The organism is Nocardioides sp., from assembly GCF_964228225.1.
GTDB lineage: Bacteria > Actinomycetota > Actinomycetes > Propionibacteriales > Nocardioidaceae > Nocardioides.
On the sequence record NZ_CAXQZB010000071.1, the window covers coordinates 1 to 44,430 of the forward strand.

44 protein-coding genes and 1 riboswitch are annotated in these 44,430 nt (G+C 74.2%); of the genes, 23 read left to right on the plus strand and 21 right to left on the minus strand.

The window, feature by feature from the left end:
• Positions 1-76 precede the first annotated feature (76 nt).
• Positions 77-736 carry an FGGY-family carbohydrate kinase gene (locus ACERUJ_RS16620; RefSeq protein ID WP_370249941.1) on the plus strand — a complete coding sequence of 220 codons (660 nt, stop codon included), beginning with the start codon at positions 77-79 and terminating at the stop codon, positions 734-736.
• Positions 737-808: 72 nt separating this feature from the next.
• A complete protein-coding gene (locus ACERUJ_RS16625) occupies positions 809-1,090 on the plus strand; it encodes a hypothetical protein (protein WP_370249942.1) in 282 nt (93 codons plus the stop codon).
• On the opposite strand, the gene ACERUJ_RS16630 is transcribed toward ACERUJ_RS16625, so the two are convergent.
• The 6 genes from ACERUJ_RS16630 to ACERUJ_RS16655 form a co-directional block, all read right to left on the minus strand.
• A complete protein-coding gene (locus tag ACERUJ_RS16630; RefSeq protein WP_370249944.1) occupies positions 1,083-2,006 on the minus strand; it encodes a hypothetical protein in 924 nt (307 codons plus the stop codon). The genes ACERUJ_RS16625 and ACERUJ_RS16630 overlap by 8 nt on opposite strands.
• Positions 2,007-2,011: 5 nt before the next feature.
• A complete protein-coding gene (locus ACERUJ_RS16635) occupies positions 2,012-2,644 on the minus strand; it encodes a response regulator (RefSeq protein WP_370250001.1) in 633 nt (210 codons plus the stop codon).
• Between the two features lie 32 nt (positions 2,645-2,676).
• Positions 2,677-3,210: a flavin reductase family protein gene (locus ACERUJ_RS16640; protein WP_370249945.1), complete on the minus strand. Its 534-nt coding sequence runs from the start codon at positions 3,208-3,210 to the stop codon at positions 2,677-2,679.
• Positions 3,207-4,367, minus strand: coding sequence for a MacS family sensor histidine kinase (gene macS, locus ACERUJ_RS16645; protein ID WP_370249947.1), 1,161 nt, complete (start codon positions 4,365-4,367; stop codon positions 3,207-3,209). The genes ACERUJ_RS16640 and macS overlap by 4 nt, the downstream gene beginning before the upstream one ends.
• Before the next feature lie 41 nt (positions 4,368-4,408).
• Positions 4,409-5,077, minus strand: coding sequence for a hypothetical protein (locus tag ACERUJ_RS16650; protein ID WP_370249948.1), 669 nt, complete (start codon positions 5,075-5,077; stop codon positions 4,409-4,411).
• Between the two features lie 94 nt (positions 5,078-5,171).
• On the minus strand, positions 5,172-5,909 hold the full coding sequence (locus ACERUJ_RS16655) for a lysophospholipid acyltransferase family protein (protein WP_370249949.1): 738 nt from the start codon (positions 5,907-5,909) through the stop codon (positions 5,172-5,174).
• A 93-nt stretch (positions 5,910-6,002) separates the two neighbouring features.
• Here ACERUJ_RS16655 and ACERUJ_RS16660 point away from each other — a divergent pair, with 93 nt between their 5' ends.
• Both ACERUJ_RS16660 and ACERUJ_RS16665 read left to right on the plus strand, forming a co-directional pair.
• On the plus strand, positions 6,003-6,800 hold the full coding sequence (locus tag ACERUJ_RS16660; RefSeq protein WP_370249950.1) for an alpha/beta hydrolase: 798 nt from the start codon (positions 6,003-6,005) through the stop codon (positions 6,798-6,800).
• A 23-nt stretch (positions 6,801-6,823) separates the two neighbouring features.
• Positions 6,824-7,240, plus strand: coding sequence for a hypothetical protein (locus ACERUJ_RS16665; RefSeq protein WP_370249951.1), 417 nt, complete (start codon positions 6,824-6,826; stop codon positions 7,238-7,240).
• Between the two features lie 16 nt (positions 7,241-7,256).
• Here ACERUJ_RS16665 and ACERUJ_RS16670 read toward each other — a convergent pair whose 3' ends face one another.
• From ACERUJ_RS16670 to ACERUJ_RS16700, 7 genes are all read right to left on the minus strand, one after another.
• Positions 7,257-8,555 (minus strand): hypothetical protein, encoded by a 1,299-nt coding sequence (locus ACERUJ_RS16670; RefSeq protein WP_370249952.1) that lies wholly within the window; start codon positions 8,553-8,555, stop codon positions 7,257-7,259.
• A gap of 95 nt (positions 8,556-8,650) precedes the next feature.
• Positions 8,651-9,931 (minus strand): HNH endonuclease signature motif containing protein, encoded by a 1,281-nt coding sequence (locus ACERUJ_RS16675; protein WP_370249954.1) that lies wholly within the window; start codon positions 9,929-9,931, stop codon positions 8,651-8,653.
• 583 nt (positions 9,932-10,514) lie between these two features.
• A complete protein-coding gene (locus ACERUJ_RS16680) occupies positions 10,515-11,489 on the minus strand; it encodes an ROK family protein (protein WP_370249956.1) in 975 nt (324 codons plus the stop codon).
• 10 nt (positions 11,490-11,499) lie between these two features.
• Positions 11,500-12,465 carry an ROK family glucokinase gene (locus tag ACERUJ_RS16685; RefSeq protein ID WP_370249957.1) on the minus strand — a complete coding sequence of 322 codons (966 nt, stop codon included), beginning with the start codon at positions 12,463-12,465 and terminating at the stop codon, positions 11,500-11,502.
• Positions 12,462-12,890: a hypothetical protein gene (locus ACERUJ_RS16690; RefSeq protein ID WP_370249958.1), complete on the minus strand. Its 429-nt coding sequence runs from the start codon at positions 12,888-12,890 to the stop codon at positions 12,462-12,464. The genes ACERUJ_RS16685 and ACERUJ_RS16690 overlap by 4 nt, the downstream gene beginning before the upstream one ends.
• On the minus strand, positions 12,887-14,134 hold the full coding sequence (locus tag ACERUJ_RS16695) for an ArsA family ATPase (RefSeq protein ID WP_370249960.1): 1,248 nt from the start codon (positions 14,132-14,134) through the stop codon (positions 12,887-12,889). Before ACERUJ_RS16695 ends, ACERUJ_RS16690 begins: the two co-directional genes overlap by 4 nt.
• Before the next feature lie 38 nt (positions 14,135-14,172).
• The gene (locus tag ACERUJ_RS16700; protein ID WP_370249962.1) at positions 14,173-14,631 is read right to left on the minus strand and encodes an SRPBCC family protein; all 459 of its coding nucleotides are present in this window, start codon (positions 14,629-14,631) and stop codon (positions 14,173-14,175) included.
• A 148-nt stretch (positions 14,632-14,779) separates the two neighbouring features.
• On the opposite strand from ACERUJ_RS16700, the gene ACERUJ_RS16705 reads away from it, so the two are divergent.
• The 10 genes from ACERUJ_RS16705 to ACERUJ_RS16750 all read left to right on the plus strand — a co-directional run bounded on the left by ACERUJ_RS16705 (position 14,780) and on the right by ACERUJ_RS16750 (position 26,556).
• A complete protein-coding gene (locus tag ACERUJ_RS16705; protein ID WP_370249963.1) occupies positions 14,780-16,624 on the plus strand; it encodes a long-chain fatty acid--CoA ligase in 1,845 nt (614 codons plus the stop codon).
• Between the two features lie 249 nt (positions 16,625-16,873).
• Positions 16,874-17,689 carry an RcpC/CpaB family pilus assembly protein gene (locus tag ACERUJ_RS16710; protein ID WP_370249964.1) on the plus strand — a complete coding sequence of 272 codons (816 nt, stop codon included), beginning with the start codon at positions 16,874-16,876 and terminating at the stop codon, positions 17,687-17,689.
• An 11-nt stretch (positions 17,690-17,700) separates the two neighbouring features.
• The gene (locus ACERUJ_RS16715) at positions 17,701-18,900 is read left to right on the plus strand and encodes a CpaE family protein (RefSeq protein WP_370249966.1); all 1,200 of its coding nucleotides are present in this window, start codon (positions 17,701-17,703) and stop codon (positions 18,898-18,900) included.
• A gap of 67 nt (positions 18,901-18,967) precedes the next feature.
• A complete protein-coding gene (locus tag ACERUJ_RS16720; RefSeq protein ID WP_370249967.1) occupies positions 18,968-20,653 on the plus strand; it encodes a CpaF family protein in 1,686 nt (561 codons plus the stop codon).
• On the plus strand, positions 20,650-22,623 hold the full coding sequence (locus ACERUJ_RS16725; RefSeq protein ID WP_370249969.1) for a type II secretion system F family protein: 1,974 nt from the start codon (positions 20,650-20,652) through the stop codon (positions 22,621-22,623). Before ACERUJ_RS16720 ends, ACERUJ_RS16725 begins: the two co-directional genes overlap by 4 nt.
• 3 nt (positions 22,624-22,626) lie before the next feature.
• On the plus strand, positions 22,627-23,547 hold the full coding sequence (locus ACERUJ_RS16730) for a type II secretion system F family protein (protein WP_370249970.1): 921 nt from the start codon (positions 22,627-22,629) through the stop codon (positions 23,545-23,547).
• A 48-nt stretch (positions 23,548-23,595) separates the two neighbouring features.
• Positions 23,596-25,140, plus strand: a complete 1,545-nt coding sequence (locus ACERUJ_RS16735) for a sensor histidine kinase (protein ID WP_370249971.1) — start codon at positions 23,596-23,598, stop codon at positions 25,138-25,140.
• A 55-nt stretch (positions 25,141-25,195) separates the two neighbouring features.
• The gene (locus ACERUJ_RS16740) at positions 25,196-25,849 is read left to right on the plus strand and encodes a response regulator (RefSeq protein WP_370249973.1); all 654 of its coding nucleotides are present in this window, start codon (positions 25,196-25,198) and stop codon (positions 25,847-25,849) included.
• 159 nt (positions 25,850-26,008) lie between these two features.
• On the plus strand, positions 26,009-26,191 hold the full coding sequence (locus tag ACERUJ_RS16745) for a Flp family type IVb pilin (protein ID WP_370249975.1): 183 nt from the start codon (positions 26,009-26,011) through the stop codon (positions 26,189-26,191).
• A gap of 170 nt (positions 26,192-26,361) precedes the next feature.
• A complete protein-coding gene (locus ACERUJ_RS16750) occupies positions 26,362-26,556 on the plus strand; it encodes a Flp family type IVb pilin (protein ID WP_370249977.1) in 195 nt (64 codons plus the stop codon).
• Between the two features lie 39 nt (positions 26,557-26,595).
• On the opposite strand, the gene ACERUJ_RS16755 is transcribed toward ACERUJ_RS16750, so the two are convergent.
• From ACERUJ_RS16755 to ACERUJ_RS16765, 3 genes are all read right to left on the minus strand, one after another.
• Entirely contained in the window at positions 26,596-27,780 is a 1,185-nt protein-coding gene (locus ACERUJ_RS16755; protein WP_370249978.1) for a hypothetical protein, read from the minus strand.
• A 107-nt stretch (positions 27,781-27,887) separates the two neighbouring features.
• Complete coding sequence (locus ACERUJ_RS16760) at positions 27,888-28,853, minus strand: NlpC/P60 family protein (protein WP_370249979.1); 966 nt, start codon at positions 28,851-28,853, stop codon at positions 27,888-27,890.
• A gap of 28 nt (positions 28,854-28,881) precedes the next feature.
• Positions 28,882-29,035, minus strand: a riboswitch (cyclic di-AMP (ydaO/yuaA leader).
• Positions 29,036-29,128: 93 nt separating this feature from the next.
• Entirely contained in the window at positions 29,129-29,335 is a 207-nt protein-coding gene (locus ACERUJ_RS16765) for a hypothetical protein (protein ID WP_370249981.1), read from the minus strand.
• A gap of 98 nt (positions 29,336-29,433) precedes the next feature.
• Here ACERUJ_RS16765 and ACERUJ_RS16770 point away from each other — a divergent pair, with 98 nt between their 5' ends.
• From ACERUJ_RS16770 to ACERUJ_RS16780, 3 genes are all read left to right on the plus strand, one after another.
• Positions 29,434-30,120, plus strand: a complete 687-nt coding sequence (locus ACERUJ_RS16770) for a hypothetical protein (RefSeq protein ID WP_370249982.1) — start codon at positions 29,434-29,436, stop codon at positions 30,118-30,120.
• Between the two features lie 65 nt (positions 30,121-30,185).
• Entirely contained in the window at positions 30,186-31,955 is a 1,770-nt protein-coding gene (locus ACERUJ_RS16775; RefSeq protein ID WP_370249984.1) for a DEDD exonuclease domain-containing protein, read from the plus strand.
• A 32-nt stretch (positions 31,956-31,987) separates the two neighbouring features.
• Positions 31,988-32,266: an Lrp/AsnC family transcriptional regulator gene (locus ACERUJ_RS16780; protein ID WP_370249985.1), complete on the plus strand. Its 279-nt coding sequence runs from the start codon at positions 31,988-31,990 to the stop codon at positions 32,264-32,266.
• A gap of 7 nt (positions 32,267-32,273) precedes the next feature.
• Here ACERUJ_RS16780 and ACERUJ_RS16785 read toward each other — a convergent pair whose 3' ends face one another.
• From ACERUJ_RS16785 to ACERUJ_RS16795, 3 genes are read right to left on the minus strand one after another with little or no spacing between them, the layout of a single operon-like run.
• Entirely contained in the window at positions 32,274-33,017 is a 744-nt protein-coding gene (locus ACERUJ_RS16785; RefSeq protein WP_370249986.1) for a methyltransferase domain-containing protein, read from the minus strand.
• Entirely contained in the window at positions 33,014-34,699 is a 1,686-nt protein-coding gene (locus ACERUJ_RS16790; protein ID WP_370249988.1) for a glycosyltransferase, read from the minus strand. Before ACERUJ_RS16790 ends, ACERUJ_RS16785 begins: the two co-directional genes overlap by 4 nt.
• A complete protein-coding gene (locus ACERUJ_RS16795; RefSeq protein WP_370249990.1) occupies positions 34,696-36,189 on the minus strand; it encodes a DUF2142 domain-containing protein in 1,494 nt (497 codons plus the stop codon). Before ACERUJ_RS16795 ends, ACERUJ_RS16790 begins: the two co-directional genes overlap by 4 nt.
• A gap of 186 nt (positions 36,190-36,375) precedes the next feature.
• Between ACERUJ_RS16795 and ACERUJ_RS16800 the strand changes: the two genes are divergently transcribed.
• The gene (locus tag ACERUJ_RS16800; protein WP_370249991.1) at positions 36,376-37,074 is read left to right on the plus strand and encodes a glycosyltransferase family 2 protein; all 699 of its coding nucleotides are present in this window, start codon (positions 36,376-36,378) and stop codon (positions 37,072-37,074) included.
• Positions 37,075-37,100: 26 nt separating this feature from the next.
• Positions 37,101-37,502 carry a DUF2304 family protein gene (locus tag ACERUJ_RS16805; RefSeq protein ID WP_370249993.1) on the plus strand — a complete coding sequence of 134 codons (402 nt, stop codon included), beginning with the start codon at positions 37,101-37,103 and terminating at the stop codon, positions 37,500-37,502.
• Between the two features lie 32 nt (positions 37,503-37,534).
• Here the strand turns inward: ACERUJ_RS16805 and trpD are convergent, their stop codons facing one another.
• Positions 37,535-38,566: an anthranilate phosphoribosyltransferase gene (gene trpD, locus ACERUJ_RS16810; protein ID WP_370249994.1), complete on the minus strand. Its 1,032-nt coding sequence runs from the start codon at positions 38,564-38,566 to the stop codon at positions 37,535-37,537.
• Entirely contained in the window at positions 38,566-38,982 is a 417-nt protein-coding gene (locus ACERUJ_RS16815) for a hypothetical protein (protein WP_370249996.1), read from the minus strand. The genes trpD and ACERUJ_RS16815 overlap by 1 nt, the downstream gene beginning before the upstream one ends.
• Positions 38,983-39,503: 521 nt before the next feature.
• On the opposite strand from ACERUJ_RS16815, the gene ACERUJ_RS16820 reads away from it, so the two are divergent.
• The 4 genes from ACERUJ_RS16820 (at position 39,504) to ACERUJ_RS16835 (ending at position 43,812) form a co-directional block, all read left to right on the plus strand.
• Positions 39,504-40,109 (plus strand): heme-copper oxidase subunit III, encoded by a 606-nt coding sequence (locus ACERUJ_RS16820; protein WP_370250003.1) that lies wholly within the window; start codon positions 39,504-39,506, stop codon positions 40,107-40,109.
• Between the two features lie 35 nt (positions 40,110-40,144).
• A complete protein-coding gene (locus ACERUJ_RS16825; RefSeq protein WP_370249998.1) occupies positions 40,145-41,035 on the plus strand; it encodes a c-type cytochrome in 891 nt (296 codons plus the stop codon).
• 12 nt (positions 41,036-41,047) lie between these two features.
• The gene (locus tag ACERUJ_RS16830; protein WP_370249999.1) at positions 41,048-42,100 is read left to right on the plus strand and encodes a Rieske 2Fe-2S domain-containing protein; all 1,053 of its coding nucleotides are present in this window, start codon (positions 41,048-41,050) and stop codon (positions 42,098-42,100) included.
• A 119-nt stretch (positions 42,101-42,219) separates the two neighbouring features.
• The gene (locus ACERUJ_RS16835) at positions 42,220-43,812 is read left to right on the plus strand and encodes a cytochrome bc complex cytochrome b subunit (RefSeq protein ID WP_370250004.1); all 1,593 of its coding nucleotides are present in this window, start codon (positions 42,220-42,222) and stop codon (positions 43,810-43,812) included.
• Positions 43,813-44,430: the final 618 nt, after the last annotated feature.

Consider the following 44,430-nt stretch of genomic DNA (forward strand, 5'->3'; position numbering starts at 1 on the left):
GGAAGTCGGTGGGCCTGGCCACCGGCGCCGGGCTGCTGGTGGGCTGGCTGCTCACGCGCCGCTGACCACACCAGGCATGTCTGCGCCCGCGGGTGACGACACCCGGCGCACGCGGGGCCACTGGCTCGACCTGCTGCAGCCGGTGCTGTTGCTTGCGCTGGACCTGATGCACTGGCGCGCCGCCGTGCAGGGGCTGCGCGACGGCCTGCAGATCGTGGGGTCGGCGGCCGAGACCGCCGCGATCGCCGCGACGGTCGAGAGCAGCGAGGGCGTGGTGTTCGTGCCCGCGCTCACCGGCCTCGGCGCCCCCGACTGGGACCCCCACGCCCGCGGCACGATCCTCGGCCTCACCCGCGGCACCACCCGGGCCCACCTCGTGCGGGCCACGCTGGAGGCCATCGCGTTCGAGGTGCGCGACGTGCTCGACACCCTGCCGGTACGCCCCGCCGCCCTGCGCGTCGACGGCGGGGCCGCGGCCAACGACCTGCTCTGCCAGGTGCAGGCCGACCAGGTCGGGGTCGAGGTGCGGCGGCCCCGGCTGGTGGAGACCACCGCGCTCGGCGCGGCGTTCCTCGCCGGCCTCGGGGTGGGGGTGTGGGACTCCACCGAGGACCTGCGCAGCACCTGGCAGCTGGACCGGGCCTTCACGCCCCGCGCGGACCGCGCCGACGTCGACCGGGACCACGCGCGGTGGCGCGCCGCCGTCGAGCGCAGCAAGGGCTGGGCCACCCTCTGAGGACGCCGGCACGAGGGGTGGACAGCCGTCCTGCCGGCGGGCGGGGTGGGAGGTCCTAGGCCCGCCGAGGCGATGCAGGAGATGGTCCTCGCGCTCGAGCGCTGCGAGGGCACCACCACCGACCCCGACGGCTACCGCGTGCGCTACGCCGTGCAGGACGCGGCGGGCTTCGGTCGCCGGTCCTCCGTCTTCCGACGCACGGCGACCCAGGCCACCGGCACCGACCACTGGAGCGAGGTCTACGTCCAGCAGGGTCGGGTGCTGCTCGACGCCTGGGCGCAGCGCGACGGCCGTCGACCCGCGATCGCTCCTGTGCTGCGCCTGGCCCGATCGACCCTGGACCGACTCAGCTGAGATCGGCCAGGCGGCGCTGGGCGGCGGCGTGCTCGGCTGCCACCTCGTCGTGGTCGTCCTGGTCGCGCCGCAGGGCCTCCTCGGCCTCGACCAGCGCGTCGTCCACCTGCTCGTACTCCGCCTCGAGGTCGGCGGTGCGGCGGCGCAGCTCCTCCAGCCGCGACTCCAGCTCCAGCGCCCGGGCCTCCAGCAGCGCCACCTCGCGGCGCCGCTCGGCGACCGCCTCCTCGGCGGCCGCCCGGCGCTCCTCGATCTCGGCGAGCGCGGCCCGGGCCTCGGCGCGGGCGCGGTCGGCGCCGCCGTCGGGATCGGGGACCACGCTGAGCGCGGGGGCCGCCGCCGCGACCGGCGTGGCGCGATGGTCGTGGGCGAGCACGGCCGGTACCGCGACGGCGTCCGGCGGCACGACGTCGTCGATCCCCGTGGCCTGCAGCGGCTGCACCAGCAGCCCCGACCGCAGCGCCGCCCCGGCCGGTGCCGACAGGATCGCGGCCGTGAGGGTGGCCTCGACCTGCAGGGCCACCGCCTCGGTGAGGCGCACCCCCGCCGCCCGCGCGTGCCAGCGTGCCTGCGAGGTGACCGCCGCGGTGACCTGGCGCCGCTGCACCGTGAGCGCACGCAGCTCGGACGCGCTGAGCCCGGCCTGCGCCGCCCGCAGCCCCTCCCCGACCGCGAGCACCTGGTCCACCTGCTCGTGCTCGCGCCGCACGAGCAGGTTCACCGCCCACGCCGCCAGCGCCGGCTTGCGCAGCGCCTTGACCTGCGGCCCCAGCGCGGTCCCGCGCAGCTCCTTGGCCCGGGCGTCGCGTGCGGCCGTGAACTCGGCCAGCGGGAGGGCGTAGAGCGCGTCGGCGATCGCCAGCAGCTCGGGCAGCTCGGGCAGCTCGGGCAGCTCGGGGGCCGGCTCGTCGGGCACCGGCGTCAGTCCTCGTCCAGACCCTGCTCGATGGCGTAGCGGGTGAGCTCGACCCGGTTGTGCATCTGCAGCTTGCGCAGGGTGTTCTGCACGTGGTTCTGCACCGTGCGGTGGCTCAGCACGAGCCGTTCGGCGATCTGCTTGTACGACAGCCCCTTGGCCACCATCTTCAGGATCTCGGTCTCGCGCTCGGTGAGCTCGGGGTGCTCCGGCTCGCGGGTACGCGGATCGGCCATCCGGCGGAACTCCCCCAGCACCAGACCGGCGAGCCCGGGGGTGAACACCGAGTCGCCGCGCGCCACCCGGGTGACGGCGTCGAGCAGCTCGGCCTTCGAGGCCGACTTCACGAGGTAGCCGGTGGCGCCGGCCTTCACCGCCTCCAGCACGTCGTCCTGCTCGCCGGAGGCGGAGAGGATCAGCACCCGCGCGGCGGGGTCCTGGCTCAGCACGGTGCGGGTGACCTCCACCCCGTCGGGGGCCGGGATCTGCAGGTCGAGCACCACGACCTGCGGGCGGGTGGCGGCGAAGCGCACCAGCGCCTGCTGGCCGTCGGAGGCCACGGCGACGACGTCGAAGCCGGCGCTGATGAGGTCGCGCTCGACGGCGTCACGCCACATGGGGTGGTCGTCGACCACCATCACCCGGATCGGATCGCTCACAGCACGCGACCCTAGTCGTCCTCCTCCAGGCGCCGGTAGCGGCCGCGGCGGTGCAGCAGCGCCGGCTCCGGGTCGGGGCCGATCTCGGGGTCGTGGACGGTGAAGGTGACCAGCCGCGACCAGCCGACCTCGGCGGCGGACTCCCACGCCAGCCGCGCGCCCGCGAGGGCGTCGGTGAGCCGGGGTCCGCCCGGCGCGGGGGCGAAGTCGCCGCTGCGGAAGGGACCTCCGGGCGAGGGCGCCAGCCCGGCGAACACCTCGGCCAGCTGCCGGTGGCGCCACCCGAGGACGGCCAGCCGCGCCGCGCCGCTGGACTCGGCGGCCTCGGTGAGGTCGGCGTCCGGGTCGAGCAGGACGAGCAGACGGGCGGGCTCGCCGGCGGCCAGCAGCACCGAGGTGACCGTGAGACCGGCCGCGCGGCGCCCCGGCGGGCCGTCGAGGTCGGCGCCGCTGGTGAGCAGGCACACCGCGCCGCCGAGCCGGCCGCGCAGCCGCCGCAGGGGGTCGGGGTCGGTCGGGAAGGGGTGGCCGTCGTGGATGGTCATCCGGCCGCGCCCGGACTCGTGCGGGGCACGGTGAACTCCCACTCGGTGCCGAAGCCGCCGGTGGTGAGCTCGGCGGTGCCGCCGAGGTCGCGGATCCGGCCGCGGATCGACTCCGCGACCCCGAGCCGCCCCTGGGCCGCGGCCTCCTCGAGCCGTCCCGGCGGGATCCCGGGACCCTCGTCGCGCACGGTCAGCACCACGACGTCGGGAAGCACCTCGGCGAGCACCCAGGCCGGGGCGCCCTCACCGACGTGGCGGGTCACGTTGTCCAGGCACGCGCCGACCACCGCGACCAGCTCGGCCACGACCGGTCCGGGCAGGTCGACGGTGCCGGCGGGCACGACGACCTCGACCCCCGGGCGGAGCGCGAGCCGGCCGAGCTGGCCGAGCAGCTCCACCGGGGCCGTGTCCAGCACGGCGTCCTGGGAGCGGATGAGGCTGCGCAGCCGCACCTCCTGCTCCCCCGCCAGGCGACCGAGCTCGGCGGCCTCCCCGCCCAGCTCGCCGCCGCGCCGCTGCACCAGCGCCAGCACCTGCAGCACGCCGTCGTGCACCACCCGCGCCAGGCGGGCGCGCTCCTCGGCCGCCGCGGCGGCCCGTTCGGCCTGGTCGCGCTCGTGCGCCATCTGCTGCAGCGAGCGGCACAGCAGGCCCACGATGGGGCCGCCGATGAGGAGCAGGAAGTCGTTGCCGATCGTGGTGCCCGCGATCTCCTGGCGCTGGGCGAGGTCGAGCCCCCCGATGAGCAGCCCGGCGCCGAGACCGCCGAGGGTGCCGAAGCGCACGGCGCAGGTGAGCAGCGCGGCCATCACCCAGAACCCCGGGATCGAGGCCTCGAACCAGGGCCCCTTGACCACCGGGGTCAGCGCGAGCACGCCGAGGGCGACCGCGAGGTCGGCGAGCACCAGGCCGGCGTCGCGGCGCCGCATCACCGTGGTGAGCACGATCATCAGCACCGACCAGCCGACCATCGCGGCGAGGACGGCGTAGCCGGCCGCGGGGTGGTCGAACCGGTCGACGCCGCGGTAGAGGTTCAGCCCCACCGCGTAGGCCAGCACGACGACGCGCAGGACGGCGAGCGCCACGAACATCCGGCCCTCGACGGCCAGTTCCGCCGCGCCGACGGGGGACGCCGTCGCCCTGCTCCGGACCACCACGTCCGCGAGCCTACTGCGACGACGGCGCTCCGCCGCGTGGGTCAGGCGGCGAAGATCGCGCCGGTGAACAGGCAGACGTTGCCCTCGCCGTACACGCCGTTGCCGCTCATCAGGTTGCCGCTCTTCACGGCCGCACCGGTCCAGCCGCGCAGGGTGGTGCCGTCGGGGGCGAAGATGGTGAAGTCGCTGTCGTCCTGGGAGCCCATCGACGCCGTGCCGGGAGCGGCGGAGTCGGTCTCGAGCTGGCGGTCGGTCTCGAGCGTGGTGGTGTTGAGGAAGTCGCCGGCCGTGGACCCGCCCTCGAGCGAGTCCTCCCGGGAGTCGAGGATCGCGCCGTCGCGGGAGGTCTTGACCGACACCTCGGAGTAGGTCTCGCCGACGCTGAGGTCGACGAAGCACTTGGCGTAGATCGTGATCGCACCCTTGCGGAAGAGCACGACCTCGGGGGCGGCGGCGCGGGCGGCGTCGATGTTGACACCGGAGGTGGCCACGACGCGCTTGCGCGGGATCGCCTTGTGCACGATCACGCCCTTGCCCAGGTCGGAGGCGGTGAGGCTGCCGTTCTTGACGTCCTTGCCGGTGAGGGAGCTGTCCTTGATGTCCTTGCCGGTGAGCATCTTGGCGGCCACGGCGGTGCCGCTCATCGAGACGACGAGGGCGAGGATGGCGACGATCAGTGCCGCGCTCGGGCGGCGGGAGGGGGTCTTCACGGCGGTCTCCTGGGGGATCGGGGGACCCGGTCGTGCACCGGGCGCCGTCACGCTAGGACACCCACAAGGAACGGACAAGGGGTCGGCGGGCCGCTCAGGCGGCCGCGGGGGGCTCCGTCGTGCCGGACCCCGAGCCCTTCGCGGCCTTGGCGCGCTCCTTGTCGAGCTCCTTGGCGCGGGTCGCGTACATGTCGACGTACTCCTGCTCGGAGAGCTTCATGATCGCGTACATGATCTCGTCGGTGATCGAGCGCAGGATGTAGCGGTCGTTCTCCATGCCCTCGTAGCGGGAGAAGTCCAGCGGGGGCCCGAACCGCACCGTGGGCCGCACGAGCCTGCCGAACGTCTTGCCCGGCGGGGCGATGACGTCGGTGCCGATCACGGCGGTCGGGATCACCGGCGCGCCGGACTCCAGCGCCAGCCGGGCCACGCCCGTCTTGCCGCGGTAGAGCCGCCCGTCGTGAGATCGGGTGCCCTCGGGGTAGATGCCGAACAGGTCGCCCTCCCCCAGCACGCGCTTGGCTGACAGCAGGGCGCCGGCCGCGGCGTCGGCGCCGGCGCGGTCGATCGGCACCTGCCCGGTGCCGGAGAAGAACTGCTTCTGCAGCCAGCCCTTGATGCCGGGGCTGGTGAAGTACTCGGCCTTGGCGACGTAGGTGACGCGCCGGCGCAGGGTGAGCGGCACGAACAGCCAGTCGGCGTAGGAGAGGTGGTTGCTGGCCAGGATCGCCGGGCCCTGCGTGGGCACGTTCGCCACGCCCTCGGCGCGGGGCCGGCACACGACCCGCAGCAGCGGCCCCAGGGCCACGAACTTCAGGAACCAGTAGAACACCGGTGTCCCTCTCCTTCACCTCGATACGACCGCCGGACCACCGCAGCCTAGTCCGTCCGCGTGACGAACCCGCGACACGGCATGATGCGGTTCATGAGCGGTCCCACCCCCGTCGATCCCGAGTCGCAGCCCTGGCGTTGCGAGGCCCGTCCCGAGCTCACCGGCGGACGCCGGATCGGGGTCGTGCTGAGCCACGGCTTCACCGGCACCCCGGCCTCGATCCGGCCGTGGGGCCGCCATCTCGGCGAGCTCGGCTACGCCGTGCGGGTGCCGCTGCTGCCCGGGCACGGCACCCGGTGGCAGGACCTGAACCGGTGCCGGTTCGAGGACTGGGCCGGCGCCCTGCTGGGCGAGGTCGACGACCTGGCCGGCGAGGTCGACGCCCTCGTGGTGGGCGGGCTGTCGATGGGCGGGTCGCTGTCGCTGCACGTCGCGAGCCGTCGCGACGTCGCCGGCGTCGTCGTCGTCAACCCGGCGCTGGCCACCGGCCGCTTCGACGTGAAGCTGCTCCCGGTGCTCAAGCACGTGGTGCCGGCCTTCCCCGGCATCGCCAACGACATCGCCAAGCCGGGGGTCAGCGAGTACGGCTACACCCGCACCCCGCTCAAGGCGATCCACTCCTTCATGCAGGCCTGGCCCGGGATCACCGCCGCCCTGCCGCAGGTCACCGCCCCGCTGCTCTACTTCCGGTCCCCGCAGGACCACGTCGTCGACGGGCTCACCGAGCCGATCGTGCTCGGCGGCGTCGGCAGCACCGACGTGACCCGCATCGAGCTGCCCGACAGCTTCCACGTGGCGACCCTCGACCACGACGCGCCCCGGATCTTCGCCGAGACCGCGGCGTTCGTGGCCCGGGTGACCGCCCCCGCCGCCCCCGGTCCCGACGCCTAGTCCCGCCCCGTAGTCTCGGCATCGTGGCTCGCGAGGACGACGACGACGTCTGGCGCGCGATCGTCGAGAACTTCGGGGATCGCGCCGAGATCGACGACGAACCCGTCGCTCCCCCGGCTCCGGAACCGGTCGACCTCACCGCCGGGGACGACGAGGCCGACGGCCCGTTCGGCGACCCGTTCGGCGAGCCCGAGGACGTCGAGGGCTTCGTGCCGCCCGCCCCGCCGCCGCTGCCGCGGCTGCCCCCGGACCGGTTGGCCGCGTGGTGCGGCGTGTTCGGCTCCCCCGCGCTGCTGCTGCTGTGCCTCATCGCCGGCGTCGACCTGCCCTCGCTGCTGGCCTACGCCATGGTGATCGGCTTCGTGGGCGGGTTCCTCTACCTCGTGGTCACCATGAGCCGCGAACCCCGCGACCCCTGGGACGACGGCGCGGTGCTCTGACCGGTCGGGGTCCCGATCAGCCCACGGCGACCGCGGTGAGGGTGCCGGCGTCGTCCAGGCGCCACAGCCGCACGTCGCCACCGCCGCCGGGCAGCTCGATCTGCGAGTACAGCGCGGTCCCGCCGCCGGCGACGACGAGCCGCTCCGACCGCCCGTCGGGCGAGAAGCCGCTGCCGAAGTAGGTGTCGCCCGCCGCCACCCGGGCCAGGAACGGACCGTCGTCGCCCACCACCGCGAGGAAGGCGGCGGTGGAGTCGCCTCCCTCACGCTGGACGAGGTAGGCGGTGCGGCCGTCGATCCGCAGCTCGGAGGTGATCAGCTCGGCGTACCCCGCGCCGGGGATCGCCACGCGCTGCGGCGCTCCGTCGGGGCCGGTGAGCACGAGGTCGAGGCCGCGCTCCCCACGCTGGAGCCGACCGTAGGTGCCGCTCGGGAACGCGACGGAGCGACCCACGCCCTGCCCGGTGGTGACGTCGGGGGTCGGCAGCTGCGACTCGTCGCGCGGGACCTCGCAGCGCGCCGCCGTGCCGCTGCCGGGCTCCCCGGTGAGGCAGTACGTGCCCTCGGGTGCGGGCATGAGGTCGACGGTCTCGGGGTCGGCGTGGTCGCTGCCCTCACCGGGACCCGACACGCCCCAGTAGTGCAGCGCGACCTGCCGCGGGTCCTCGGCGGTGAGCGCGACCGCGGTGCGCAGCACGCCGCCGCTGAACCAGGTGCGGTAGGCGCGGCCGTCCTCGGTGGTCCCGTTCCCGATCGGCACACCCCCGGTGACCAGCGCCGTCCGGATCCGGTCCGAGCGCAGGGTGATGACGGTCAGCTCCTGTCCCGGCTCCCCCGTGCTCACCACGTAGCCCTCCCCCGCCTGGCCCAGCATCAGCCGGGTCGCGGAGAGCAGGTTCGGGGAGCCGTCGGCGGTCAGGCCCAGCCGCGTGCTCCACTGCCGCCCGTCGGGGGCCGTCAGCCGGAAGCGGCTCGAGTCCGGGGACACGACGGCGCTCCAGCCGTCACCGGTCCTCACCGTCGTCCCCGGCTGCACCCACGCGGGGTCCAGCTCGAGGAACCGTCCACCCGCGCCGGTGTAGCCCGGCACGGGCTGCTGGCCGACCGGCGTCTCGGACACCTCCGCGCCACCCGCCGTCGAGGTGGCGGGCGAGGTGGAGGGCGAGGTGGTCGTGGCAGCGGCCGACGTCGCCGGGGACGACGGTGCGTCGTCGCGGGCGACGGCGACCGCCGTCGTGGAGAGCCCTGCCACGGCGGCGAGAGCGAGGGAGGCGAGGACGAGGCGGCCCGAGCGGCCCGAGAAGGTGGTGGTCATGTCACCTCAGACGCCGGCCGTTCCCGTTCGGTTGTCGGGCGGCACGACAGGGCGGCACCCGCGTCGGGTGTCGCCTGTCGGTGCTTCCTGTCAGGTCAGTCGAGCGGGGTGGTGCCGGTGGGTCCGCGGAGGTAGCGGCTGCCGGACGGCAGGGTCCAGAGGTACGACCGGCCGTCCGGGGTGGTGATCGGTTCGTAGGTCCAGTCGTGGTGGGTCTTGAGCCGGTGGTGGCGTCTGCAGAGCGCGGCCAGGTTGTCCGTCGACGTGGGTCCGCCCCGGGCGGGGTGGGCGTGGTCGAACGGGTCGATGTGGTCGAGGTCGCCGCCCCGGGCGGGGCGCGGGCAGTACGGGGCGACGCAGGTACCGTCCCGCAGGATCACCGCTTCGCGGATCATCGGGGTGGCCTCGTAGGCGTCGGTGTGACGGACGGAGCCGGTGTCGAGGACCGGCCGGACGGTCACCTTGGTGCCGGCCACGCCGCACCAGCTCTTGATCTGGTCGAGGGTGACGGGGATGCGGGTGTTCTCCAACCGCCCGATCCCGGTGCCGGCTTCGACGGCGGCCTGGGAGAGGTGGACGTAGAGCGTCAGGTCCCGTTGGTTCCTGGGCTCGGGGTCCTCTTCGCTCGGGGCGCCGAAGTCGAGGGCGAGTTGTTTGCGGCCGAGCTCTCCGAGGGCCATGGAGCGTCGGACCTCGAGGGAGTCCTCGCTACCGGCGGCCTTCAGTTCGGCGGCGACCTGCCCCAGGGCCCGGTCGAGGTCGAGGGCGTCAGCGGCGTCGAGGGTCGCGATCATCTCGACGGTGCCGTCGACACCGGTGGTCGCGGTGCCGATCAGCACCCGGCGCCCGTCCGCAGCAGCCTTCGCCTGCTCCGCGGCGAGTGCGGGGTCGTGGGCGGCGATCGCGGCGGCCACGGTCCGGTCGAGCTGGGCGAAGGAGCACGAGTGCGCGTAGGCGGCGAGACGTGCGTCGACGTACTCGGCGACGGTGGCGTTGCGGCAGTAGGTGCGGTCCGCGATCAGCCTGGCTCGCCACACCGACACCTCCCCGGCCAGCACCCGCACCCACAGGCGCGGGAGGCGGGTGGCGCACTCCTTCGCGGCTGACAGGTACCCCAGGCCCGACTGGTAGGTCCGGCCGGTCGCGCACGCGAACTCCGCCACCGCGGACTCGTCGATCCCCGCGACCTCCTCGATGGTCTTGGGCTCCTCGTCCGCCCGGGGCCACACCACGATGGGGTGGGCGACGGCGTAGGTCGCGGCGCCGATGAAGAACCTGCGCTCGGCCGCTTCGGCGTCGCCGGCCAGCTCCGTCAACCCGGTCAGGGTGCGCGCGTGAGAGACCGTGGACGCGGTGTCGGCCGTGGCGGTGGGCATGCTCCGATTCTACTCGAACATGTGTTCGAGCTACAGTGCGAATCTACAGGTCAGAGGTCGTTTTCGGCCCGAGGTGGTCTGTCGGGTGCGGGCGTCTCGTGACGCTCGCCGGGGGCTCGCTCCTCGACGACCGTGCCGTGCCCCACGACGCCCATTCCGTCACCCTTGCGTTCGTCGATGTTGCGCCCCGGCAGACGACATCGGCCCGAGGGGGGTCTGTCGGGTGCGGGCGCCTCGTGACGCTCGCCAGCGGCTCGCTCCTCGACGACCGTGACGGCCAGCCCCCACCAGCAGACGGCGCCGCCACGTCACCGTCCGCCGTGGGTCGCCGTCTTCCCGTCGTCCCCAGCGGAATGTGCGGGGAGCGCCCTGGACCCGGCGGCCGGCGCCTGCACATTCCGCTGGTGACGACGCCCGCGCCGGGCACAGGCGGTCTGTCGGGTGCGGGCGCCTCGTGACGCTCGCCAGGGCTCGCTCCTCGACGACCGTGCCGTCCCCCACCACGCAGGGCCAGCAGCCAGCGGCAGGCGGCGCCGACCTCCGGCGGGCCGGGCGTACCCTCCGCGAGTCCCGGGCCCGGAACTCAGTCGCGGAGGAGGAGGGCGGCGCCGACGATGCCGGCGGCGTTGCCGAGGGTGGCGGGGAGCAGGGGTGGGAGGGTGCGGTGGGAGGCACCGACGAGGTGGGTGGCCAGGGCCTGACGGGCGGGCGCGAGGAGTGGTTCACCGGCCACGGAGACGCCGCCGCCGATGACGACGACCTCGGGGTCGAGGGCGGCGACGAGGGAGGCGACGCCGCGGCCGAGGGCGACGCCGATGTCGCGGTAGGCGGCGAGGGCGACGGCGTCGTCGCGCTGGGCGGCGTCGGTGATCATCGGGCCGTCGAGGCGGGAGGGACGACCCCCGGTCCAGCGGTGCAGCAGCGACTCCGGCGCCGGCAGGTGCTCGCGGGCGGCCCGGACGAGCGCGCGTCCGGAGCAGTACTGCTCCCAACAGCCGCGCAGCCCGCACGGACACGCGCGGCCACCGACGGAGTAGCTCATGTGGCCGAACTCCCCGGCCATGCCGCCGGCGCCGCGCAGCACCCGGCCGTCGAGCACGTACGCGCCCCCGATCCCGGTGCCGAGGGCGACCAGCAGGGCCGAGGAGCGACCGCGGGCGGCACCGAAGCGGGCCTCGCCGCGCGCGGCGCAGTTGGCGTCGTTGTCGACCGCCACCGGCACGCCCCAGCGCTCCTCCAGCCGGGCCCGCACCGGCTCGCCGGCCCACGGCAGGTGGGGGGCGAACATGACGCGCTCGCCGTCGGGGTCCACCAGACCGGCCACCGCCACACCGACGCCCGCCGGGGTGCGCCCCTGCGCGACCTCGGCGACGGCGGCGTCGAGCGCGGCCTCCACCTCGGCCAGCGGCACGCGCGCCCCGGGGGTGGGCCGGCTGGCGGTGCGCACGAGCCGGCCGGCGTCGTCGATCTCCCCCGCCAGCACCTTCGTACCGCCGATGTCGACGCCGATCCACGGCGCGGACCGCGACTCGGGAGGCTGGGAGGGCTCGGAGGTCACGGGCCGACCCTCAGCGACGCGCGAGGTCGGCGGCGCCGATGACGCCGGCGTCGTTGCCGAGGGCGGCGGCCCGCACCTCGAGCTCGGGGTGGTGGCCCCGTCCGCTCAGGTGGGCGCCGTAGGCCTCGCGCAGCGGGTCGAGCAGCAGGTCCTCGGCCTCGCTCACCCCACCACCGATCACGACGACGCCGGGGTCGAGCACCGCCGCGAGCGAGGCCAGCGCCTCCCCCAGCCAGCCGCCGATCTCGGCGAGGGCGGCCCGGGCGGTCGGGTCGCCGTCCTGGGCGGCCGCGGTGACGAACGGGCCGTCGATCCGGTCGGGGTCGCCGCCGGCGCGGGCCAGCAGCGCCGCGCCCCGGGGGTCGAGCGCGCGGGCGCGAGCGGCGGCCACCAGGGCACGACCGCTGCCGTACTGCTCCAGGCAGCCCTGCCGGCCGCAACCGCAGTCGCGTCCCCCGGGCACGACCCGCAGATGGCCGATCTCGGCCGCGGCGCCGAAGGACCCGCGGAACAGCTCGCCGCCGAAGACCAGACCTCCGCCGACGCCGGTGCCGATGGTCATCATGAGCAGGTCGTCGGCGTCGGCGGCCGCACCGAAGCGGAACTCGCCCCAGGCGGCGGCGTTGGCGTCGTTCTCGACGACGACGGGCAGGTCGAGGCGGCGCTCCAGCGCCTCGGCGAGCGGCGCGTCGCGCCACGCGATGTTGGGGGCGAACATCACCACGCGGCGCCCGGCGTCGACGTAGCCCGCCGCGCCGACGCCGACGGCGGCCACGGGACGGTCGACCGCGAGCCCGCGCACGAGCGCGGCGATGGCGTCCTCGACGTCCTCGGCGTCGCCCGCGGGCGAGGCCACCCGGTCGTGGGCCAGGATCTCCCCCGACGCCGACACCAGCGCCGCCGCGATCTTGGTGCCCCCGACGTCGACGCCGCAGGTCAACGCGTCGGGATCGACGACCGCACGCGCCCGGCTCACGTCCACTCCTCGTCGTCGTCCTCGTCGCCCCCGAGGTCGATGTGCTCGACGCTGCTGGACCCGCTGCCCGACCCGGTGGGCGGGACGGTGGCCAGCATGCCGGCCACCGCCTGCAGCAGGCTGGAGGCGGCCTGGCCGAGGTGGGCCTTGACCTCCGGCGTGGTCTGGCGCACCAGATGCACCGTGCGGCAGATCGGGCAGTAGGTGCACTCGGCCGCCCCGGTGGCGAGGTGGTCGTCCACCTCACGGGCCAGGTGCGCGGCCTGGCCGGCGATCCCGGCCGCCGCGGCACCCCAGTCGGTGGACTGGTCACGCGCCCAGTCCGAGAGCGCACCGAAGAGCTTCGCGGCCTCCTCGCCCACCGATCCCACCTCGCCCACCGGCTCGCCGGGCTCGCCGGCCGGGGGCTCGTGGGGGTCGCTCACGGGGCTGCTCCTGGGTCGTGCGCCGGGGCCGAGGGGCCCGGCGTCCGGCTGGCCGGGGCGCCGTCGCCCCCGGTCGTCTTCTCGCGGAACCGTACCCGGAGCACGCCGTCGTCCACACGCGCGCCCGCCACCCGGAGCCGCGCCAGGCCCGCGGGCAGGGTGAGCACGCGGCGGTAGGACCCGACGGTGACCACGAGCTCCTCGCCGTTGCGGGCGAGGTCGACCTCGGAGCGGGTGACCAGCGGCAGGGCCAGGTGCAGCACGGCGCCGTCGTCGCGCCGCACCACCTGGAACGGGCCGTGACCGGTGGGGACGGCGAGGGGGTCGTCGTCGCCGTACACCTGGGCCGCGAGCCCGGCCAGCGCCTCCACCCCGACCGGCTCGGTGGGCCGGTACTCCGAGCGCCACACGGGCAGCCCGGCGAAGGACGCCGTCACCTCGGTGAGCACGGCGTCCTGCGCCAGCACCCACCGGGTGCGCCAGTCGTCGGCGCCCTGGGCCGGGAAGATGCGGTTCGCGACGACACCGTCGACCCGGTAGCCGTACAGCGACAGCGAGGTGTAGCTGCGCCGGGCCTCGGCGAGCACGACCTGCTCGGGGGTCAGCACGATCCGGACGCTGGAGCGGGGCCCGGTGAGCATCCGGCGGACCTCGTCGAGCTCGCCGTGGAGCCGCTCGACGGCGTCGAACACGGTGCCCTGCGGCATGGGCACGCCCGCGGCCCGGCTCAGCACCGGTCGCAGCGCCTTCATCACCCGCGCCTGGGTCGGGAAGACCCGCTGCATGTACCAGCCCAGCGCCTCGGGCAGCGCCAGCAGCCGCAGCGTCTCGGCGGTGGGGGCGCAGTCGACGACGATGACGTCCCACCGGCCGCTGAGCACGTGCAGCCGCAGCTCCAGCAGCGCGAGCACCTCCTCCGCGCCGGGGATGACGGTCAGCTCCTCCGCGGCCACGGGGTCGACGCCGGCCACCTCGAGCACCGAGAGCAGGTAGCGCTGGATCTCGGCCCAGGACTGCTCGAAGCGCAGCTGGGCGTCGACCTGCTGCACGAACAGCCGGGGCGCGACCTCGGTCGGCTCGGCGCCCACGGCCGGCACGCCGTAGGCGTCGGCCAGGGAGTGGGCGGCGTCGGTGGACAGCACCAGGGTGCGCGCCCCGCGCGCCGCCGCGAGCGCGGCCGTGCCGGCCGCCACGGTGGACTTGCCCACCCCGCCCTTGCCCGTGAACAGCAGGAGCCGCGCCACGGCGGGGGACGGCGGCGCTCCGGCGCTGGCCGCGGAGGTCAGTGCACCGACTCCACGCGCTGCTTGAGGCCCTTGAGCGCGGTGTCGATGAGGATCTTCTCGCCCTTGCGCTTGATCATCCCGATCATCGGGATCGCGAGGTCGAGCGCCAGCCGGTAGGTGACCTCGGTCCGACCGCCCCCGAGGTCGCGCAGCACGTAGGCGCCGTCGAGCGAGCGCAGCATCTTGCCCTCGGCCAGGGTCCAGGTCACCGCGCGGTCGCCGTCCCAGGTGTAGGCCAAGGTGTACTCGTCCTTGACCGGGGCGACGTCGAGGGCGAAGAACACCTCGGCGGCACGACCGGCGTCGGCGCCGGCCTCGGCGCCCAGCACGGAGCGGACCTCGGCCACGGTGACGCCCTTGGCCCACTGCGGGTAGGCGGCGAAGTCGGCGATGACGGCCATCACCGCCGCGGGCGCTGCCTCGACCTCGATCGAGGAGGTGGTCTGCTCGGGCACGGTGCGAGGCTAGCGGATCGGCCTCCCCCCGCGGGCCGCGGTGGCGGTGAGGAACGCCACCCCCGCCCGACCGGTAGCGTGCGGGTGCGTCGACGGCGACGCACCGGGACCCCTCCCTCCCGTCACGGACCGTCCAGGAAGGTGCGGCATGCGCGAGTTCTCCACCCCTCTCGGCGACGTCGTGCTGCCTCGCGACCGCACCCTGGTCGACGACGTCCGCGACCGGGCGGCCCAGACCCCCGACCAGGTGCTGTTCGTGCGCGACGGGGAGCGCGGGCCGGGCGAGGAGATCGACGCCGCCACCTTCGCCGCCGAGGTCGACGTCGTGGCCCGCGGGCTGCTCGCCGCGGGCATCGACGCCGGCGACCGGGTCGTGCTGATGTCGCGCACGCGCTACGAGTGGACGCTGCTCGACTACGCGCTGTGGGCGGTCGGGGCGATCGTGGTGCCGGTCTACCCCTCGGCCCCGCCCGAGCAGGTGGCCTGGGTGCTGCGCGACTCCGGGGCGGTGGCGGCCGTCGTCGAGCTGCCCGAGCACGCCGCGCGGCTGCGCGAGGCGTGCGGCGAGGACCCCGAGACCGCCGGCACCCGCGTGTGCGACCGGCTGTGGGTGATCGACCCCGCCCAGGGGCCCGACGCCGTCGCGGCCCTCACCACCGCCGGCACCGAGGTACCGCTCGCCGTGCTGCAGGAGCGCCGCGACGCGCTGGGACCCGACGACGTCGCGACCCTGATCTACACCTCCGGCACGACCGGCCGCCCGAAGGGCTGCGTGCTCACCCACGCGACCCTGCTGGCGGAGGTCGCGGTCGGCCTCCACGAGCTGGCCCCGGTGTTCGCCCGCCCCGACGCAGGCACCGTGCTGTTCCTCCCGCTCGCCCACGTCTTCGCCCGCATCGTGCAGATCGGCTGCGTGCAGGCGGGCGTGCGGGTGGCGCACGCCGGCGACGTCACCGCCCTGGTGCCGATGCTGCGCACCCATCGCCCGACGTTCCTGCTCGCCGTGCCGCGGGTCTTCGAGACGCTGTTCAACACCGCGAGCCAGCAGGCCACCGCCGACGGCCGGGGCGGGGTGTTCGAGCGGGCCGTCGCCACCGCCATCGACTACTCCAAGGCCCGGGAGCGCGGCCGCGTCGGACCCGCGCTGCGGGCGCGGCACCGGGTCCTGGACCGCGTCGTCTACGCCCGGCTGCGCGAGGCCCTGGGCGGGCGGTGCACCGTGGCGGTGTCCGGCGGCGCACCGCTGGGCGAGCGGCTGGCCCACTTCTACCGCGGGGCCGGCGTCACCGTGCTGGAGGGCTGGGGGCTCACCGAGACCGCCGCCGCGCTCACGGTCAACGTGCCCGAGGCCCACAAGGTGGGCAGCGTGGGGCGCCCGCTGCCCGGCACCGCCGTGCGCGTGGCCGACGACGGCGAGCTGTGGGTGCGCGGTCCACAGGTGTTCGGCGGCTACTGGGGCGACGACGCCGCCACGGCCGAGGTGCTCGAACCCGACGGGTGGCTCCACACCGGCGACGTCGGCGAGGTCGACGACGAGGGGTTCGTGCGCGTCACCGGCCGCAAGCAGGAGATCCTCGTGACCGCCGGCGGGAAGCACGTCTCCCCCACCGTGCTCGAGGACCGCCTGCGCACCCACCTGCTCATCAGCCAGGCCCTCGTGGTCGGCGACCGCCGGCCCTACGTCGCGGCGGTCCTCACCCTCGACGCCGAGGCCGTGGTGGTCTGGGCGGGCTCCCGCGGGCGCCGGCTGCGCAGCACCGACCCGGCCGAGGTCGTCGCCGCCCTCGCGCACGACCCCGACCTGCTCGCCGAGGTCCAGGCCGCCGTCGACGACGCCAACGCGGCGGTGTCGCGCGCCGAGGCGATCCGGCGGTTCACCGTGCTCGACCGCGACTGGACCGAGGAGGGCGGCCAGCTGACCCCGAGCCTGAAGCTGCGCCGCCACGTCGTGCTGCGCGAGTGCCGCGACGAGATCGCCGACCTGTACCGCTGAGGGCGCGGCTGGCCTGATCCACGCCGGCTCCACCGCGGATCCACAGGTCGGTGACAGGACCGGAACCCCAGGTCACAGCGCTGCCGCCGATCGTCTCGTGGACGAGGCATCCGGCGCGGAATTGCCCGGAATCGGCCCCCAACGCCCGTGGGTCTCCCTACAGTGTCAGGCGGGATGGGAGACGCGGCGACCGCACCGGTGCGGTCGGCCCGATCGGGCACGCGTGGATCAAGTGGGAGGCTTGTCAACATGGATCGTCGCAGGGTGATGCTGGTGGTCGCGGTGCTCGTGGCCGCACTCGGCGCGGGCCTGGTGTTCGTCTACGCGCAGGGCGCGGAGGACCGAGCCGCCCAGGAGTACGACACCGTCGACGTGCTGGTGGCCACCCAGCAGATCGCCGCGGGCGAGTCGGCCTCGGCCGCGTCGGCGGCGGGCAAGCTGGTGAGCCGGCCGGTGCCGCGCGGGCAGCTGCTGGAGGGCGCCACCAACGACGGCACCCTGTTCGCCAACACGGTGGCGCTGACCACGATCTACCCCGGCGAGCAGCTGCTCCCCCAGAAGTTCGGCACCGTCGACCAGGTCGAGGGCGAGAGCACGATCGCCTTCCCCGAGGGCGACATCGCCGTGCAGGTGCCGATGACCGACTACGGCAAGGTCGGTGCGTTCACCCGGCCCGGGTCGCACGTCGTGATCTTCGTCCAGCCGATCGTCGACACCACCGTGCCGGCCGACCCGAACGCCCCGACCCCGGACGCCGACGCGCCGCTGCCGCTGGCCGAGGTGCTGCTCAGCGACGTGCTGGTGATCGGCGTCGGCTCGGCCACCACCTCACCCTCGGCCACCGACGCGCAGGGCAACCCGCTGGAGGAGACGCCCACCACCAACCTCACCCTGGCCGTCAACGAGCGCGAGGCACGGCTGCTGATCGCCGCCGCGTCGCAGGCCGACGCCGGTGAGAGCACGCTGTGGTTCGGCCTGCGCAACGACGCCAGCGAGGTCTCCCCCAGCGAGATCTTCCGCGACGGCAAGGGCAACCGCGTCCCGGCGCCGGGCGGCGGGGCCTGAGGAGGCCGACCATGCCGATCCTGGTCGATGCCGAGGACGACGTCGTCGCGGCGCTCCTCCCGGCCCTGCCGGCGGGGGCCCACGCCGTCGCCCACCCCGATCGGGTGCTGCCGTGGCTGCAGCAGCATCCCGACGAGTACGTCGTGGTCTTCGGACCCTCGGTGGCCCGCCCCACCGCGCTGGCCGCGGCCGAGTCGCTGCGACTGAGCCACCCCACGGTCAGCGTCATCCTCGTGGTCGACGCCCTCGACACCGCCCTGCTCGCCGGGGCGATGAAGGCCGGCGCCCGCGACGTCGTGCAGACCGACGACCCCGACGCGCTCACGCTCGCCGTCCGCCAGGCCCACGCGCTCCACGTGGCGCTGCGTGGGCCCACGGGGGCGCGCCAGCACGGCCGGATCATCACCGTCTTCTCCCCCAAGGGCGGGGTCGGCAAGACCACGATGGCGGTCAACCTCGCGCTCGCCCTCACCGAGGGCGGCGCGCGCCGGGTCTGCCTGGTCGACCTCGACCTCGCCTTCGGCGACGTCGCGATCACCATGCAGCTCTTCCCGACCCACTCCATCGAGCACGCCATCGGTTCCGAGGACTCCCTGGACCAGGAGATGCTCGACGGGCTGCTGACCCGCCACCACGACTCCCTCATGGTCCTGGCGGCGCCGACGCACCCCGACGTCCGCGAGCGGGTCAGCCCGGCCCTGGTGGCCCAGGTGCTGCACCTGCTGCGCGAGAGCTTCGACTACGTCGTCGTCGACACCGCCCCCGCGTTCGACGACCAGGTGCTCACCGCCCTCGACGCCACCGACGAGTGCGTGATCGTCGCGACGCTCGACGTGCCGACGCTGAAGAACGTCAAGGTCGCACTGGAGACCCTCGAGATGCTGCACGTCGCCGAGGGCCACCGCCACCTGCTGCTGAACCGCGCCGACGACGCCGTCGGCATCAGCAGCGACAAGGTGGAGGCGATCCTCGGGATGCCTGTCGCGGTGGAGGTCGCCTCCTCCACCGACGTGGCCGCCTCCACCAACGCCGGCACCCCCATCGTGGCCGGCAAGCCCCAGCACCCGACGAGCTCGGCGATCCTGCGGCTGGCCAGCACCCTGGCGGGCGAGCCGGTGGCCGTGCCGGGCCCCACGCTCGGCGTGGTCCCGGACCTCGACGACCCCAAGGGTCGCTCGGCGCGGTTCCTTCGTCGTCGCAACCCCGCGTGACTCCGTCCGCCCCCGACCTCCACCTCCGGGCCCCCGGCCCCGCATCGACCCCGAAGGGTGTCCGCCGATGAGCAGTCTGTCCGAGCGACTGGCCGCCGCGCGACGTGCCGCCACGGCCGCCCAGGCCGCGCAGGCCGCCGCCGAGGCCGCCGTCTCCACCACCGAGGACGGCGCCGCCCCGGTGGAGCCGACCACGCCCCTGCGCGCGCCGGGGGGCAGCCACCGGGCGCCCGACCCCGTGCCGGATCCGCTGAACGACCCCCTCGGCGAGCCCCACGGCGGGCCCCTCGAGGCGCCCGTCGACGAGACCCCGGCGCCCCCGGTGCCGGCGGAGCCGGCGGAGCCGAGTGCGCCCGCCACCTCCAGCAGCCCCCTGGGCACCGCGCTGGCGGCGGCCGGTGGCGCCGCCCCGCCCGCGGGCGCGCCCTCGCTGGCCAAGGGCGGGAGCCGGCTCCCCCGGGGGGCGGGCGGCGCCGCGGACCGCCTGGAGGAGCTCAAGGCCAGCGTGCACGCCGAGCTGCTCCAGCAGCTGGGCCCCCACCTCTACGACTCCGACATGGACCAGAACGAGCTCGACCAGCGGGTGCGCACCGTGCTGGCCGAGCTGCTCTCGGCCCAGGAGCGCCCGCTGTCCTCCAGCGACCGCGCCCGGGTGACCCAGGAGATCAGCGACGACATCCTCGGCTACGGGCCGATCGAGCCGTTCCTGCGCGACCCCGACGTCTCCGAGGTCATGGTCAACGGCCACGCGAGCGTGTGGCTGGAGCGCAAGGGCCGACTGGTGCCGGCCGAGACGACGTTCAACGACGAGGCGCACCTGCGGCGGGTGATCGACAAGATCGTGTCCCGCATCGGACGCCGCGTGGACGAGTCCAGCCCGATGGTCGACGCCCGCCTGCCCGACGGCAGCCGCGTGAACGCCGTCGTCCCGCCGCTGGCCATCGACGGCTCCGCGCTCACGATCCGCAAGTTCGCCGCCGACCCGCTCACCGTCGAGGACCTGATCCGCTTCGGGTCGCTGACGCCGCAGACCGCCGACTTCCTCGAGGCCTGCGTGCGGGGCCGGCTGAACGTGATCGTGTCGGGCAGCACCGGTGCCGGCAAGACCACCACCCTCAACGTGCTGTCCTCCTTCATCCCCGACGACGAGCGCATCGTCACGATCGAGGACGCCGCGGAGCTGCAGCTCAAGCAGGACCACGTGGTGCGGCTGGAGTCGCGCCCGGCCAACATCGAGGGCAAGGGCGCGGTGACGATCCGCGACCTGGTGAAGAACAGCCTGCGCATGCGGCCGGACCGCATCATCGTCGGCGAGGTCCGCGACGCCTCCGCCCTCGACATGCTGCAGGCCATGAACACCGGCCACGACGGGTCGATCTGCACCCTGCACTCCAACGGCCCGCGCGACACGCTCTCCCGCATGGAGACGATGGTGCTGATGGCCGGCATGGACCTGCCGGTGCGCGCGATCCGCGAGCAGGTGGCCTCGGCGGTCGACCTCATCGTCCACCAGACCCGCTTCAAGGACGGCACCCGGCGCATCACCCACATCACGGAGGTGGAGCGCATGGAGGGCGACATCATCACCCTCCAGGACATCTTCGTCTTCGACCACTCCGCCGGCTTCGACCTCCAGGGCAACCTGCTCGGCACGATGCGGCCCACCGGCCTGCGACCCAAGTTCCTGGAGAAGATGGCGCAGTCCAACGTGACGGTCGATCCGCTCGTGTTCCACGCCGGGATGATGCGATGACGCTCCTCGCCCGCCGCCGGGTCGCCGGCGCACTCACCGGCCTGCTGGCCGCCCCCACCGCCCTCCTGCTCACCGCACCGGCCCACGCCGCCGACCTCACCGAGCCCGCGATCGTCCAGCTCTCCCGCACCCCCGCGGGCCTGCAGGTCGTGGTCGACGTGCCGGCCGACGTCACCCCCGACCTCGCCGGGGTGGGGGCCACCGTCGACGGCACCGACTACCCCGCCACCGCGGCCCGGATCGCCGACGGCGACACCACCGTGCAGCGCACCACCGTGCTGGCCATCGACACCTCGGCCTCGATGGAGGGCGAGCGCTTCGCGGCCGCCCAGGAGGCCGCCCGCGCCTACCTCGACGCGGTGCCCGCCGACGTCGCCGTCGGCATCGTCAGCTTCGACTCCGCGGTGCGCACCGACCTCGAACCCACCCTCGACCGCGACGCCGCCCGGGCCGTGATCGACGACCTCACCCTGGCCCGGCGCACCGAGCTCTACGAGGGCGTGCTCGAGGCGGTCGCGGTCGCCTCCGGCGGCGACGGCACCACCGCCGACGGCGGCCAGGCGCAGGTCCTGCTGCTCTCCGACGGCGCCGACACCGGGCGACTGCGCGTGGCCGACGTCGCGGCGAGCATCGCGGCCTCCGGCGTGCGGCTCGACGTCGTCGGCCTCGAGCAGTCCGCCGCCGACCTGCGCACCCTGGAGCGGCTGGCCGGCGAGGAGGGCCGCGTGGTCAACGCCGACCCCGAGGCCCTCGCGGCGGCCTTCTCGCAGGAGGCCTCGGTGCTCGCCCGCCAGGTGGCGGTGACGATCGAGGCGCCCGCCGAGGTCGTCGCGGGCCAGGTCTCGGTCGCCCTCACCCTGCCCAGCAGCGGGGGCGACCTCCGCCTCGCCTCGACCCTGCCCGCCGCCGACGGCGCGCCCGCCCCGGCCCCGGCCCCGATCACCGCCGCCACCGCGAGCGGACCCGGGATCGACCTGCCCGGCTGGGTCAACTACGCCGGAGTCGCGGTGTTCGCCCTCGGCCTCGTGCTCGCCGTCATGGCCCTGGTGCCCCGCCGCCCCGAGCCGCTCAGCGTCGAGGAGCGCGTGGTCACCTACAGCCAGCTGGGTCGTAGCACGGCCCCCGTCGTGCCCGGCGGCGGTGTCCCGGACGCCGCCAAGCCCGAGCCCGCCCTCGCCCAGGCCACCGAGGCGGCCGCCCAGGTGCTGCGTCGCAACCGGGGCCTGGAGGAGGGGATCACCCGCCGCCTCGCCGCCGCCGGCAGCGAGCTCAAGGCCTCGGAGTGGCTGCTCGTGCACACCGGCGCGTTCGTGGCGATCACCCTGCTCGGACTGCTGATCGGCGGCGGCCGCCCCGTGATCGCCGTGCTGTTCGTGGTGCTCGGCGCCCTCGGGCCGTGGCTGTACCTCGGGATGCGCGGCTCACGCCGCCGCAAGCGCTTCGACTCCCTGCTGCCCGAGACGCTGCAGATGATGGCGAGCTCGCTGTCGGCCGGGTTGTCGCTGGCGCAGTCGGTGGACACGATCGTGCGCGAGGGCGCCGAACCGGTCCGCACCGAGTTCCGGCGGGTGCTGGTCGAGACCCGGCTCGGGGTCTCCCTCGAGGACGCCCTCGAGGGCGTCGCCACCCGCTTCGACAGCCGCGACTTCCGCTGGGTCGTCATGGCGATCCGCATCCAGCGCCAGGTCGGCGGCAACCTCGCCGAGCTGCTGCACACCGTGGCCGCCACGATGCGTGAGCGCGAGTACATGCGCCGCCAGGTCAACGCCCTGGCTGCGGAGGGCAAGCTGTCCGCGATCGTGCTCGGCGGCCTGCCGCCGCTGTTCCTGCTCTACCTCATGCTGACCCGCTACGACTACGTCGAGCCGCTGTTCACCGAGCCGCTCGGCATCGTGATGCTCACCGGCGCGAGCCTGTGGCTGGGCATCGGGATCTTCTGGATGAGCCGACTGGTCAAGGTGGAGGTCTGACCCATGGTGCTGTTCTTCATCCTCGGGCTGGTGCTCCTCGTGGTCGCGGCCCTGCTGATCACCTCGGCGCTGGCCACCGACGAGGAGCACGACGGCGTCGGCAAGTCCCTGGCGGTGCTGGAGGCGATGACCACCGCCCCCACCGAGCTCAAGAGCGAGCTGGACCGCCCCTTCGCCGAGCGCGTCCTGGAGCCGCTGCAGGCCCGCGCCCTCACCCTGGGCCGACGGCTCAGCGGCAACGACTCCGCCGAGCGGCTGCGCCGCAAGCTCGACCTCGCCGGCAACCCCGGCGACTGGAGCCCCGACCGGGTGATCTCGTTCAAGGTGATCGGGGCGTTCTCCCTCACCCTGCTCGGCCTCGCCCTGGCGCTGGTGATGGCGGTGCCGGTGACCATCCTGCTGGTGATGACGCTGGGCGGTCTCGTGCTCGGCTTCTTCACCCCCGACCTGTACCTCTACCAGACCGCCTACAACCGGGCCGAGCAGATCGAGTCGACCCTGCCCGACGCCATCGACCTGCTGACCATCAGCGTGGAGGCCGGTCTGGCCTTCGACGCCGCCCTGCAGCAGGTGGCCCGCAACACCGAGGGCGCACTGGCCCAGGAGTTCAGCCGGGTGCTGCGCGAGATGCAGATCGGCCAGAGCCGCTCCGACGCCCTGCGCGCGCTCTCGGAGCGCACCAACGTCGACAACCTCAAGACCTTCGTGGGGGCGATGGTGCAGGCCGACGCCTTCGGCATCCCGATCGCCAACGTGCTGCGGGTGCAGTCCAGCGAGATGCGCGTCAAGCGGCGCCAGCGCGCGGAGACCAAGGCCCAGCAGGTGCCGGTCAAGATGACCGTCCCGCTGATCTTCAACGTGCTGCCGGCGCTGTTCGTGGCGATCATCGGTCCCGCGATCCTCAGCGTCCTGGGCAAGTTCTGAGCCCCACCCCGGCTGGCAGGCGGAGGAGGCGGACGCGAGGATGAGCCGGTGACCCCGCCCCAACGCGCCTCCCGCATCTCCGTGGCCGCGCGGGTGTTCGTCGTCGTCGCGCTCGGCGCGCCGGTGGTGTGGTACCGCGACCAGTACACCCTCACCGCCCTGGTGATCCTCGACGCGATCTGGCTGGCGATCTCGCTGGCCGAGCGTCGCCCCGCCTGGACGATGAGCCTCGGCCTGGCCGAGGCCGGCGCCGTCGGCCTGCTGTGTGGCGTGGCGCTCAGCGACGCCCCCGCGGTGCTGCTCGCGCTCGTGGTGGCGCCGTTCGCCGCCGCGGTGCGCCACGGCGTGCGGGCGGGCGCGCTCGCGCTCGGGGTGCAGACGATGATCCTGCTCGCCGCGGCCTTCGGCGCCAGCGACCAGGCGCCGACGTCGGAGCAGGGCCTGTCGATGGTCACCTGGACGATCGCGAGCATCGGACTCGCCCTGATCGGCGGGTTCGTGCACGTGAGCCTGGACGCCGTGCCCGACGAGCTCTCGCCCTACCTCGACGCCCAGCGCCTGATCCGGCAGCTGCTCGACCTCTCCGACGACCTGTCCTCGGGCCTGGACGTGCCGACCCTCGCCGGGGAGCTCACCAGCCAGGTCCGCGACGTCCTGCCCGCGGCCACCCTCGGTGTCTACGCCCCGCGCGGAGAGGTGCTGGTGCCGCTCCTGGCCCGGGCGCACGACGGCGTCCCGGGCGCCGACGGCGTGCTCGAGGCCGCCGAGGCGGCCGAGGACCTGGCCCTGGAGTCCTGGACCCGCCAGGAGCCGCTGACCTACCACGACGCGTTCGCCTTCCCCCTCGGCGAGCGCATCGTCGTGGGCGGCACGATCGGGACCGGCTCCGACCTGAGCCTGGAGGAGATCGAGCACCGCATCCTGGACCTCCTCGAGGACCTGCCCGCCCTCGCGGTGCAGCTGGAGACCGCCCTGCTCTTCGCCGACTTCCGCGACTCCGCCTCCGCCGACGTGCGCCAGCGGCTGGCGCGAGAGATGCACGACGGCGTCGCGCAGGACATCGCCTCCCTCGGCTACTTCGTCGACGCCCTGGCCGCCAAGGCGACCTCGGAGACCCAGGAGAAGGCCTTCGCCCTGCTGCGCGAGCGGATCACCAAGATCGTGGCCGAGGTCCGCCAGTCGGTGCTGACGCTGCGCACCAGCATCGGCGAGTCGGCGAGCCTCGGCGCCGCGATCAGCACGGTGGCGCGGCACCTGAGCGAGTCCTCGCGGATCCCGATCGCGGTCACCCTCGACGAGCACTCCACCCGGCTGCGGGCGGAGGTGGAGGCCGAGCTGTTCCGCATCGCCCAGGAGGCGATGAACAACGCCATCAAGCACTCCCGCTGCTCCGCGATCGAGGTGCACTGCCAGGTGCACGCCCCGCGCGCGGTCATCACCGTCACCGACGACGGCCGCGGCCTGCAGCAGGCGCGCAGCGACTCCCACGGGCTGAAGATCATGCGCGAGAGGGCACGCCTGGTGGGCGGGGTCCTGGAGATCCGCGACAACCCCACCGGCGGGCTCACGGTCGCCGTCACCGTCGGCACCTGAGGACCGCTGGTCGGATCTCCTTCCCGTCCTCGTCCGGGACTGAGAGGATCGGCACATGGCTGGCGCTCCCCTCCGCATCCTGCTCGTCGACGACCACGAGCTCATCCGCAGCGGGCTCTCCGCGGTCCTCGACCTCGAGGACGACATGGACGTGGTCGGCACCGCGGGGTCGGTCGCCGAGGCGCTGGCCCGCTTCGCCGAGCTGCGCCCCGACGTCGTGATCGCCGACCTGCAGCTGCAGGACGGCACGGGCCTGGACATCGTGCGCACCCTGCGCAAGGGCAACGACACCGTCGGGCTGATCGTGCTCACGATGCACTCCGGCGACGACCAGATCTTCGCCGCGATGCAGGCCGGCGCCTCGGGGTTCGTCGGCAAGGACGCCCCGAGCAGCGAGGTCGTCAAGGCGGCGCGGCACGCCGCGGTGTCGCCGCGGGCGTTCGTGTGCGCCGGGCTGGCCGGAGCGATGATGCGCCGGGCCTCGGGTGAGTCCACCTCCCTCACCGAGCGCGAGCACGACGTCCTGCTGCTGCTCGCCGACGGGCTGGGGGCCGCGGCGATCGGGGAGCGGCTCTACCTCTCGGAGTCCACCGCGAAGTCCCACATCGCGCGGATCTACCAAAAGCTCGGCGCCGCCAACCGCGCCCAGGCGCTGGTCACCGCCATGCGCATCGGACTGCTGTCCTCGATCTCCCCCAGCGAGAAGTAGGACCACCCTGCCCCGCGCCCGGCCCTAGTCACAAATGACTAGGCGGCTCGATCCAGACTCCTGATGAGGCGCCCGGGCCGACACCAGCATGATTCTTCATGTGAGGTTCCTCGCCTCACATGAGGGACCAGCCCCACATCACCAGATTGGACGACCGACATGCTCCAGACCGCCCTGATCCTGCTCCAGGCCCGCAAGTCCGAGATGAACGAGCGCGGCGCCTCCGCCGTCGAGTACGGCCTGCTCGTCGCCGGCATCGCCGCCCTGATCATCGTCGCCGTGTTCCTGCTCGGCAACAACCTCTCGGGTCTGTTCAACGACACGGCCAACTCGATCGGCTGACGCCGACCTTCGGCACCGCACGGGGCGGATCCGGCTTCATCGCCGGATCCGCCCCGGCTGCGTCTCCGGGGTGTGACAAGGATGCGGCAAGCACCGCGGCCCACCGTCGGCTCACGTCGCGCCCCGTCCCACCCCACCCCCACTCCCGCTCCGAGGTCGAAGGACGTCCCATGAGGTCCCCGCTCCTGCTCCGCTCCGCCCCCGCCCTGCGCCGCCGCTGCGAACGCGGCGCCTCCTCGGTCGAGTACGGCCTGATCGCCTTCGGGATCGCCGCCACCGTGGCCGCCGCGGTGTTCTTCTTCGGCGGCGCCGTGCACGACCTGTTCAACGACGCCTGCGGGATCATCCCCGGCGCGACCTGCTGACTCCGGCTGACCCCGGCTGGTGCCGGCTGACCCCGCCGATCAGCCGGCGCCGGGCAGCGACCGCAGCCGCTGCTGCCACGCCCCCAGCAGCTGCGCCTCGCTCCAGCCGGCCGCGCGGCGCAGCGCCCGTGCCGGATCGGCACCGGCGTCGACGGCGTCGTACAGCGCCACCAGCCCGTCCTGGCCCGCCCGGTCGGCGATGGTGACGCACAGCAGCCACGCCCCCTCGTAGACCGCGCCGAGGTGCGGCCCGCGGGTGTCGAAGTCGGCCGCGCTCGGCAGCGCCCGCGGGACGCCGTCGGCGCGCACCCGCGCCGCGATCTGCCGGGCGGTCGTGGCGAGCGGCAGCGTGGTGTCGCGCAGCGCGACGTAGTCGGCGAAGCCCTCGATGAGCCACAGCGGTGAGCCGCTGCGCGGCGCACGCGTGGCGAGATGGGCCAGCTCGTGGGTGAGCACCACCTGGCGCGCCGCGGTGCCGAGGCCGTCGAACACCTCGGGGTTGAGCAGGATGTGGATCGGCGACGTCGCGGAGTTCACGCCGTCGGGACTGCCGGTCACCGCGGCGATCTGGGTGTAGTAGCCGGGCTCGACGTCGAGGGTGGACTCCAGCGCCGCGGCGTCGGCCGGCACCTCCAGCACGAAGGACCGCGACCACCCCGAGACGACGGCGGCGACCTGCGGGACCGCCCGGCGGGCCAGCGGCAGGTAGCCGGCGGGGTCGCGCGGCTGCTGGGCGACCACGAGCACGCCGCCCTCCGCGCTCACCGAGATCGGGCCCGCCGCCCAGATCGGGGTGGCGAGGTCGCCGCCGCCGACCGTCACCACTGTGGCACCGGCGCCGGGGGCGCCGCGCACCTGCACCTGCATCTCGGCGCGGGCCTCGGCGCGGTCGACACCGCGATAGCGCCAGCGCACCTCCGTGCTCACCGCCACGGTGCCGTCGGGGGCCACCCCTCCGATCCGGTCCAGCAGACGCAGGCTCACGCCGAGGTCGGCGGCATCGGCGTTGCGGGCCAGCTGCGCGAGACGCTCGCCGGCGGTCGGATCCACCCCGAGGGCGGCGGCGGTCGCCGGGTCGTGGGCGTCGATCGCGCGTCCCAGCGCGGCGACGACGGCGGCGACGTCGCCGTCGGTGGGGCCGGTGGGGGCAGCGTCACCGATCCGCGCGACGTAGGGCTCCTCACCGCCGCCGAGCAGCAGGACCCCGGCCACGACGAGCGCCACGAGAAGCCCGAGGAACCCGACGAGTCGCGGGCCGCGACGACGCGGCGCAGGGGCCCCGACGCCCTCGGGCGCGGGGTCGACCGGGATCGGGGAGTCGCTCAGCGGCGTCAGCCCGGGCGGACCGCGCCGACGTAGGGCATGGAGTACAGCGGCGAGACCCGCACCCCGGCGCCGGGGTTGGCGGCGTGCACGATCATGCCGTTGCCGATGTACATGCCGACGTGGCTGATGGGGCTGTAGTAGAAGACGAGGTCGCCGGGCTGCAGGTCCGAGGCCGCCACATGCGGGCCGGAGCCGTACTGCGCGGCGGAGGAGTGCGGCAGGGCCACCCCGGCCTGGGCCCAGGCGACCATGGTCAGACCCGAGCAGTCCCAGGCGCTCGGGCCGGCCGCACCGTAGACGTAGGAGTCGCCGACCTGGGCCATCGCGAAGTCGATCGCGGCCTTGGCGCGCCCGGAGGCGGGGATGTTCTTGGGGATCGCGGAGGTGTCGCCGGCGAGGAGCGCCTCGCGCTGCTTCTCCTCGAGGTCGGCCAGGAGGTCCTCGGCGGAGGCGAGCTTCTCCTCGACGGTCGCCTTCTCGCGGGCCAGCTGCGCGCGCAGGTCGGTGAGCTGGTCGACGCGGGTCTCGGTGGCCTGACGACGCAGGTCCAGGGCCTTCGCCCCGGCGCGGTAGTCGTCGAGCACACCCTGCTGCAGCTCCTGCAGCGAGCTCATCGCCCCCATCTGCTCCACCAGGGCGCCGGTGTCGCCGGCGGTGAGCACGGAGGTGAGCGCGTCGTAGCCGCCGCCGGTGAACTGCGTCAGCACGGCATCGCGCGCCTCGGCGCGGACGTCGTCGAGCTGGCGCGAGGCGCGGCGCTCGTCGGCCTGGAGGTCCTCGAGGCCCTCCTGGAGCCGGTCGAGCTCGAGCTTGGCGTCGTTGAGCCGCTCGGAGGCCTGCTCTGCCTCGTGGAAGAGCGTCTCGACCCGGTCGCGGACCGAGTCGATGTCGGGCTCCGCCTGAGCGGGCATGGTGGTGAGCCCGAGCACGGCGGCGAGCGCGAGGCCCGCCCCTGCCGAGGCGAGTCGCAACCGTCGGTCCTGCACGGTCAGCCGATCCCCTTCGCGTGTCGTGCGTCTACCGGGTGAGCTGACGGGTTCGGGCACGACCTGCCCTACCCCCGCTCCTGGCCCCGAGGCCGTCTCGCGAGGGATGCACCCCAGTGTGGTGGTTCCCCGGCTCCGACCGTGGTCGGACTCGACGTGGTGCCCGTGCGGGTCGTCGACCCGCGTCCGCCGGACACCGGGCCCTACGGTAGACGCAGCGACCCGACCGTGTCACACGAGCCCACCGATGGTGGGCGGGATCACGCCGACTCGACGATCGGGCTCGCCGTGGGCAGCACCAGGCGCAGCGGGGGCACCAGCCCACTCTCGGCCAGCACGTCGAGCGCGCGGCGCTCCTCCTCGTCCAGCCTCAGCTCCGGCGGCGGTCCCAGCAGCACCGTGACCACGCAGTCGTGGCAGGCCAGGCCGCGGACCTCGCAGCTGTCGCAGTCGATTCGTGTCGTCATGTGCGGAACCCTCCCAGCACCCACCGACAGTTCCCGCCGACCGTTCCTGCTGACCGTTCCTGCCGACCGTCCTCCCCCGGGGTCCGTAGGCTGCCGGGATGACCGGATCACCGCCCCCGCCGGGAGGCCGCGGACTGCGCACCGCGGCCGCCAGCCTCGTCAGCCGGATCCGGTTCCGCCGGATCGGCGGGTCGAGCGCCTACTGGGAGGCCCGCTACGCCGCCGGCGGCGCCTCGGGAGCGGGCTCGGTCGGCGACCTGGCCGCCTTCAAGGCCGCCCACCTCGACCGCATCGTGGCCGAGCACGGCATCGGGTCGGTGATCGAGTTCGGGTGCGGCGACGGCGACCAGCTCGCACTGGCCTCCTATCCCCGCTACCTCGGCCTGGACGTCTCCCCCACGGTCATCGAGCGCTGCCTGGCGCGCTTCGCCGGCGACCCGACGCGCAGCTTCGCCGTGCTCGACCCCGCGCGCTTCCACGACCCGGCCGGGTTCCTGCGCGCCGAGCTCACGCTGTCCCTCGACGTGCTCTACCACCTGGTCGAGGACGACGTCCGCGACCGGCACCTGCGCCAGCTGTTCGGCGCCGCCACGCGGTTCGTGGCGATCTACTCCTCCGACGAGGAGCTGCCCGATCCCGCCGCGCACGTGCGGCACCGGCCGTTCTCGCCGTGGGTGGCCGCCCACGCCCCGCAGTGGCGCCTGGTCGAGCGGATCGCGAACCCCCACCGCGGGCACGACCCCGCCGCGGTCGCCGACCTGCACCTGTTCGCCCGCGTCGGCTGACCCGACGCCCCGCGCCGCCGCGTCACTGCACGGTTCTGTCGGTGCCCGCGCCTACCGTTCCTCCCATGTCCTCCCGCCCCTCCCCCGCCGCCCCCGGTCGCGCCGCCGGCCCCGCGGGGAGTCGCTGGGAGCAGCAGCGCAGCTTCGACGAGCTCGGCCGGCCGCTGCGCGACATCACCTTCTGCGTGGTCGACCTCGAGACCACCGGCGGCTCGGCGCAGAACGGCTCGCGCATCACCGAGATCGGCGCGGTGAAGGTGCGCGGGGGCGAGGTGCTCGGAGAGTTCCAGACCCTGGTCAACCCCCACACCCCGATCCCCGCGTTCATCGCGGTGCTCACCGGCATCAGCAACACGATGGTGGCCGCCGCGCCCCCGATCGAGTCGGTGCTGCCGGCGTTCCTCGAGTTCGCCGCCGGGTGCGTGCTCGTGGCCCACAACGCCCCCTTCGACGTGGGGTTCCTGCGCCACATGTGCACCGAGCAGGGCCGCGCGTGGCCGGCCTTCGAGGTCGTCGACACCGCGATCCTCGCCCGCCGCGTCATCCCGCGCTCGGAGTCGCCCAACCACAAGCTCGGCACCCTCGCCCGCGTGCTCGGCGCCACCACCACCCCCAACCACCGCGCGCTCGCCGACGCCCGGGCCACCGTCGACGTCCTGCACGTGCTGCTCGAACGGATCGGCACCCAGGGCGTGCAGACCCTGGAGGAGCTGCGCACCTACTCCGGACGGGTCAGCCCGGAGCAGCGGCGCAAGCGGCACCTGGCCGACGCGCTGCCGCACGCCCCCGGCGTCTACCTCTTCCGCGACGACGCCGACCGGGTGCTCTACGTCGGCACCTCCCGCGACGTCCGGCGCCGGGTGCGCACCTACTTCACTGCCTCCGAGACCCGCACGCGCATGGGCGAGATGGTGCGGCTCGCCGCCCGCGTGGAGGCCCTCGAGTGCGCCACCCCGCTGGAGGCCGCGGTGCGCGAGCTGCGCCTGATCGGTCACCACAAGCCGCCCTACAACCGCCGCTCGCGGTTCCCCGAGAAGGTCACCTTCCTCAAGCTCACCCGCGAGGTCTGGCCGCGGCTCTCGGTGGTCTCCCAGGTGCTCGACGACGACGCCGACTACCTCGGCCCGTTCTCCTCCCGCGCCAGCGCCGAGCAGTGCCTGGCCGCGCTGCACGAGACCTTCCCGATCCGCCAGTGCCGCGACCGCCTGGGCCGGCGCAGCAGGCGCACCCCCTGCGTGCTCGCCGAGCTCGGCCGCTGCCTGGCGCCGTGCGACGGGTCGGCCGACGAGCTCACCTACGGCGCGGTGGTGCGGCGGCTGCGCGACACGCTGGTCGACGATCCCGACGACGTCGTGGAGGCCGTCAACCACCGCATGGCCGTGCTGGCCGAGCAGGAGCGGTTCGAGGAGGCCGGGGTGCACCGCGACCGCCTGGCCTCCTTCGTCCGGGCCGCGTCCCGCACCCAGCGGCTGACCTCCCTCACCTCCTGCCCCGAGATCGTGGCCGCCCGGCGCGAGGACGACGGCCGGTGGGCCGTGCACGTCATGCGGTACGGCCGGCTGGCGGCGGCCGGCACCATCCCGCCGGGCAGCCACGCCCGCTCGGTGGTCGACCAGCTCCTCGCCGCCGCCGAGACGGTGCGGCTCACGGCCGCCACCCCAGGGCCGGTCCCGGTCGCGAGCGCGGCCGAGACCGAGCTGGTGCTGCGCTGGCTGGAGTCGCCCGGCGTGCGTCTGGTCGAGGTCGAGGGCGAGTGGACCTGCCCGGTCAGTGGGGCCGCCCGGCGGCTCGCCCCCCACGGCTCGATCGCCGAGCCCGCCCCGTTCGCCGGCTGACCCGGCGGGGAGCACGCCCCTAGGCTGCTCGCATGATCACCGCCATCGTCTTCATCCAGGCCGAGGTCGACCAGATCCCCGAGGTCGCGGAGGCGATCGCCGCGCTCGACGGTGTCTCGGAGGTCTACTCCGTGACCGGCGGCATCGACCTGATCGCGCTGATCCGGGTGCGCCAGCACGAGGACATCGCCCGGGTGGTCGCCGACCGGCTCAACAAGGTGCCCGGCGTGCGCGACACCGAGACCCACATCGCCTTCCGGGCCTACTCCCGCCTGGACCTGGAGTCGGCCTTCTCCCTCGGCCTGGACTGAGCGGGACTCACCCGGCGCGCCGGGCCACCAGGAAGTGGGCCAGCGGGAACACCTCGCCGGTGGCCCTGCGCGCCAGACGACCGAGCGGCGTGCGGCCCAGCCCGAGCGCGAGCGCGCACACCGCGGCGGCGAGGAACCGCCCGACCAGGGGCACCTGCTCGAGGGCCTTGGCCACCAGGTCGGCCTGGACGTCGAGCAGCCCGCCCAGGGCCGTGACCTCCACGACCTCCAGCCCGTGGTCGCGGCACAACCGCTCCAGGGAGTAGCGGGTGTGGCGCAGGTAGTCGTGCGGCGCCTCGTGCACCCGGTACAGGAACGGGGTGTTGAGCAGCAGGTGCCCGCCCGGTCGCAGCACCCGCGCGATCTCGGCGATCGCGAGGTCGGGGTCGGGCAGGTGCTCGAGGACGTCGGAGCTGAGCACCACGTCGGCGACGCCGGTGGCCAGCGGGAGCGGTCGCCGCAGGTCGCAGTGCACGTCGACCCCGGCCGACTCGTGCAGGGAGGCAGGCCAGTCCAGCCCTACGGCCCGCTCCACCAGCGACGCGTAGCGCAGGCGCAGCGGCGCGCGGCCGCAGCCGAGGTCGATCAGCAGACCGCGGGCGTGGCGGCCCAGGGCGTCGTCGTAGCGGGCGGCGGTGAGGTCGGCCACCAGGCGCGACGACGCGGCGAGGTCGCGCCGGTCACGGCTGCCGACCAGCCGGCCGCGGCGCCACCGGTACTTCGACGGCGTCCAGACGGCGGCCCCGCTCACGGGCCCACCTCGGCCTCGGCGAGGGCACGCACGACGTCGTCGTTGCCCCCGGCGAGGTTGGCCGTGGCCAGCTGCGGGGCGTGCCACACCGGACGGACCGGGAAGTGGTGCGGGTGGTCGGCCACCTGCCCGATCCCACGCCCGGCGCGCACGGCGACGTGATGGATCCACAGGTCGTCGGCGCGCGGTGCGAGCCGGCGGAAGGCGTCCCCGGCCGCCCGCAGCTCGGCGAGGAAGCCCACGGGGTACCAGACGCCGCCCACCCCGGTCGGCACCCGGTCGGCGGACGGGTCGGTGCCCCGCGCGAGCGGCCACTCCCGGTACGGCGCCCAGCCCTCCCCCCGCGCGATCCTGCGGCGGCTGCGATGGCACCACAGCGCCTCGGGCGCGCGCGCTCCGGCGTCGACGAGGTCGGCCAACCAGCGGCGCGGGTAGTAGACGTCGTCGTCGGCGGTGACCAACGGCGACTCCGGCTCCCCCGGGTCGAGGGCGAGGGCGGGCACGTACTTCTTGTGCGGGCCGAGGTCCTCGCACCCGCGCACCTCCAGCCCGCGCCGCTGCAGCCGGCGCAACGATCGTGGCGGCGCGGCGACCGCGGCGGCGTCGTCGAGCCAGAGCACCAGGCGGTGCGGACGCACGGTGCCGGCGGCGATCGACTCGAGCGTGAGGTGCACCCCGCGCAGCCGGGATCCGTAGGTGGTGAGCGACACGACCACGGGGGCCTCCCCCACCACCGGACGACGCCGCAGCCGGTGCAGGACGCCGAACCACGGGGTGAGCACGAACCCCAGCACGACGGCGCGCAGCGACTCGGCCAGCGCGACCGCCCGGCTGCGCTCGCGGGGGACGTCGACCGGGCGGCGCAGGGCGCGACCGTACAGGGCACCGAACACCGGCGCCGGCAGCAGCTGGACCCCCCGGCGCAGGAGCAGGTTGAGGACCATCCGCGGCGCCGAGATCAGCCCGAGTCGCCGCAGCTCGGTCTGCAGGCCCCACTCCAGGCGTCCCAGCGCCCGCCGACGCCGCAGCACGGCCGGCCCGGCGCGGAAGGAGACCAGGGGGTCGGGCAGGCTGTCGGCGCGGGCCCCGGCGGCGAGCAGACGCGCCATCAGCCCGTAGTCCTGCATGTGCCGCCACGGGGGGTAGCCGCCGGCCGCGAGCGCCGCCTCGCGCCGGTAGAAGGCGGTGGGGTGGTTGACCGGGTTGTTCCAGCGCACCCGCCGGGCCAGCGCCGGGCCGGTCGGTGCGGGACGGATCGCGACCGGGGTGGCCGGGTCGTCGTCGAACTCCGCCATCGCCGAGCCCAGCAGGTCCAGGTCGTGGGCGGTCGCATGGGCGAGCTGCCGGGCGAGGCGGTCGGGGCGGTTGAGGTCGTCGGCGTCGGCCTTCGCGATCCACACCCCGCGCGCCGCCGCGAGGCCGGCCTGGTTCGCCACCCCGGCACCGGAGTTGACGGCCAGCACCACGCGGCGCACGCCGTCATGCTGCTGTTCGAAGCGCTCGAGCACCGCCCGGTGCGCCGCCGACAGCGGACCGTCCTCCACGATCACGACCTCCTCGGCCCGACGCTCCTGGCGGCGCAGGGAGTCCAGGCCGGCCGCGAGGTGGGCGGGGTCGACGCCGGCGTGCACGGGCAGCACAACGCTGATCTCCGGGGTCTCCGGGGTCTCCGGGGCCGTCACGTGGTGCGCTCCGGGGCGGTCGCCCGCACGAGCAGCCCCAGGCCGAGCAGCCCCACCGCCACCAGCCCGAGCACCGGGAGCGGATGCCAGGAGGCGTCGGCCAGGGCCACCGGGTTGCGGGACTCCGAGGCGCGCACCCCGAGGATCCCGACGACGTGCGCGGCCATCACCGCCGCGAGCAGACCCACCCGTCGGCGCGGCGACGGCGTGCGGCCCGCGCGGGCGAGCCCGACCCCGGCGAGCAGCACGAACCCGACGGCGTAGGGCAGGCCGTAGCGGCCCTGCCAGATCACGCCGTCGCGGCTGTCGCCGGCGGCGATCGTGGCCAGGAAGCCCAGCATGAGCGCTCCGGCGAGGGCGCCCAGCACGACCCGCTGGGCGTGCGCAGGGGCGTGCCGCACGAGCTGCTGCAGCACGACGATCACCGCGCCCGCCACCAGCAGGTACACCGGCCAGGGGGCGAACTGGTTGCGGTAGGGGTAGGCGGCGATCGCCTGCACCACCCACAGCACGCCGTGCGCCGGGCTGAGCCCGACGTCGTCGCTGCCCGGACCGGCCGAACCCACCGCCGAGCCGGGTCCGCGGACCCACCACAGGAACTGGGCCGCGCTGAGGCCGGCCGCGAGCACGGTGAGCACGACGGCGCGCCGGGAGCGCCGCAGCACGTCGCGGGCCGCGGCCGGCGCCCAGGCCACGAGGGTGAGGGCGATCCCGGCGAGGAACACCGGCCCGAGCAGGCGCAGGCTGCAGATCACCACCGCGCAGAGGGCGAGGACGAGCCACAGCACCCGGTCACCGACCGGGTCGGGGTCGTCGCGGCCGGACAGGAGGGCGAGACCGCCGAGCCACACGCCGAGGCCCGCCGCCATCTCCACCCCGTTCGGGGCGGCGACGGCGGTGGAGTACAGCAGCACCGGACTGCAGGCCACCACCAACGCCAGCCGGGGCCACGACGCTCCCCCTGGAGCACGGGCACCGCAGCGGCCGGCCGCGTAGGCGGCGAGGCCGAGCAGCAGCCCGCACAACCCCACCGTGGCCAGGCGCATCGCGGTCAGTGCCGCGGCGCCGTCGAACGGACGCGCGATCGTGCCGACGATCCAGTAGAACGCCGGGTGGTAGCCGGCCGCGGCCGAGCCGACGTCGACCAGGCCGTCGGCGCCCGGGGGGCCGAGCGGGCTGCAGTTGTCGGGACCGGTGTAGCGCAGGCTGGCGCACTCGGCGTGGGCGGCGGCGACCAGGTCGGGCGGCACCCGCACGAGCAGGCCGCGACCGTCGGGCACCGGCGCCGTGGCCTCCACCTGGCCGCGGGCGACGGCCGCGGCCCGGAACGCGTGGTCGAACTCGTCGATCCCCCCGAACGGGGGCAGCGTGACCACCCACGCCAGCGGGACGAGCAGCAGCCCGAGCACCAGCAGCAGGCCCGGCGGTGCCGCTCGCACGGCCCGGCGCGCACCGCGGGGGCGCGACCCCGGCCGTTCGTCGACTCGCACGCCTCCACCCTAGGGCGCCACCGCTCCTGGCGAGGCGGTCCGCGCCACCCGATCGACCCCACTGCGCATGGCCCGTTCGGACTAGACGGTCGGCCCGTCGATCCGGTGCCGCACGCCGGCCGACACACCTAGGGTGGGGGGACCAACGATCCACCGACACCGTCCTGATCCCACCCGGAGCCCGCCATGCCACCGACCACCGCGCCCTTCCCCTGCGTGGTGATCCCGATGCACGACGAGGCCGCGGTGATCGCCGAGGTCGTCCGCGAGGTGCGGCGCGGGTTCGCCCGGGTCGTGTGCGTCGACGACGGCAGCAGCGACGACAGCGCCGCGCTGGCCCGCGCCGCCGGAGCCGAGGTCGTCGTCCACCCGATCAACCTCGGCCAGGGGGCGGCGATCGAGACCGGGATACGGGCGGCGCTGCGCGACCCGGCGGTCACCCACGTCGTGACCTTCGACGCCGACGGACAGCACCGGGTGGACGACGCGCTGGCGATGGTCGAGACCGCGGCGACCCACGACGTGCAGGTGGTGCTCGGCTCGCGGTTCCTCGGCGACGTCTCGACCCTGCCGGCGGCCCGACGCCGACTGCTGCGGGCGGCGACCGCCTTCAGCCGCGCCACCACCGGCCTGGCCCTCACCGACGCCCACAACGGCCTGCGCGTGCTGCGTCGTGACGCCGCCGCCGACCTGCGGGTGCGGCTGCACGGCATGAGCCACGCCAGCGAGATCCTCGGCACGATCGCCCGGCGCGGGTGGAGCTACCGCGAGCACCCGGTCACGATCGACTACACCCCGTACTCGCGCGCCAAGGGGCAGCGGGCCTACAACGCCGCCAACATCCTCTTCGAGGTCGCCTGCCACCGGCTGCGGCACGCCGCCTGACACGCCGCGCCCTAGGCTTGCCCGCCATGTCCGTCCTGCCGGCCGTGCTCACCCCCGCCACCGCCCTGCTCGACGGCGCCGCGATCAAGGTCCTGCTGGTCCTCTCGCTCGCCGGTGCGGCGGCGTTGCTGGTGCGGGGGCGGCCCACCGCGCTGAGCCTGCTGCTGCGGCGTGCGCTCACCCTCGCCGTCGTCGCCCTGGGGGTCGTGGCGGTGCTGCTGCCCGACACCGTCACCGACGTCGCCCAGCTGCTCGGGGTCGGACGTGGCGCCGACCTGCTGCTCTACGTGCTGTGCGTGACGTTCCTGTTCGTCACCATCGGCCTCTACCTGCGCCTGGGCCAGCTGCACGACCGACAGGTCGAGCTCGCCCGTCGCCACGCGCTGCTGGAGGCCGAGGTCGCCCGGCTCCGCGGCGACGACGCCTGAGCGGTCGTGCGACGCCCCGGACACCCGGGGGATCAGGCGCCGGCGGCCGCGATCCAGCGCTCGAGCACCTGCCCCGCCGCCCCGGAGTCGACCGACTCCGCGGCGCGGGCCAGCCCCTGCTCCAGGGCCGCGAGCGGCTCCTGCCCAGGGGCGCCGTGCACCGCGAGGGCGGCCGCGGCGTTGAGCAGCACGGCGTCGCGCACCGGGCCTGGCTCGCCCGCCAGCAGCCGACGCACGACCTCGGCGTTGAAGGAGGCCTCACCGCCGCGCAGGTCCTCGGCCGTGGCCGGCGCCAGTCCGAGCGCGGCCGGGTCGACGACCTCCTCCCGCACGTCGCCGTCGTGGACGACCCACACCCGGGAGGTCGTGGTGGTGGTGAGCTCGTCGAGGCCGTCGTCGCCGCGGAACACCCAGGCGTCGGCGCCGCGGGCTGCGAAGACGCCCGCCATGATCGGGGCCATCCGCAGGTCGGCGCAGCCGATCGCCTGGGCGGCCGGGCGGGCGGGGTTGGTGAGCGGACCGAGGAAGTTGAACGTCGTCCCGATGCCGAGCTCGCGCCGTGGCGCGGCGGCGTGGCGCATCGCCGGGTGGAAGGCGGCGCTGAAGCAGAAGGTGATGCCGGCCTCGACGGCCACGGCCGCCACCCGGTCCGGGGCGAGGTCCAGGCGGATGCCGAGGGCCTCGAGCACGTCCGCGCTCCCGGTCTGCGAGGACGCCGAGCGGTTGCCGTGCTTGACCACCCGCGCCCCGGCCCCCGCGGCCACGATCGCCGCCATCGTGGAGATGTTCACGGAGTTGGACCGGTCCGCGCCGGTGCCGACGACGTCGAGCAGGCGACCCGCCACCTCGATCGGAGTGCGCCGGGCGTACATCTCCTCAGCGAGCGCGGCCACCTCGGCCACGGTCTCGCCCTTGGTGCGCAGCGCGACCACGAAGCCGGCGATCTGGGCAGGGGTGGCCTCACCGGCCAGGATCTCGCCCATCGCCCAGCGCACCTGGTCGACGGCGAGGTCCTCGCGGGCCGTGAGGGCGCCGAGGACCTCGGGCCACCGCGACGACGTCATCAGGAGGTCGACGGGACCCGCGGGCGCAGCAGGCCCAGGGCGGCCTCGGCGAGCTGCAGCGGGTCGATCGGGTGCGACACCGCGGCGTCGGCGCGCGACCAGGTGGCGAGCCAGGCGTCCTGTGGACGACCGGTGAGGACGATCACCGGCGGGCAGCGGAAGATCTCGTCCTTGAGCTGCTTGGCGATCCCCATCCCGCCGGCGGGCGTCGCCTCGCCGTCGAGCACCACCAGGTCCACGCCGCCGGCGTCCATCGTCGCGATGACCACCGGCTCGGTGGCGACCTCGACGTACTCGAGCTCGGGGAGCTCGGGGTGCAGCCGCCGCCCGAGGGCCAGGATGACCTGCTGGCGCGCGTTCACGTCGTCGCTGTAGACGAGGACCTTGAGTCGGGAGACGTCGCTCACGTCGTGCATGCTATCGGGCGCCGCCCGACGGCGCGCAGGGCCTCGGGCTCAGCGCGAGCCGGGCACGAATTCCCACCCGCAGGGGTGTAAGCCGCCGGCCGGGCCCGACAGGTGGCGGCCCCGACGGGGCCGCTCGCCGGGCTCGGACCGGTCGCGCGAGGTGACACCCGTCACAGCCGCGCGACCCGGCGTACCCGCGCCGCCGGGGTGCGCAGCGGTCCCCGGATCGTTCGGAGCCGCCACGACCCGATCGGCCCGACCCGGGCCGGGGACGCCCGGATCCCGCGTCACGGCGCGGTCCACGACCCCCGATGGGCGTCGGAGGCGGAGGACGCCAAGCCTGGACGCCGTGCTCGCGACACGCCGTCGCACCCGCCCCCCGGGGTCTGTCGACCGCGTCCCGCCGACCACCCGCACCGACCCCGGGAGCGGGTGAGGCGTCCGACATCGGGGGTGGTGCTGAGAGTGGCCTGAAACCGCGCCATAATGAGTACGTGGCGACCTCGACTGCGACCCTTCCGGCTTCCCGTCTGCACGGGCAACACGACCGCCCGTCGATGGTTGCGGTCGGCACCATCATCTGGCTGTCCAGCGAACTGATGTTCTTCGCGGCGCTCTTCGCCGCCTACTTCACCATCCGCTCGGTCAGCCCCGAGCTGTGGGCCGAGAGCACCGCGGACCTCAACGTCCCGTTCGCCTCGGCCAACACCACGATCCTGGTGCTGTCCTCGCTCACCTGCCAGCTCGGCGTCTTCGCCGCCGAGCGCGGCCAGGTCGGACGCACCGGGTCGGTGTTCAACATCAAGGGCTGGGGACTGCGCGAGTGGTTCATCCTCACCTACGTCATGGGCGCGATCTTCATCGGCGGCCAGGCGCTCGAGTACGCCGAGCTCGTCCACGAGGGCCTCACGCTCTCCTCCGACGCCTACGGCTCGATGTTCTACCTCACCACCGGCTTCCACGGCCTGCACGTGACCGGCGGTCTGCTGGCGTTCCTGCTCGTGCTCGGGCGCACCTACATCGCCCGCAAGTTCACCCATGAGCAGGCCGTCAGCGCCATCGTCGTGTCCTACTACTGGCACTTCGTCGACGTCGTGTGGATCGGGCTCTTCGCCACGATCTACCTCATCAAGTAGTCCCGTCACCCCCCGAACCAGCAAGGGATGAGATTGTGCGTTTCCTGAACCGCTCCGCAGGTTGGGTCTCCCGGCGTCGCCGGGGGCCGCTGGCCGGTCTCGCGGTGCTCTTCCTCGCGCTGCTGCTCACCGGTGGCGTCTACTCGGCGTTCTCCCCCGGTGCGAGCGCCGAGGAGACCGCGACGTCCGCCGAGGACATCGCGAAGGGCCGCGAGCTCTTCATCGTCGGCTGCGCCTACTGCCACGGCTCCAACGGCGAGGGCGTGCTCACGCAGTCCGGCGAGCAGTACGGCCCGCCGCTGATCGACGTCGGCGCCGCCTCGGTCGACTTCCAGGTCGGCACCGGCCGCATGCCGCTGGCCGCGCCCACGCAGCAGGCCATGCGCAAGCCCCCGGTCTACTCCGAGGAGGAGACCCGACAGCTCGCCGCCTACGTCGACTCCCTCGGCACCGGTCCCGCGATCCCCACGGTCGAGGACTACACGCTGCCGGCCGACCTCACCGAGGAGGAGCGCGAGGAGGCCATCTCCCGCGGTGGCCAGATCTTCCTCACCAACTGCACGGCCTGCCACAACTTCGACGGCTCCGGCGGTGCGATGCCGCGCGGCGGCTTCGCCCCGACTCTTCGGGGTGTGTCGGCCAAGCACATCTACGAGGCACTGTTGACCGGACCCCAGTCGATGCCCTCGTTCTCCAACGGCAACCTGAGCCCCTCGGAGAAGCGCGACGTCATCGCCTACCTGAAGAAGACCGAGCAGACGCCCGCCTACGGCGGCGCCGGGCTGGGCAACCTCGGACCGGTCTCCGAGGGCCTGTTCGCCTGGCTCGTCGGCATCGGCGGTCTGGTCGGGTTCGCGGTCTGGATCGCCGCCCACACCACTCGTTCGTCCAAGAAGCCCCGCGGCGCCGCCGCCACCACGGAGTAGGGAGTCCAGCGCGTGAGTCACCACGACGAGCACCTGCCGGCCGTGCCGGAGGAGCCCATCGCCAACCCGGGCCTCCCGGAGCACGTGTACCGGCCGACCGACGTCGACGACCGGGCCGAGCGCCGCGCCGAGCGCCAGGTCGCCTCGCTGTTCATGGTCTCGGCCGTGTTCACGATCCTGTTCCTGGTCGCGTACTTCAGCCTCGACATCAAGGACAACTGGGCCACCGTCGGCGGCCTCGGGGCCTCCACCGTCGCCCTGGGCGTCTTCCTCGGCCTCGCCCTGCTGTGCATCGGCGTCGGCATCATCCAGTGGGCCCGCAAGCTCATGGCCGACCACGAGATGGTCGAGATGCGTCACCCGGCCCGGTCGGCCGACGAGGACCGCGAGGCCACCCTCGCCGCACTCGCCGACGGCCTGGAGGAGAGCGGTATCGGCCGCCGTCCGCTGGTCCGCAACAGCCTCTTCGGCGCCGTCGGCCTGCTGGGCCTGCCCGCCGTCGTGCTGCTGCGCGACCTCGGCCCCACCCCGAGCGAGGTCGACGACGCCGCCACCGGCAAGGGCCTCAAGCACACCCTGTGGGGCACCCGGCCCAGCGTCCGCGTGGTGCGTGACGTCGTCGGCACCCCGATCCGTCCGGGCGACCTCGCCATCGGCGACCTCGTCAACGCCGTTCCCGACGGCCTGTTCGACCTGCACGGGCTGGACCTGCAGGTCGCCAAGTCCAAGGGCGCCGTCGTCGTCGTCAAGATGGAGCCCTCGGAGATCAAGTCCACCCAGGCCCCCGAGGGCGACAACTGGAGCTACGAGGGCGTCCTCGTGTTCTCCAAGATCTGCACCCACGTGGGTTGCCCGATCTCGCTGTACGAGCGGACCACCCACCACCTGTTGTGCCCGTGTCACCAGTCGACGTTCGATCTCGCGGACTCGGCCAAGGTCGTCTTCGGGCCCGCCCACCGTCCTCTGCCGCAGCTGCCGCTGACGGTGGACGAGGAGGGCTACCTCTGCGCACGCAGCGACTTCGTCGAGCCCGTCGGGCCTAGCTACTGGGAGCGTGAGAAGTGAGCATCGATACCAGCAAGGTGGCGCGTACCAACGCGTCCACTGCCGCTGACACCCGCAAGCCCAACCGGGCGGGCGTGGTGGCGAACTGGGCCGACGAGCGCCTCGGACTCGGCACGGCCATGAAGAAGAACCTGCGCAAGGTCTTCCCTGACCACTGGTCCTTCATGCTGGGCGAGGTCGCTCTGTGGAGCTTCGTCGTCGTGCTGCTGACCGGCGTCTTCCTCACGCTCTGGTACGTCCCGAGCATGGGCGAGGTCGAGTACAACGGCTCCTACGACCCGATGCGCGGCGTCGGCATGTCGGAGGCCTACCGGTCCACCCTGCACATCTCCTTCGACGTGCGCGGCGGCCTGCTGCTGCGCCAGATGCACCACTGGGGCGCGATGGTCTTCATCGCCTCGATGATGGTCCACATGATGCGCGTCTTCTTCACCGGCGCGTTCCGCAAGCCGCGCGAGATCAACTGGGTCATCGGCTGCCTGCTGCTGTTCCTGGGCACCATCGAGGGCTTCACCGGCTACTCGCTGCCCGACGACCTGCTCTCCGGCACCGGTATCCGCGCGGCGGACGGCTTCATGAAGGCCTCCCCCGTCGTCGGCACCTACATGTCGTTCTTCCTCTTCGGCGGCGAGTTCCCGGGTGAGTCGATCATCCCGCGCCTCTACACCGTCCACGTGCTGCTGATCCCGGGCCTGCTGCTCGCCCTGGTGGCCGCCCACATGCTGTTGCTCGTGTACCACAAGCACACCCAGTGGGCTGGTCCCGGCCGCACCGAGGAGAACGTCGTCGGTTACCCGATGCTCCCGGTGTACGCCGCCAAGGCCGGTGGCTTCTTCTTCATCGTCTTCGGCACCATCGCCGTCATGGGTGGTCTGCTGACCATCAACCCGGTGTGGAAGTTCGGCCCCTACGACCCGACCAAGGTCACCGCGGGCTCGCAGCCCGACTGGTACATGGGCTGGCCCGACGGTCTGCTGCGGATCATCCCCGGCTGGGAGTCGGTCATCTTCGGCTACACCATCAGCTGGAACATCATGATCCCGATCCTGATCGCGCCCGTGGTGATGCTGCTCGTCCTCATCGCCCTGCCGTTCATCGAGGCCTGGATCACCGGCGACAAGCGGGAGCACCACCTGCTCCAGCGGCCGCGCGACGTTCCGACGCGGACCGCGATCATGGTCTCGCTGATGACCTTCTACGGCCTCGCCTGGGCCGCGGGCGGTAACGACATCATCGCGATCAAGCTGCACCTGTCGATCAACCAGATCACGTACTTCATGCGCGTGATGATCTTCGTCGGGCCCGCGATCGCGTTCTTCGTGACCCGCCGCTGGTGCATCTCGCTCCAGCGCCACGACCGCGAGAAGCTGCTCCACGGCTACGAGACCGGCGTGATCATGCGCTCGCCTGAGGGCGGGTACTCGGAGCGTCACCTGCCGATCAGCGAGGCCGCGGCCTACACGCTGACCGCGCGGGACCGCGACGAGGTGTTCGTGGCCGGCTCCAAGGTCGACGAGAACGGCGTGGCCGCCCCTGGTGGTCGCCTCGACGGACTGCGGTCCAAGCTCTCGACGCTGATGTACGCCGACAACGTGCAGAAGCCCACCGTCGAGGAGCTCGACGAGGCGCGTCACCACCTGGAGCACGAGCTGCACGGCGACCACGCGCTGGTCGGCGGCAGCGAGCCTCCCGCGCTGGAGAAGGGCCACTGAGCCCCCTCCCCCGCTGAGACACACCACCAGGGCCCCCGGACATCGTCCGGGGGCCCTGGTGCGTCTCCGGCCGGCGCTGGCTCTGGGCGAACGCAGCGAGTGGCAGGCGGCTGTGTCGGGTGCGGCTGACTCTCGGGTGCGCGCGTCTCGTGACGCTCGCTGGCGCTCGCTCCTCGACGACCGTGGCACCCCGACGCCGTCACGAGGCGCGGTGACCTCTCCGGTGCAGGCCTCCCGCGACCCCCGCCGGTCTCCTCACGGTCGTCGAGGAGGCGCCCCAGCGCCGTCACGAGACGCGGTGAGCCGGCAGACGGCGCTACCGCGTGAGGGCTGCACCCCCGGGTGCGCGCGTCTCGTGACACTCGCTCGCGCTCACTGCTCGACGAACGTGTCACCCCGGCGCCGTCACGAGGCGCGGTGACCTCTCCGGTGCAGGCCTCCCACGACCACCGCCGGTCTCCTCACGGTCGTCGAGGAGGCGCCCCAGCGCCGTCAGGAGACGCGGTGACCTCTGCGGTGTAGGCCTCTCGTGGCGCTCACCAACGCGAGTTCGTCGACGATCCCTTCACGGGCGTCGAGGAGGCGCCCCAGCGCCGTCACGAGACGCGGGGAGCCGGC

Excerpts from the sequence above, each read along its gene's own strand:
- ACERUJ_RS16635 (WP_370250001.1), bottom strand. The coding sequence starts at position 2,644 with ATGGTGGTCGACGACCACCCCATGTGGCGTGACGCCGTCGAGCGCGAC.
- ACERUJ_RS16770 (WP_370249982.1), top strand. The coding sequence starts at position 29,434 with ATGACCGGATCACCGCCCCCGCCGGGAGGCCGCGGACTGCGCACCGCG.
- ACERUJ_RS16710 (WP_370249964.1), top strand. The coding sequence starts at position 16,874 with ATGGATCGTCGCAGGGTGATGCTGGTGGTCGCGGTGCTCGTGGCCGCA.
- ACERUJ_RS16745 (WP_370249975.1), top strand. The coding sequence starts at position 26,009 with ATGCTCCAGACCGCCCTGATCCTGCTCCAGGCCCGCAAGTCCGAGATG.
- ACERUJ_RS16625 (WP_370249942.1), top strand. The coding sequence starts at position 809 with ATGCAGGAGATGGTCCTCGCGCTCGAGCGCTGCGAGGGCACCACCACC.
- ACERUJ_RS16705 (WP_370249963.1), top strand. The coding sequence starts at position 14,780 with ATGCGCGAGTTCTCCACCCCTCTCGGCGACGTCGTGCTGCCTCGCGAC.
- trpD (WP_370249994.1), bottom strand. The coding sequence starts at position 38,566 with ATGACGTCGTCGCGGTGGCCCGAGGTCCTCGGCGCCCTCACGGCCCGC.
- ACERUJ_RS16660 (WP_370249950.1), top strand. The coding sequence starts at position 6,003 with ATGAGCGGTCCCACCCCCGTCGATCCCGAGTCGCAGCCCTGGCGTTGC.
- ACERUJ_RS16815 (WP_370249996.1), bottom strand. The coding sequence starts at position 38,982 with ATGCACGACGTGAGCGACGTCTCCCGACTCAAGGTCCTCGTCTACAGC.
- ACERUJ_RS16670 (WP_370249952.1), bottom strand. The coding sequence starts at position 8,555 with ATGACCACCACCTTCTCGGGCCGCTCGGGCCGCCTCGTCCTCGCCTCC.
- ACERUJ_RS16720 (WP_370249967.1), top strand. The coding sequence starts at position 18,968 with ATGAGCAGTCTGTCCGAGCGACTGGCCGCCGCGCGACGTGCCGCCACG.
- ACERUJ_RS16805 (WP_370249993.1), top strand. The coding sequence starts at position 37,101 with ATGTCCGTCCTGCCGGCCGTGCTCACCCCCGCCACCGCCCTGCTCGAC.
- ACERUJ_RS16800 (WP_370249991.1), top strand. The coding sequence starts at position 36,376 with ATGCCACCGACCACCGCGCCCTTCCCCTGCGTGGTGATCCCGATGCAC.
- ACERUJ_RS16620 (WP_370249941.1), top strand. The coding sequence starts at position 77 with ATGTCTGCGCCCGCGGGTGACGACACCCGGCGCACGCGGGGCCACTGG.
- ACERUJ_RS16750 (WP_370249977.1), top strand. The coding sequence starts at position 26,362 with ATGAGGTCCCCGCTCCTGCTCCGCTCCGCCCCCGCCCTGCGCCGCCGC.
- ACERUJ_RS16725 (WP_370249969.1), top strand. The coding sequence starts at position 20,650 with ATGACGCTCCTCGCCCGCCGCCGGGTCGCCGGCGCACTCACCGGCCTG.
- ACERUJ_RS16765 (WP_370249981.1), bottom strand. The coding sequence starts at position 29,335 with ATGACGACACGAATCGACTGCGACAGCTGCGAGGTCCGCGGCCTGGCC.
- ACERUJ_RS16835 (WP_370250004.1), top strand. The coding sequence starts at position 42,220 with ATGAAGAAGAACCTGCGCAAGGTCTTCCCTGACCACTGGTCCTTCATG.
- ACERUJ_RS16780 (WP_370249985.1), top strand. The coding sequence starts at position 31,988 with ATGATCACCGCCATCGTCTTCATCCAGGCCGAGGTCGACCAGATCCCC.
- ACERUJ_RS16740 (WP_370249973.1), top strand. The coding sequence starts at position 25,196 with ATGGCTGGCGCTCCCCTCCGCATCCTGCTCGTCGACGACCACGAGCTC.
- ACERUJ_RS16640 (WP_370249945.1), bottom strand. The coding sequence starts at position 3,210 with ATGACCATCCACGACGGCCACCCCTTCCCGACCGACCCCGACCCCCTG.
- ACERUJ_RS16675 (WP_370249954.1), bottom strand. The coding sequence starts at position 9,931 with ATGCCCACCGCCACGGCCGACACCGCGTCCACGGTCTCTCACGCGCGC.
- ACERUJ_RS16775 (WP_370249984.1), top strand. The coding sequence starts at position 30,186 with ATGTCCTCCCGCCCCTCCCCCGCCGCCCCCGGTCGCGCCGCCGGCCCC.
- ACERUJ_RS16730 (WP_370249970.1), top strand. The coding sequence starts at position 22,627 with ATGGTGCTGTTCTTCATCCTCGGGCTGGTGCTCCTCGTGGTCGCGGCC.
- ACERUJ_RS16715 (WP_370249966.1), top strand. The coding sequence starts at position 17,701 with ATGCCGATCCTGGTCGATGCCGAGGACGACGTCGTCGCGGCGCTCCTC.